We start from the raw sequence: 57,671 nt of genomic DNA, 5'->3' as shown, positions 1-57,671 counted from the left end.
TAAACAATGTGTAAAACTGCTTACTTGGCTGGGAGCATCAACAGTAATCAATTACACAGAATCTGAATTTGAAACTTACAAAGTTGAAGATATATTTTCTAAACATGGTGAAAAACCTACTTCAAAAGAAAACTTAAAAGATACTTTGTGTTTAGATTTTTTAAACTGTCATATCGGAGACGCTGATTTATTTTATGACGCATTTTCAAAAAAGCTTACTTGGTTAGACATTAAAAACAATTATGTTTCTACACAGTTTAATTTGAATCGCCGATTGAAGATCAAAATTAAAGCGCCGAACAAATTTCCATATGAGACAATTAAAGTGGATAAGCAAATCCCAAATGACGAAATTCATAACCACAAATTAAATAATGAAAATTCGAATTTCAATATTGAGTCTACTTGGAATGATAAAGAATTAAAGAAAAAAATAAATAAAATTTCAAACACATTCCATCCAGATAAGCATCCTGAATTACCAGTTAAAGAGAAAAACAATTTAGACGAAATGATGAAGGAGTTTAACAATCTATTTGATTTGCAAAGACAACGGATTAAAAGAAATAAATCCTAAACTGCCGGTAACAGCGGTTTGAAGCAATAGTTGGTTTGCTTCGTTACCCTGACGTTTTTTCTTCACGAAAAAATTCTATCTTTAACAGAAAATAATCAGTTCGCTGGCTTCACTACTGCGTCAAGCCGCGAAACGTTAGCGGTAATCGTGGCGCCGGTTCAAAATAACACTTCATCATGGACGAGAAAATAGGCAAAACCAAAATCCAACATTTTGTTCCCCAATTTTTCCAAAGATATTTTTCCTTTAACAACAATGGAAAAACCATTGGTATGTTCAACGTAAACAATAACGTTTTTATACCATCTGCTCCAATACGCACTCAACTTTGTGGTGATTATTTGTATGGAAAATCAGGAGATTTAGAAACTTGGCTATCAGAATTAGAAACTAAATCTGCTCCAATTTTTAGAGCCATGTGGGAAAATGAACAACTGCCAAAATACGAAAGTATAACTCAACTTGAAATGTTACATTTCTTAATTGTACTTGACTTGAGAAATCCAATCAGATTCAATTTACTACAAGACTTTGAAAAGTTAATCAAAAATACAAAATCAAGTATTACAGGAAATAATGTTCCTACTGATTTAGTGACTGTCTTTAAAGAACTTCAAAGTGAAAGAGGCAAAATTAAATCGCTAATAAGTGCTGTAGAAATTGTTCCAAATGTGATAGATTTAAAATACAAGTTATTAAAAAATGTAACTGAAAAGCCTTTTATCATTTCAGATAATCCACTTGCTATTTATAATCAGTTTTTAGAAAAAAGAAAATGGAATTTTGTTAGTCAACGTGGTTATGGTTCAATGGGCTTACAAATGTTTTTACCACTTAATGATAAATATATGTTATTAGTTTACGACGCGGATGTATACAAGGTTGGCAATAAAAAAGAAACTGTAGTTGAACTAAATCATCTTGAAAGCATTAATCAACTTAATATTTTACAATTCTTAAACTCAACAGATACAATTAATTTCAATCATCGTGCTTCAGAACATTATATAAAAACTTTATATGAAAAATCATTGCGATATAAAAAAGCAAATGAAGCATTTGTAAACATTCATAGAATTGATGACGGAAAAGGAGGTGTCAAACCTTTGGAAGAAGCAATAGAAGTTGGAGTTACCGATATGAAAATAAATTTAGTTGTTCAAAAAATTAACTTTTTATCCAAATCCGTTGGAATCAAATTAAATGATAGTTTTGCTCAACTTAGAAAAGGTGTTAAAATGAATGACATAAATGTTTACAAAAAAACGACAGCCGCTAACAGCGGTTTGGCAAACTAGCTGGTTTTTGTTCTTTCCGTTTCCGAAAAACTTCTATCTTTAACAGAAAATAATCGTCTCGCAAGCCGCTAATTAGCCAAGCCGCGGAACGTTATGTGATAGTTTTGGACCCCGAATTTTAAAAGTTATAATCTCTTTAAATAAACAATTATGGCTTGGAGAAAAGGTTATTATAAAAAAGATGGAACATATGTTCAAGGTCATCATACAACTCATCGTTCAAAAAAGTTTTCATCTAAAGGAAACGGTTGTCTAGTAGCATTATTAATACCAATACTATTTTTAGCAACTATATTTTTGCTAACAGATTGATTATGGGACTACGTTACTATAAAAGAGTTGGAGGCAATAAAGGCTTTGGACTAAATTTTAGTGGTACTAGTATATCAAGTAGCTACAGAACAAAATATGGATCAATCGGCTCAAAAGGATTTTCAATTAGAACGGGAATTCCCGGACTAACTTTCCGGAGTGGTTACGGTCGTGGAAAAAATAAAGGTGTAACCGCATTAATTATATTAACTGTAATTGCAACTGGTTTTGCATTATATTATTCAATTGTAATTCTTTATAACATAATATTATTCATGTCATGGAGTTCAACAAAAATTATAAACTTACTCAAAAGAAAATATCACGAACGAAAAGAAAGTAAACTTCTGAAAGTAAACAAGATATTGGAAATAGAAAAAAGCGAAGAAAACAGAAGAGATAACAACAGTTTTATGCAATAAATCCTATCTTGTTTTCTTCCGAGAAACTACTCAGTTGGGATTTTTGTTTACTTTTGCAAGTAATCATTAACGTCACGCAACTGTGTAAAGTCGCGAAACTTTAGCGGTAATAACTCAGTACTTCCTTATAAAATATGACCGAAAAAGTAATTACACGCTTTAAAGAACTTTTTGACCAAAGATGCAATCTTTATCCATTACTAAATTTTGGAGAAGACTCAGTTAGATATGATTTCTTTTCAGCACTCACAGAAATAATGAAATTTCAGCCTTGGCAAGTTCAGTTAGAATACGCAATGAATAAAGATGCTTATAATTTAAGAGGTAACTTAAAGAGCAAAAGAAAAGAAAAACCTATGTTGGATTTAATCGTCAACGAAAAAGGAATCAACTTTTGCATCGAATTTGCATTATTCAGACAAAACAGTAACGACGAAAGCGGAATAAATGTAACAGAGCGAACAATTAAAATGATTAACGATATGCTTAGGTTGGCTTTAGAAGCGCATTATTCAAATAGAGAAGCATATTTTATTTGTGTCGCTGACGACAAAATGCTTGGTCATCGCTTAAGATCAAAAGCTTTGGGACGGTTTCCTTCAAGCTACGAAATAGATAATTCGACTATTGAAGAAATTAGCAAATTGACATCTGGGGAACTTGATTCAAGGTTTACTTCGAAATTTCTAACACACAAATCGAAAATTAAATCTAAGCTAATCTTCAATGAAAAAGTTGTTGGCAAAAAGATAAAAATTGAAACTCGAATATTAATTTGGAAAGTAAAAATGAAATAATGACTACCACTAAAAGTTTTTTTGCTTAATAGCTGGTAACAGTACCGCCGGAAACTTGACGGTTTTCAAAAACCATTTCTCTACTTAATTCATTTTTCTTAAACAGTTGTAACTGTTGCAAAGTTGCAAAACGTTATATGGTATTTTAGTCTAATTTAAAAATTAAAATAATTACGGATTCCCGTAAAATTATCTGAATAGATTAAAATAAATTGCCATATCAATTATTATAAAACTAATAATTTGCATTATGGCACTCAAACCCGGACCAAAAAGAATAGCTACATCAACTGGCAAACCAGACAAACGTCAACGTGACAATAAAAATACTCCTGGTAACACCCCTTCTTTAAAACCATCAGTACCTAAGAAGAAATAATACTCCTAACTTGAACGATATCCACTCTGTACTTCCAAATAATTAACATTATTCACAGAGTTAAAGACATAAAATTATATCAAGTCCTGCTTCATATATCCTTAATCACTACAGAAGAATATATCAGAAATAAGATAACTAAACATAAAGAAAGTACATCAAAATCAACAGTCGAAAAAGTAAAAAAGCACGTAAATTAGAATGTATTTAAAACCTACCTACAAGTTTTAACATACCAAAGATTTTCCATAAACTTACAATGATTTAAATTAATATTTTTTATCGAATCTCAAAATATATAGATATGCCTAATGCTATTCTTGAACACGTCATTTTAAATGAAAATGCCTATTTCTACAAAAAAGAAACAAAAGGTAAATTTTTTTCACATTCACATATTCTAGAAATTTTTACAGAAGCCTCAAAAGAAAAGTTGGGTAAATATTTACTAAACGAACGTAAGATATCAAAAAAAGTTCATGGACAAGAATTACAATTTTCAATCTGTATATTTAAATTAGAATACTTACCAACATTTATAGACGAAGAAATTTCGCCAAGATGGCGTGAACAAAAGCTTGCTTATCTCTTAATCGTTGACTTTAAAGATTACGTTTTCATATCTCGTAAAAATATTTCAGGAGTTGACAAATTATTGTACGATGGACTACTTGTGATTGATTATTCTATATTGAATACAATATTTGTGAATGCTACAACTTCATTAGAAAAGTTTTCCCTTAATAATACAAGTATTGCTCAAGATTCTATTAGAGGTAAGACTGTTGAAGCTCTTGATTTGAAAAAATCTTTTTCCCCTTATGGAGCAGGAAGATATGTTTTAAGTTCTTTACGTGTAAATAATGATGATGAAAAAACATCGATAGCTTTTAATACATCACGTATAACAAAATTTGGAGAGAAAAAGTATTTGGATGATTTATTTGAATGGGCCTTAGAAGTAATAGAAAAAATTAGAACTCATATTCACGCGAATTCATTTTTGGATGTATTTGCAAAAGCTATAGATTATGAAGGGAACAAAGATGATTTAGTTCCTATATCAATTCTTTTTAATCTTAGAAAATTACACGAAGATTTAGAATCTGGAAAGGCTCAAATATGTGAGTATAGAATTGGTCCTCAAAAAAGAATTATTCCATGGAAAAACATTTTATCATCACTAAAAAATGTTTTAGATGCTGAAATTATATATGCCGGAACAACTCCAATATATTTTTTGAAAAATAAATTTGCAAATGATCTCAAGCTTAATTTAAATAAAAAATCAATAACTATCTATTCAGAAAAATTATCAAATTTGTTCATAGTATTTGATAGTGGAAAAGAAATTAATATTTTAAAATATTTCAACTATCATAATGATTTTATTATCAATTTTGAAGATTTAAGCCTTGTTTACACAAATAGAAAATTATTCCAAGACAATAAATTAATCAACTACATTGATAGTTTTATAGAAGCTTTTGAAGGTCAAACTAAAATGAATAGAGTTTCTAGTGAAAAAGGAAGCTTTACAAATGCTTCAGTAAATTTTTCTACAGACAGTATTTTCAATTTCATAGAAAGTGATATTATAAATACATCTGACTTCTCTTTTTTGGACGATTTAGGAAATGAGTGGGCAGACTATATCTCTTTAAAAGACAATACCTTAAATTTTATCCATGCGAAACATAGTGATAGTTTATTTTCAGCAAGTAGCTTTCACGATATTGTAGGCCAAGCTTTGAAAAATATTGCGAATATGACTCCATCTGATGAGCAATTAAATACTAAAGCAGTTCATTGGACCAAAAAATTCAAAATTAATAGTACTGATACACAAATAGAAAGATTGAGAAGGGGCAGCAATATTTCTGATGGAATTAAATCATATAAAAAGCTTCTTTTAAATCCCAATCTAAAAAGAGAAATTACTTTAGTGCTAAACTTCATTTCAAAAAGTGAATTACATGATCGCTTGAATAAATTAAAATCAAACACCATATTTACGGAGAAGAATCAAGTAATTCAGATACTTTGGTTATTATCGAGTTTAATTAACAGTTGCCAAGAAAATGGAATAGGAGTACATATAATTTGTAAACCCTAAATAAAAGCTAGCTGGTAAAAAAGATTTGAAGCAATAGTTGGATTATATGCCAAGTTTGTTTCTCCACGAAAAAGCTTAATTTTTAATAACCTCGAGATCAAAATTGAGTACAGATAAAATAATAAATACGCCGGCTTCGTCACAACAGCATAGCTACAGTGCGTTATCAATCTTTTTAAAGAATACAATATGAATAAAAAAGTTATCCTTGTTGGAAATGACATTAATAATGCAACGGAAAGTTACTCTTGGAATGATTTGATTAATGGTTTATTAGCATATGCCAAAATTGACAAAAAAATAAATCAAATAAATAAACCTTTTCCAATGCTGTACGAAGAAATTTATCTTAATTCTCGCAGAGCACACAATACTCCCGAAAGTAGATTAAAAAAATACATTGCTTCAAACACTCGTAAACTAAACCCAAATAAATTACATCAGCTAATTTTAGAATTAGGTATTGAAAATATTTTGACAACAAATTATGATTTATCTTTTGAGAAAACTGCAAATTTGGATCCAAAAAAATGTCAAAATAATGGTTTCATAAAAGAAAGCTCATATAACATGTTTAGATATCACAAAACTAAAAACCATAAAATTTGGCATATTCATGGAAGTCAAACTGTTCCTAATACAATCACATTAGGATATGAACATTATAGTGGATTTCTTCAACAAATGAGAAATTATGTTGCAAGTGGCACAAAAGGAATTTACAAAAAGAAAGACTTTCTTCCTATTGGTAAAAGAATAAAAAATGGCAATCTAAATTATGAAAGTTGGATTGATTTTTTCTTCACACATGACATATACATTTTTGGTTTAAATCTTGATTTTGTAGAAATGCATTTATGGTGGTTATTGACATATAGAGCCAGAGTCATTGCAGAAAATAGATTCCCAATCACGAATAGAATTATATACTTCTACCCAAAGAAATATGAAAAAGACTCCCAACATAAACTTGAAATGTTTAATGTTAATGGAGTTGAAACATATTCAGAAAAATTACAAGGCAAAAACAGAATGAGTTATTATGAACGAATAATAACAAGAATAAAAAATGGTATATAACAAGTGTTTTGTGCAATAACTTCTCATCTGTCCTCTCTAACGGAAAGGACTAGATTGGAATTTTTGTTTACATTTACAATTAATCATTAAACATCTAGCCTACTATGAACAAGCTAAGAAAAATACAACCAATAAACATATTCTAATACAAATCATAATGCATCCAAAAACAAAAGAAAAATTAAAAAGAGCAATAAAACTTTACACTGTTGAACCCGAACATGGCAAAGCATATGAAATTAAAATACAACTTCCCTATGGAGAGTATATAGAAATTGAACTCAATCAACCATTCCCAAAAAGAGTTATATATAAGAGTCTTGAGCACGGAGGATTTAATTACGACCCATCAAAAGATACACGAATAACACACAACTCGAGAAAACACACCATAAGAATTTTAAAAAACTCCATTGATTTTCGACACAATAACTTGGACACAATAAATAAGCTCATTTTATTGATTGAAGAAATGTCGGAATATATATAAAGATTCCGACTTTAAAACGATTTTGAGAAATGGCTCTGCTCCTATTTTATTCGCGGGAAATTAATAGACTTGTATTTTTGTTAACATTTAATCATTAAACGTCTCTCTACTGTTGAAAAGCCGTGGAACGTATTGCAAAAATTATTGAATCTTATGACAATAGACGAAAATTCATATTTAAGATTACCTCCAAAAAAGCTGAACGCAAAGCAAACATCAATATTCAATGCAATCACTTACAGTATTGATATTTGTGATTTGTCTTATAATCGTCTTTACTCTAAACTGTCTATTTTTGAAGACAAACTTCATTATGACAAAACTTTATATTCTGAAATTTTTTGTGATGCTTGGTCAATTATTAATAGTTCAACTATTTTTTTAAATTTAATTTCAAGACATTTTAACGAAGCTGATAATTCAACTTTAATTGAAATTAAGAAAGCAAAAAAAATACGAAATACAAATCAACATCTTGATGAAAGAGTAGAAGAAGTTTTTATGTTGAAAAATTTGCCAATTTATGGTTCATTATCTTGGAGACACAACCTACCAAACAGTAATTTATGCAATTTAAATATACTATCTGCAGGGTCTTTCACTCATCATGACGGTCTTAAAATATCGATATCTCCGGGCAAATCTTCTGGAAAAGAAATAGAAAACATTATGCTAAATTCAATTGAACGAAAAGGAAATAATTTTGATGTTTTATCTGTGTGCTTAGATAAATTAATTGAAGAGTTGAGGGAATTCATATTAAGGTTAGAATCAGTTTTTACAAAACAAATTGAAAGTAAAGAAGGTAAAAAAAATGTAGAAAGACATGGCACAAACATGATCTTTTCACTACAGGGAATATTAGTAAATGACCTTGAAACTTAGTCAAAGATAGTTTATTAATAATTGAGAGTTTTGTAGTAAGTTCAAGTTCTGATTTCACAATAATTTTTATCTTTAAAAGAAAATAAACGTTTCGAAACCAATGTTAAGTTGAGGAATGTTAGCAATTAATACATAGATAATTACAATAAATTATAATCAAAAATTAAAGATATAAGATGAAACATGATAGTGATTCTGATAATAGCTTCTACTATAATTATTAGTTTGCTGGTTCTTTACCGACAATCAGTAGAAAAGAAAAAATACCAAAACACTAAGTACCTATCGAACCTACAACAAATTTCCTTGTTTTTCGATACCATACAACGATTTGACGACTACATTACTTGGGTGCAACGTGACCAAATAAAAAATCAGTTTGCTGAAGTGGGAAAGTTTTTCAAAAACAAATCTGATTTTTACAGCAAAGAAGAAAAGGTACAGCAATTCAATGACATCTATCAGGACTTCAACAACTACATCTCAAACTACAACAAAAACTACGTGCAATCACAAAAGGAAAAACTAAACCTGTATTTTGACGACATTGAAGGCAAAAAATTAGATGACCAACAACGAACAGCACTCATAACAGACGAATATTCAAACCTCATTATTGCCGGTGCCGGCTCAGGAAAAACCCTGACAATACTGGGAAAAGTAAAATACCTCATAGAACAGAAAAAGGTAAACCCCGAAAACATTTTACTGTTGTCATTTACAAAAAAGACGGTCGATGAATTAAATGAACGGCTCAAGAACATTGGTCTTACCACACGAGCCACTACCTTCCATAAACTGGGATACGATACCATAAAGAAATACCAAGCAACACTTCCTGCCGTAACCAATGCCAATACTTTATCAAACGTAGTCAAAGAGTATTTGGAAAAAGAAATCTTTAATGATGCGGAAGCTTTGGAAGCTTACATCAAATACGTGGCCTGTTACATGAATATCCCCGGAGAGCCCGAGAGTTACGATTCGCTTGGAGAGAAATTAGACACTGAAAAAGGAATTGATTTTCAAACCTTAAAGTCCAAATGCGAATCGGAACCCTTAAACAAAGTGGCTGCGACATCGCTTGATACCATTCAAGGTGAAAAGGTAAAAAGTGTCGAAGAACTTACCATTGCCAACTTTTTATATCTAAACGGTATAGAATACGATTATGAAAAACCGTACCCTTATGGAGACGTCATGTATCGACCCGATTTTTATCTGAAAGAATACGATATCTATTTAGAGCATTTTGGTGTTGACGAAAATAACCATAACAAATTGCTAACACCATTAAATGAAGAAAAATATGTGGAAGAGATGGAGTTAAAAAGAGAAACCCATAAGATCTACAATACCAAACTTTTAGAAACTTATTCCTATTACAACCGCAACAATGGTTTGCTGGATAAACTGGAAGAAATGCTTAAAAACGAAAAGGTGGTTTTTAAGCCGAGAGAAGTAAAATCAATCTATGCTAAAGTTACCAGCAACGATAAAGAATTCGGAAAAGAAATAAGGAGTCTGGTGGAGACTTTCATCAACCTTAGCAAATCCAGACAATTAAATTACGATGAGATAACCCGGTTGTTTTTAGACAGTCATAAAACAAGAAATGATTTTATGTTCGAAAGACAAAAAATCTTCATGAAATTTGCGCTTCAAATCCTAAAAAAATACGACGATACACTCAAAGAATCCGGTGAGATTGATTTTAATGATATGATCAATCAGGCAACGGACCTCATAAAGGAAAAAAGGCCAACATACACCTATCAGCACATCATAATTGATGAATACCAGGACATATCCTATTCCCGTTTTAATTTAATCAAAGAAATTCGGGAATTATCTGGTGCTCGATTAATTTGCGTTGGTGACGATTGGCAATCCATTTATCGTTTTGCGGGGAGTGACATTTCATTGTTTAGCAATTTTGGCAACTATGTGGGTAAGCACGAGCAATTGTTTATTGAACAAACCTACCGCAATTCACAATCGCTTATTGACATAACTTCCAAGTACATCCAAAAGAACAAAAAACAAATCCAAAAAAATCCAAAATCTAAAAAAGAACCTTTGGAAAACCCAATCAGATTGGTTTATTATTCTCCCAATAATGCCGAAGAGGTCTTCATAAATGAAATTCAATCCCTGATAGACAAAAATGGCAACAAGCCTATTTTGGTTTTAGGACGTCATAGTTTTGACATCAATGAATTTATCAAGCTCAAGCCTAACAGTAAAATAAAATATTACGAACGCAGCGATAAGTTAGAAATACAGGGCTTTGAGGACATAGATATTAAATTCATAACAGTACACAAATCAAAAGGCTTAGAAGCTGACAATGTAATTATCTTAAACCTTAAAAATCACTTGCTGGGTTTTCCGAACAAAATGACTGACGATCCCATGTTATCATTATTACTCAGCGATGATGAAGAATTTCGTTTTGCGGAAGAACGAAGATTGTTTTATGTAGCACTAACAAGAACAAAAAACGAAGCGATATTACTAGTTCCGACTGACATTTCTTTGTTTGCTGAGGAATTAATAAAAGACAATGAGTATTTGTTCACAACAAACGATGAAAAACTGAGTAAAACGAATTGCCCCTATTGTCAAACAGGACATCTTGTAATCAGAGATAATCCGGTCAAAAGAAATCAGTTTTTGGGCTGTTCACATTATCCGAGTTGTAATCAGACTTTTAATAACATAGAAATTTTAGAGAATTCTGTCCTTTGTCCGGGCTGTAAAAGTGGTTTTATGACAAAAAGGACCGGGAAGTATAGCAGTTTTTTAGGTTGCACTAATTACCCTAAATGCACAAACACTATAAAATTGCAATGATAATTTACCAAATTCTAAAAGTAATATATAGCAAAACCAGCTTTTTGAAAAATATGGCAGGCTGGGCAAAAAACAATGAAGTATCTGATTACTTATAATTACTTATAAAAGATAGACCTTCCTCAAGTTTTATCCCTTTTACGGAAAACCGTATAAATTCGAAATTAAATGATTGTACATTTCCTAAATTAAAATTTAAAAAAGGAGAACAAGTATGAAAAAAATAATACTATTAATAATTTGTTTAATTGCGATAATAGGGTGTACTCCTGGCAAAAGTGAGTTATTTAAGGAAACGGATTCATTCGTAGAATCACTGCAAACTACTTATGACAGCTATGGACTTCTTGGTGGTTCAGAATTTGCCAAAACAACCACTGACAGCTTATATGCAATTACCCCTATAGGGAGATTAATTAATGTCAAGATCTTAAAGGTCGTTGGAAATGAGGAATATGAAGAACTAAGACAAGTTTTAGAGAACCATTATGATGGCGACACCAGGGTAAACAAGGTTTACATTTGTGAGGCCGGAACAATTATGATTGATTGATTGCAGAAATTAAACAATCTGAAAACAGCCGGTTTTTACTTTTTTAAAACAGCTGTTTTTTTAGATACTTACACTAGATTTTTATTAATTTAAGTTCAACTCCTTAGCAATAAGGATATAAATAATTCAAACACAAAATAAATATGAAAAACTTACCTCTGCTCCTTCTCGTACTAATTTCATTAATTTCATGTGGTGAAAACTCAAAAATTGGAAAATATACTAAAGAGCCATTGCCGGATGGATTTACATACAATATCATAAACGATGAGAGTAACGCTGATCTTGAAAAAAATCAGTTGGAAGTTGAAATAAACAAAAAACTGACAGAAGGACAAATCGCAACGCTGGCGGAGGAATTATACAACTCAAAAGACAAACAAAGAAGATTTTATATTAATTATAAACTTAAAGAATTAGAAAACAGTCCATTTGCATGGGCTACAAGCAATTTCGATCCTGAATTGGAAATAAACATTATAGGCTCTACTTCTCAAGAAGATTTAAACAAAGACAAACTCTCCGAAAAAATTGACGGAGATGGAATCGGGAGATGGAATGAAAATAAGTATACATTTTCAAATCTCATTATCTACAAAAAAGATAACAAAATAATCCTCAAAACAGTTTTTAAAAATGGTCAGACAAGTGAGGAAGAGCTAAAAGAAACTAAGACTGATAAAGGAACCAGATATGATTATAAAGAAGGTGGATACAATGGAGAATATTTTATTCTCAATAATAAGAACGAACTGGAACTATACAATAATGAAAATAAAAACTTCACGACTGCTTTGCCAAAATAAAAATGGAATAAATATTTCCATCTGTTATACTCAATTAATCACCAAACATATTGTTTTCTTAAATGACTATAATAAATTAATCCTCAAACCCACACAGAGTAAAACCTCTTTTCTTTGCTTTTTCAACAGTTAATTTGACAATCTCATGTTTACAGGCATTCAAACCACGACAGGTATCACTATAATGATATTTGGTAGCATATTTGCTGTCACAAATATAAACATCGTCAGCAACTGTTTTAAAGGAAGTAATGACAAAAAACAACAATAACACCAATACTTTTTTCATAATATATGTAGTTTATTAAGTTAAAGATACAATATTTAATCAACTTCTAAATCATAGCTGTTACCTTCTGCATCCGTTCCGGTTAAGATGCCTTTACCGGTCCACTCCACCTCTACATCAATCTCATCGCCCCCCATAGTGGTAATAGTTCCTGTTCCGGTCTTTCCATCCATGGTAACAGTACCATGCACCGAATCGCCATTGCTGTCTGTCCCACTGATATCATAAGTGTAGTGATAATCACCACTGGTACCGGTTCGGTATTCATATTGGTAACTGCTGTCTTGGTGAAAGGTTTGCTGCTCTTCTTCGCTCAAACTGTCAGGAACTGCAGTATCCCGCAATGATACTGGTGCAGCTGTTTCTGTCTTTCGGCAAGAAAGTAAAGATAGAAGTAACACCACTGGAACAGCGACTTTTAAACAACGGAGAGTGAGGTTTTTCATGAGAGTAGAAATTTTAATGTAATTGCAACTCGGCTGTAATAGGGATATGATCCGAAATAACCCGGGCACTTTTCAAGTCGCTGAAAAAAGTATAAAAAGGAAGTACCATACTCTTGACGATGGTGACTTTCATACGGTGATACCAAAGATTATCAAACTCAGAGGCCAAACATTGCTCCTGCTTACATTCTCTTTTTAAAGATGTTTTCTGCTTCTTAAATACCGATTGGTAACCCATATTGCGTAAAGGACCAAATACACTGTGGGATTGAGGGCAATTAAAATCACCCAAAAAAACCAAATTCAAATTAGGGTATTCCACAGGCAAATAACGGAAGTATTTAATCTCGGTCTCAGGCTGTTTGCTTTTGGTAATCGCATGAAAGTTTACCAAAGTGAGTTGCTTTCCTTCATAAACAAACGTAGCCAAATAAGGTTCCCTGTCAATTTCAGTACTGTATTTTTTTTCAAGCCACGCCTTCCCTACTTTAGTCACTCTGGCCGTTTGCCACAAATACGCATAACGTTCGCTTTTATTGGCACTGCCACTGGTAGGATCGCTGATGGTATAATCCCACTTAGCCCCTTTACGGTTTAATTCATCAGCCAATCGCGCCACGGCTTGGGCGCCTCCTCTGCCCGCTACCACCTCCTGCAATGCCACAATATCGTAGTCTTTAACAGTAGTAGCGATAAAAGCTATGGTAGCATCCGACTTTGACTTTCCGAAATTCTCCAGATTCCAGGAAAGGGTTTTGATTTGGGCGTTGAGGCTCAGGGAGAGTATACCAATTAATAATAACAGTTTTGTTTTCATATTATAGCCAAAATGTAGCATGGAATTTAACATTACCAAATTATACAAAATAAGATGGTGAAATAGGATAAAAATATAGTGATGAAAGCTACCCTGTCTAATCGTCGAGACATTTCTTTTCTCGATTTGGTATTCTTTTCAAAAATGTGTAACGACACTACGGATAAAATAGTAATTATTAGTATGTAAACAAAGGTGAGATTATGAATGTTATCTAAAAGTGTAATTTGATTTGTTGCCGGTACTTTACTTTCAATGATGTATTTATTACCTATAGCGGCGAATAAACCTCCCACACTCAATCCAAATCGAGGATCTGTATTGGTAGGCTTGATAAAAAAAACACAACAACTGATTATAAATGCTACCAATAATCCGGTAATAAGCTTAAAAAGGACTAGATAAGGATCTTTTCTGGCTAAATAGACCTCGAAATTAAAAGAAGGGTAACTACTTTTTGTTTTTAAATCTGGGTCACCAAAAGTAGTATTATAATGAGACTCATCAATGTAAAATTTTGATTGTATTACATTCCACTCATTAATATTGTCTTTAATGTCCTGATTCAATTTTGAATTCTTATAGTCACATTTGAATACGATTTTATCACTACTATATTCCCCCGATTCAATTGAAATTTTCAGCTTTTGTTTGTCAAACGGGAATGAAGTAACATCCCAGTTCTTTTGAAATTCAGCTATGTACTTTGCACCAAACCAATTTACTTTACCTCTGGAATTAGTACTGGCGGCTTCAATCTGAGGAGCAGATTTTGCATTAATAAACTCTATTTGATTTGGTAAACTGTCTAATTCTGCATTCTTATCATACTTCATCCATAACCAAAATTCGGTTTTATAGGAGTTATCAGTCAGATTAAAATCATATAAAGAATTTATATATGCCCCTATACTGATAGTGTCTTTTTGGGACCATGATTTATTCGGAATAAAAATCATAGTACAAAACAATAGCAAAATAATATTCTTTCTCATTAGTCAGGGATAAATGTGTTAATGATAAAATGGGGTGTCAACTGCAGGAGCAAACCATTTCAGAAAATGCTCAAAAATAGTAAGCAATGAAAATACCAAAAAAATGGTAGTTAACCCTTTGATTAAAAAATAGGATTTGTTATTTCTTTCAATTTCAATACTGTCAGTCCGATTTCCGAAGAGTAATTTCAGAACATTGTGAACGATGTAATAGGACAAAAAAGTAAACAGAAAGGAAAAACCGGTATAAATTACAATCCTTTGCATAACCTGCATAAAAGTATCATTTATAGTTTTTGAATAAATGATAATTTCAATGGTGTTTTCGGTTTGTTCCAACGCTGTTTTCAAAAACAAAAAGAATGAACCTAACAATGTAGAAACCCATATGGCATAAGACGAAATGATGGTACCATCTTTCTCAGTACTGATTTTAAACCTCTTGGTGATAAATTGTATAATCATTAGCATAAGGGCAACAGCTATGACCGCTACTAAACATGTAAAAAATAGACTCTGCTTGTTCATGTTATTTTGATTTTAAGGATATTCTCCAGTTATTTAAGTTCGATATTTCATTTGATATTCGGCCGGGCATGGCATTAGGGCTTGTAGTTTCCCAAAGAACATAACTTTGGCCATTGTAAATATAGGCAGTTCCTTCAATAGGAAGATTGATTCCTAAAAGAGAATGTCCGTAGAATTCACTGCTCATCAACGCCACATCATAATCATAGTGAGAAAATAGGGTATATAACAGCAAGGTTCTCGTGTCACAATCACCCTTTAAATTGGCTAAAAACTCAACCGGTGTATTAATACCAAAGCGTTCATAAGGGTCGCAATCTCCTTTACCTTGTAAAAGAAAGTTTCGGGTAAAACTGTCGTTGTATAAATTAGGATCGCAAGTTTCTTCTAATACAATGGCATAAGGGATATCCTGAACAAAGGATACTATCATTTTAGCAAATCTTATCCTGTCTAATTTATTTGTCTTATTGATACTGTCAAATAAAGTATAGACATGAGATAGCTCATTTTTGTCGTTCTCTTTTAAATTAAAAACAATTTCGTCATACGAGTTAATGTTGTTCTGTGTTAGCCCTAAACTGTTTTTAAAGGCATGTGCTCGGTCAACACTGCTTTGTTTTATCTTATAATAGCCCTCATATATCACGCCTTCATAATCCTGCCATTTTCTGTAATGCTTAATCCATCTGTCTGCAGTAGGATGGTTATCTGTATTGTTGACTGTTGGCTCAACGACAGGAGTGTTTTCTCTGGAATCCGTAACCACCGGAGCTGGATGGTAGACCCTTGAAGAGCTGCTACTACATGTTTTCACCAAAGCACCAAAAAAGGCAAGCAGTAAGAGTAGCCCCAATATCCTGAAAATCCATTTCAAGTAAGGTGATAAAAGCCCAATTAATAAAATAATAATATAGAAACCTAAAAAATAAGGCACTACAGGTAAAACGGCTATAAGAAATCCAACAAAAAGAACCAACCCGATAACAGTAATAATGTCACCAAAACAACCACTACCTCCGCCTCCTCTTCCGGGTGGAGTATCTATTATTGGGCCATTTTTAATCCATGGCCCCCAAACAGTATCGGGATGATGTTGACAAAAATACTCGTATCTGATGTAGCCCTTCTTTTTTTCAAACTCTCCGGTCTTGATACCATTAGACTCACATTTATGGGGTTCTGGTGGAGGCGGTGGAGGTTCAACAATTGGTCCGAGAATTTCCTCTTCCTCTTCCCTTTCATAATCAAAAACGTAACCGGTTAAAAAGGCGGTGAATGTTCCAAAAACATCATCTCCTTCAGTCTGATGATATTTTCGGTTAATTTCAAATTCAAAAAGTTGTGGTTCTAACACATTAATTCCGAATGTTTTATTATTGGCTGATATAATAACCGGCAACGTTTTAGGGAGTTTCTCCTTAGGGAATATAGTACCTTTTATTTTATTGCAATTCGTAATGTTTTTGAAATCTTGAGGGAAAATAAAAGGCCTGTTTTTACTGAAATCATCAATAGAGTTGCAACTGACTTCAGCTTCATAAATAGTAAAATCAAATAAATCGTATTTATCTGAATCATCAGGGATTTTATTCCCGGAATACTTTCCTTTGATGATTCCTTTCAGGTAAGTCTTTCTTGGAGTTAAAATTTCTTTAGTAACTCTGATATAGGACAAACCATCCTCTCCGGTAAAAGGTTCTTCTTTGATGATATTTGTTATTTTCTCTGTCATTTAGATTTCATCAGGAGATTCACCCTCATCTGTACGGTTATACACAAAATCAAGAAGTCCCACTTCTGTATTGGAAATACTAACTGTATGTACTCGTTTGGTGCGAAATGGCATATCAAGCCAATATTCATACTTTATAATTATTTCTTCTTTGTAATCTTCGAGTATTTGTCGGTGGTATTCTTGATATCGCTTAGGATTTATGGTTTGAAGCTTATCCAAAAGTGGTTGCAATCGCAGGAATGAATTTTGGTTATAGCGTTTAATATTGGCAGTTAATATTTTAGAAAATTGCTTTTTCGCTTTGGCATACTCCTCCAAAATGATTTTGTGCTCTATGAGCATTCGCTGGAAATAATAATCAGAGGTTCTGATTTCTTGAATAGTAGTGGCTTTAATCTTTTTTTCCAGCCATTTGAAATCTGTAGTGTTAATTAATTCAGATCGTAAGCGCTTAATTTCAATATCATAATCTTTTTCAGCAAAAAGTTTGGCTGACAAATCTCGAACCTTATACTTAAAAATAATGGGCAACAAAAAAACCAGGCAAACACCAAATGTTAAAAACCAGGAAACAGGATTTTCTGCTAACAATAATTGAATCGTCTTGACATAAAAGTTACTTCTGTTGAGTAAATCATTAAGTGCATTGTAGTTATTTATTTTTTCATTTACAAGGTACAATAACTTATTTTTAAACACATCTCCATCATTTTTCAATACTCCGACAAATGAGATGGAACTGAGTGATGTTGTAAAATTAATATCTGAGGTCAACACATTATTCAGTAAACCATCAAGTGATTGAATTAATTTTTCTCTCTGTTGATTTTGTCGTGCTGTGATGGAAGAACAGTGTTCTATTTTGTTCAGCTCATTTAATTTAATTTGAGCCTCTTTTGCAAATTGCTTATCATCATTAATTTTAGAATTAATAAGGGTCAAATGTCTTGATATTTGTATGTCATTTTGAGCACCGGAAAAATAGTTGAGCCTTTGATTAAAATCTTGCTGATTCAAAAGCTCCTCGTCAATGAGACTGGCATTATTAGCCATATAAAGCTTAACCCGTTCAGTAACTTTGTGCTTTTCAATACTGGTTGAAACGGATGATTTAAGCGCTAAAACGTTTAGGGGTTGAGCAATGATAATGGCCAACATCATCATAAATCCAATTCTTAAAAACATAGAGAGTGATAGGAATGTACTTTTGCTTTCAGTTTCCTCTATTTCGGTAGTAACTCCTCTTTTCTTTTTGGCCAACAGCGGGATAATAGCCGGTGAAATGGTATGCAACAGTAAAAGATAAATATTCACGACTATAGCTCCCCAAATAATTCCCAAGGGGAAACTAATCCAGGAGGCTCCGTTAAATAGTGAATCTACAAAACAATAAGCACTAAGAAAACAACCCACGAATATACACACCACAAAAAAACCAATCAACGCAAACCTGAGTTGCATGGAGTTGTTGCATCTTTTAAGAATGTAATTATCTTCCCCGGAACAGGTGAACAGAAAAAGCCGTATGTCACTAACTACTTTATTCATCTTGGTCGATAGATTTGATGTAACCACCTAAATCATCATCTATCTTTTTCATTTCCCTTTCCTTATACTTAGTCACAGCATATTTAGTTAGTTCTTTTTGAATATTAGTCACCATTCTTTTTTCAAAAATAATGCGCTCGGCTTCATGGTTTATAGTGAGGTGTCTTTCAATACCATCTTTATCTTTGTAATAATCATATTTGACTTCAATGCCATAATCTGCTTTCAATAACTCATCCCGGTTTTCAGCCAAATAATCATAAGTGGTTTTGGTAAGCATCAACTTGAAGAAAATTGGGGTCAACTCTATCGCCATAAAAAGTAATGTTATAAAAAGAGAAATCCAGAACCCGGAAACTTCATGGGCAATTTTTATTCGCTCAAGTAATCCATCTAGTCCGTTAGCAATTTTCTCATTATTTCCTCTTTCATTTTCTTTAGCTACCCTAAGCGCATCCTTTCTTTTATTCAATTCTATTAAATCTTTTCCATTTTGTCTGTCAAAATCTTCTAATTGCTTTTCCAAATTATCTAATTGTGATTTCAATGCCTTTGATAGTGGTCCATTACCAGCACCTATCCCATTAGCCTTTCCCATGAGGTTATCGGTATATGCCTGTTCTGCTACTTTAATTCGTTCTATTAATTTTGTTCTGTCATTGGCTATGGAACCAAATTCATTTTCTAATAATTTTTCACGATCAGAATATGTCTTATCAACTTTTGCTTGATATTGTGCTTGCTGTTCAAGTTGTTTTTCACGCAGTTTAATGTCAATTTCAGTTTTAAACATCCTAATCTCAACAGGTTTAGAAATGGTCATCGCAATGATAATGCCCATCAAAATACGTGGTAAAGCACTTTTTAACTCGCCAACTGTTATGGCTTCTGTTCCATCACCCTTCCCTGTACTGGTGACTATAAATCGATCAATATTATAAATCATTAATCCCCAAATTATTCCAAAAATTAATGCTAAAAACACGGTTGGATAATGTATCGGATTTTCTATAGCCGAACCATGTGGTTCAAAAATGGTATAAAATGCATAGCCTCCTGCGAGTCCTGCCATGGCACCGGTGGCAAATACAATACCACCAAGACACATATACTTAATTTGATCTGAATAGGTGGCTCGCTCTAATAAATAGCGATCACCACCGGCACATTTCCAGAGGAAACGCATTACACTTCCGGATTGAGGCAGTTTGTAGTATTCTCGTTCTTGGGACGGTGAATAGGATTCATTTTTCATATAAAATCGGTTGGGTTAAACGTTGGTCTATTTATTGTAAGGGTTTTGTGTTTTAGTCTGGGTTTTGGAGTTAAAACAATCGGTTTTTTAATAGTACAGTAAATTGCTATGGGCAATAGTTTTGGAATTTTTGTGTTCTGTAACTGTACTGTCAGATTGGAAAACTTGGTTTTAAAACTAGATGCTTCAAGGGTAAGTTGGGGTACAAATTTGAGGTGATAGGTTTTACTTTGAAAGAAACCGTAGACCTTCAAATCAAACTCCTGTTCAAAATTTTGGAGATCAAATATTTTGATTTGTTTTTCAAGCGTGAGGTGTTTGCCAAATCGATAACATATGGCATTTCTAAAACGATAATTGATTACAATATAACTTTTGTCAAAGAGGTGTTTTTTATCGTAGTTCAAATAAATAATCCGAACTCCTTTTCGCCATCGGAAAAGTATCCTGATAAATCTGATAATTACAATAAATACAAATTGCAATTTCTTAAGTAATGACCTTATAACTTCTGAAAACAAGTTTATTGTTTTTTAAATGAATAACTGAAGAATAGTATTGCTGCCACTATATCTATAGGCATCCATAGCGTTTTTTGGTAAAGGTAGATGGGGATGATGGGGTTAAAAAGTACAGCAGTAATGATAAAAAGGATAAGCCAAAGGGATATTCCTTTCTTAAATTCTCTTACTAGTATAAAAATAGCAGTAACCGTAACAGCTAACCGGAGGAAAGTGTAATACCCGATTGGTAAAGGTGCTAAAGCTAATAATAGAGCTATGCCAACTAATAAGACTATTCCTTTCATAAATAATAAACTAATTTCTAGTTAATTATAAAAATAAGAGTTTTATTTTAACAAATAAAAAAGCACACTTATTTTCTTTTCTTTTTTACCGATTTGGCTTTTGAAGTTTTTTTAGAAGGAGAACAAACGCCGCAAGTTCCTCCTTCCTTGGCACAATGTTTACAACCGCTGCAGTTTTTACAGGAAGCACAATATTCTGAACCGGTACAGCCACGAGAACAATTATTAGCGATGAGTTTTTTATCCTGTGCAGAGGATATTGTAACAAATAATAAAAAAATAAGTAACCCAAATGTTGATTTCATATTGCTATAATTTTAAAAGAGTATGAAGTGAAAAACCCAATGTGATGTAAAGGAGTACTAAAATAAGGCATCCTTTAGAATTGCTGCTTTTTCGATAACTCACACCCGGCAATCCGGTTTTTAAAGAAAAACCTTTAGCGCTAAAACTGCCTAACTTGGTACGAAAACTTGGGGAAACACCCGACTTACTGAGGTTTAATCCAATTCCCTTCCCCAGATTAATTCTTTTTTGAAAACGAAATCCCATATTTATAATTTATAAATCAAGTTTATAATTTTAGTCTGCAACTGGAATGCAGTGTTGAAAATTTAAATTGCTGCCTAAAATGTTTACAACCGGAACAGCTATATGGAAAACTATCCCGGAGTAAACACTACCACAATTATTAATTAATTCCTTTCCAAATTATTTCAAAACTTCTCGCCTCTCCTTCTAAGAGAGGTAAATAGGAAACATCTTTATTGGCATTTTCAAATAGCTTTCCAGTTTTAACATCAAGAATACCAAATACTACTTCTTCATCTACTTCACTCCTCAGTTCACTTTCCATCAATGAAAGTATTTGCATTACTTTATCTTTTGTTATTTTATCCGCAGACAAATAAAGCTTTATTACGACTGCCTTTGTACCAAAGCGCAATCCCAACTCTGGATTTATCTTAACATCCAAGTCCCCAATAAGCCAATGCTTTGAAGGTGGTTCAAACCAAATTATCTTTTTTCTACCAATAAATTTCTTGTAACCTTCAATAACAACTGGATAATTATTTCTTTTCTTAATATCAGTTAAGCGATCTAATAAATGTTCTAAGAATTTTACTTGATTTCCTTTTTGATGTAATTCAACTATCTCCTCACGAAGTAATTTGTAAAAATCTTTAGATGGATGATACATATCTCTACTTTTAAGTTGCTTTACTTTTGTCATTTTTGACCCACCAGACTTATTCACGAATCCGATAAAATCTGTGATTGATATTACTATTCCCTTTGTATTTTTTTTCATATCTCATTTAAATTTTAGTCAACTTCATAAAATTTAACCGTCTCTAACAACTCTGTTTCAAATCGATAAATATCATCAACCGTTTCAATAGCTTGGCGCTTTTCAGTTTTATTATCGTTAAATAAGCCCAGGTATTTTTTACCTCCATTAAAATGCAAGCGACATAATGGTTTGCGGTTATTATCATCCAACAGAATTCCAAAATAAGATTGGGTATCGCGATAAACAATACGGCTAACCTGTAGTTTGCGTCTTAGTATAGCTACTACCACACGATAACCTTCCATCTCTTCCTCTGTGGTAAGTACTTTTGTCCCTTCTTCTATTGGATCTATTTGGTCAGCTTGTTGCTTTTGAGTCTCTTTAGTCAGAGCTGATTTGAGTCGATCATTGATTTTTTCATTGATAAATTGGTTAAAACCCTTACTCACCAACTCTCTGAATTCTTCCATTACTTTTTCTGTCAATCGCCCGGCATATACCTTATTGGCAAAAAACTTGATGAATTCAACAGATGGAGTATCCAATTCATTTTCGATTTGCTTTCTAATCTCCTGAATATACTTGAGTGAACTGGCGTTAGTAACTATATTGTTCACGTCAAAGTTGGACTTGTGAAATTTGGCAATTTCATTTATGCTGTTATCTTTTAAATTAGTGATGTCAAATTCCAAAAAGGGCTTTTGATCCATTTTGTTTTTTTCATCCAAATCCGTAAAAAATTGGTAAACAATACCGTTGGTCAATAAGGCAAATCGGGTTTTTGAAACATGGAAATAACGAAACAACTGAGAGCCATGCACCGATAGATTCTCTTTCCAGTTTTTACATTCGATAATCAAGATAGGCTCCCCATTTTCAACTATAGCATAATCGACCTTCTCCCCTTTCTTCAACCCTAAATCGGCTGTATATTCCGGAACTACTTCGGTAGGATTGAATGTATCATAACCTAACAAATTAATAAAGGGAAGCACAAAGGCATGCTTAGTGGATTCTTCGGTTTCTATCTTATCTTTTAACTGATTAATCTTATCTGCCAGGGCTTTGAGTTGTAGTTGTAGTTCCATGATGTATTCGAGTTAGATTTTATCCAAACTTACTCTCAATCCAAACGCAATCCTTACGGAAAACCGTAAAGCACAAAAAAACCATCCCGTGGGATGGTTGGTATCAGGTCTTTAAAAAAGAAAGTTAATGGGTATACCCCGCTTCGCCGTTACGTTTCAGTTTAACTTTGTAATTATCACAACGATTACAGGTATGGTTAGACTGCCACGTCAAAGAAAGTTCGTGTACTCCTTGAGTATGCCCCATCTTCGAAGTATTTAAATCATAGGAATATCCAAAAGTAAACTCTCCTAACTTCATCGAAATAACCGGATTGACTGAAGTAATGAAATGACTGTTACCGCTTTTTCGCTCGGGATTTGTGGCAGCAATTACACCAAAAGAAAACATAGGCATTTCCATTACCCCTCCAATATCCAATCTGTTATATTGGGATTGGCGCATATAGTTAAACGTAAATAATACATCCGAATCATCCGGCAGAAAACTCAGAGGAGCACGATCCAAAGTCAAATAATAACCGCCGTGGATACTCAAAAACATATCCAAAGGGACATTTCCGGTTTCGGTGAAAGAGATGTCCGGACGATTAATGTGTTTTAAAGAGGCTCCAAACCAGGCATCTTCTTTATCAATAACTACACCTACAGAGAAATCCCAAAAATCAATTTTATCATTACTGTGCAACACACCGGGGTCAATACTTCCACCGCTGATAGACCCGTCATTGATGTTAATTTGATCTTCCAGGAGTAAATTCCCGAAATTAAAATTTTTTCGACCGTAACCGCCTTCCAATCCCAACCGCAACCGCCAATCATAATCGAGTTCAACACGGTAAGAAACGGCGCCGTTCAATTGAAAATAATTGTAATTCGTAAACTCTTCATGATGATTTAAAATCGTTCCGCCTACGGCCAATTGATCGGTCACCATATTATTGGCATAACCATAACGGGTATCCATACGACGGTTACCATCAGGCCATTGTCTGCGGTTTAATATTCCGGCATTCCAGGCGTTAGCAATACCGGTAAAAGCAGGATTAAGAGTTTCGGGAACCAACATGTATTGGGTAAAAACAGGATCTTGCGCCTTGGCTTCAACAAAAGCGATAAGGGTCAGTGTACACAAAAACACTCGTAATTTAGAATTCATAAGGTGTTTATTTGATTAATACGAATGTTTGATTGGAATTGACTATTTGACCATAGAAGGTTTCGGCACTCACCTTACTGTAATAGTTGCCGTTTTCAGCATCAAACCCTTTGATCTTTCCATTCCACCCTACCAAAACATCTCCCGTTTCCGAGTAGATTAAGGAACCCCAGGTATCATAAATATCCAGTTTAATATTCTTTAAGGCTTTGGTTACCGGACGGTAAGTATCATTTACAGTATCATTATTCGGCGTGAAAGCAGTAGGAACGACAAGCACATACCCTTTTTCTATGAGGAGGCTTATGGTTTGCACATAAACACAGCCAAAAGGATAAGTCACCGTTTGCGTTACAATGTAATCTTTAGGGATGAGATAAGTATGCACCGGATTCAATTCAGAAGAAAAAGTACCATCGCCAAAATCCCATATTACCGATTCATAATCACCGGTAACGGTACTTTGAAACTGAATAGGATCTCCTATCGCATAAATACCATAAGTGATGTAACCATAAGAAGTAGTGTCAAATGACGGATAACCAAGTACCGGTGTATCCACATTAACGGTGTAAGTAGCTGTACAAGCATTTGAATCCGTTACGGTCAGCAATACCGTCCCATTAGCATTGGTGTGCATAATCTCATGATTCGCCCCACTGACTACACCGCTTGACCACTGGAATTGGTAGGGCGGAATCCCTCCGGAAGCCTGGGCGACAAAATTTTGATTGACGGAATGTGCCGCGCAATCAAAATCAGTTTGGGTAGTCACAGCAATAGCAAGAGGATCCTGTCTGACAATGGTATACTGCGCAGTCGCAATACAGCTGTTGGCATCAGTAACAGTTACCGCATAAGTCCCCGAAGTCAAATCAGTTAAGTCCTCCGTTGCAGCCCCGTTGGACCAAACATAAGTATATGGCATTGTCCCGCCGGCCACAACCAAATCGATAGCGCCACTGCTGGCATCAGTACAGTCAAAAGCGTTAATCAGATTGGAAGACACCACCAAGGCTTGTGGCTCTACTATGGTAAAAGTCCTGATGATATAGCATGGTGTCCCATCGGATATGGTAGCTGTGTAGGTACCCGGTCCTAAATTATTTCGGATAAGTCCGGCCGTACTGCCATCACTCCAGGTTAAAGCCACAGGAGCTATTCCTCCGGTAAGATTCAAATTAATACTACCATTATGGGCGCCATGACAGGTAATCTGGGTTACGATAGGATTCACCATAAAAACAGGAGCTTCCGGGATAACGATAGTAGCAGTCTTAATACAACCTACATTATCCGTCACCGTAATCGTGTAGTTCCCTGCTGATAAGTTGTCCTGATACAATGCCGTGGACAGATTACTCCATTGATAGGTATAAGGGGCATTCCCACCAGATAAAGTAACGGTCATGGAGGCATTATTAGCTCCGTAACAGGTAATGGGTGTCGTAGTATAGGTAATGACAATATCCGTTGATTGCGTTATAGTTACAATTAGATTTTTAGCACATCCGTTAAAATCGGTAACTGTAAGGTCATAAGTTCCCGCAAATAAATTGTTTATGTTTTGTGTATTGGCAGTAAACCCATTAGGGCCAGACCATACATAACTGTAATCTGAAGTCGTCGGATTAGGCGTTCCACCTATTATACTTACGTTAATAGCACCGGTAGCAGCACCATAACAAAGTACATTGGTTTGTGACACCAAACTCACTACTAATAAAGGTGGCTCTGTGATGGTAAAAGTCGCGGTTTTGGGACCACAATTATTAACATCAGTAACCGTAACCACATAAGTGCCCGGACTGAGATTTGAAAGATCTTCGGTAACCGCAAAAGGAGCTGTGTTTTTGGTCCAATTGTAAGTATAGGCTCCTGTGCCACCTGTAACGGTAATATCGATACTTCCGTTGCTGGCACTGTAACAGGTAATATCATTCTCACTATTGGTGGTAATTACGATATCTGCTGGTTCCGTAATGGTATAGGAATTGGAAAAAGGACAACCTCCGGCATCCGTAATGGTTACGGTGTAAATACCGGGTGACACACCGGAAATAGAGGTGGCTGAGGAGGTATACCCATTAGGTCCTATCCAACTTAATTGATAAGGCGTACCTGAACTGAAAGGAATACCTCCTGTGATATTGGTAGTAATAGAAGCCGTATTCACTCCAAAACAACTATTATTGGTGACCACTACATTGGGGTTTATGGAAGGATTGACAGTAACGGTTACCGTGAAAGGACTACCCGCACAGCTTCCTGCTATCGGTGTGACAGTATAAGTAACTGTGGCAGGACTTGTAGTCAAATTAACCAAAGTCTGACTGATACTGCTTTGTGATGTAGTTTCCGAGGAAGCACCCGTAACAGCCCCTGAAGGGTTGATAACCGGAGTCGTCCAAGTATAAGTAGTACCAGTCGGGATGATATTACCTGATGCAGTAGTCGGTGTAATTGTAAAAGCATTACTACTGCAAATAATAGTAGTTTCAGGAGCAATCACAGGATATTGGTTAATTATTACCTCAGCAGCATTAGTGGTAATTAAAGAACAGGAACCTACAAGGGTTGGAAAAGTAACTTCACAATAATAGTAAGAGGTACCCGCAGAAGTCGCCGGCGGATTATAAGTAGCTCCTGTAGCTCCTGAAATAGGTGTACCGCCACTATTAGAGTTCGTTGTATTGGAATACCATTGATAATTGGGTATACCGGATCCATTAGCATAGGTCAATGATAATGTAGTGGGCGTTGCCCCAAGACAAATGGTACTGGAGGGAGGTTGATTTACAACAGCAGGAGCCAGATTTACAGTAACGGCCGCAACAGCACTGGTTGCATTACAACCTGTACCACCTGGCTGAGTAATCATACAATAATAATACAATGTCCCGGCTATTGAGGTGGGGGGTGTATAAGTGCTGTTTGTTTCACCTGTCAATAATGTTCCTGAAGTTGTTGAATTAACTGTAGAGCTATACCACTGATAGGAATAAATGGTACCTATCCCCCCTGATGCGGCCACCGATAATGGCATAGCAGGCGAATTTTGACAAACGGTTTGTATCGCTTGGGGTTGAACGATTATAGTGGGGTCAGCAACAACATTCACTTCTGCTGGTGAGCTAATAACACTTCCGCAACCACCACTGCTGAAACTAATAACAACATAATAATAGTAATTTCCGGAAGTCGTATAAGCAGGTGGTGTATAACTTGCTGAGTTAGTACCCACTGCAGTACCTCCGGTCGTGGTATTAGTGGTATTACTGTACCATTGATAGGAAGCTGTTCCAACACCACCAATATAACTTACGGTTAACGCTCCTATACTACCACCCACACAAACACTTTGAACAGGACTTGGTTGTTGGTCTATCACAGGAGCAGGATTAATAGTAATAGTTGCCGTATTGGACGTAATATTGGTGCAACCTCCGGACGAAAAAGTGATAACACAATAAAAACTTGTCGTAACAGTATTGGTAGGTGTATATGCAGCAGCGGTTGCTCCTACTATAATACCGTTATCATCATACCATTGGTAACTGGCCGTACCTGTTCCGTTACTGTAAGCGATTGTTAATGGAGATAATGCAGTACCTGCACATACAATAGCCGACTGAGGTTGAGTGGTAATTACAGGCGAAGGTACTACCACAACGGTAGCTACCGAACTGGTAACTGAACAGCCCAATCCTGTTTGTGAAACAACACAATAATAATAAAAGGTCCCAACTGTAGTTGCCGGAGGAGAATAGGTATCGGTAGTGGCTCCGGTAATCAAAATACCACCGCTATTGGATGGGGTACCATTAGAATACCATTGATAAGAAAAAGTTCCGATTCCTCCATTTGCTGTAACTACTAAAGGAGTTGTAGCAGAACTTTGACATTGGGTTTGTGTTGCCAAAGGTTGAGCCGTAATGATCGGGTCTGCTACTACAGTTATTTGAGCTACCTGACTGGTAATGTTCCCGCAACCACTACCGTTTAAGCTAATCACCACATAATAGTAATAACTACCTGGGGTGCTGAATACCGGCGGAGTGTAACTGGCAGAATTGGTTCCTACCACTGTACCACCGGTAGTGGTATTAGTGGTATTACTGTACCATTGATAACTTGGAGTTCCGGTACCTCCCGAAAATGCAACCGTCAAGGGAGTTGGAATCGCTGCTCCAACACACAAACTTTGGTTGGGTAACGGTTGTTGGGTAACTACCGCCCCGGCATCGACTGTTACTGTAGCAACATTTGTTGTAACGACTGCACAGCTGCCTGTCAAGGCAGGGAATGAAACAACACAGTAATAATAAACGGTCCCTACCATCGTCCCGGGAGGTGTGAAGGTTGGATTGGTTTCACCACTCAACAAGGTACCGCCTGTAGTGGCATTAGAAGTATTGCTGTACCATTGATAGGTCGGTGTTCCAACACCATTAGTATAGGTCAGCGATAATGTTGTAGGGATACCTCCTGAACAAACAGTACTCGATACTGGTTGATTTTGAATTGTTGGCGAGGCGTTGACAATAACTTGGGCAAAAGAACTGGTAACAGCGCAACCTAACCCGGTTTGACCAATGATACAAAAATAATATTTGGTCCCAACTGCTGTGGTAAGAGGTGTATATGTAGCATTAACAGCGCTGGGAATTAATGTGGCCCCACTGGTAGATGCTGAACTATTGGAATACCATTGATAACTAAAAGAACCTACTCCTCCTGAAGCAACAACAGTTAAAGCGGAGGCTGTAGCATTTTGACATAACGTTTGAGTGGCCAAAGGTTGTGTTGTTAGTATAGGATCTGCAACAACTACAATTTCTGCGGCCGAACTGGTAACTGAACCGCAACCATTACCACTCAAACTGATAACAACGTAATAATAGTAAGTCCCGGCTGTAGTAAAAGCAGCCGGTGTGTAAGTTGCCGCATTGGTTCCTACCATAGTGCCTCCGGTAGTAGCACTAGTCGTATTACTGTACCATTGATAAGTAGCTGTACCCACCCCACCAATATAAGCCACTGATAAAGCAGGAATACTACCTCCGACACAAATATTTTGGGTAGTTAAAGGTTGCGTGGTAATCGTAGGCAATGGATTCACAGTCACAGTAGCAACATTGGTTGTTAGATTGGAACACCCTCCCGATGACAAGGATAAAACACAATAATAGTAAAGGGTACCGGCTGTGGTTGCCGGTGGATTATAGGTAGCATTCGTGGCTCCCGGAATCAAAGTCCCCCCACTTGTACTGTTACTCGTGTTTGAATACCATTGGTAAGCCGGTACAACAGAAGAACTGTTAAGTGTTACCGTTAAAGGGGTCGGACTGCCTCCCAAACAAACAGAACTTGAAGCAGGTTGAGTGGTTATGGTAGGAGCCGGATTAACTGTGATTACATAATTCACAGGAGTTCCTGAACAAGTCCCTATAGTTGGTGTAATAACATAAGTAACAGTTCCGGGACTCGTATTGGTAGTTGTAATAGTCTGAACCGGTATCGTATTTGAGGTTCCTGATGAGGTATATCCACTAACACCGGCGGTAGCAGAAGCCGTCCAACTAAACGTTGTTCCTGTCGGATTGGCGGTTAAGTTCACCAAAGTAGTTGTTGAACCGGAGCAGATAGTTTGACCTAAGCTGGCATTAGTAATTACCGGGGCGGTGTTTACTGTAAAAGTTTGTGTAGCGGTATTGGAGGGACCACATTCATTCGTTACCACTAAAGATACCGTGTAAGGACCACCGGCAGGATAATTTATGATACCGGGGTTAGCGGCAGTGGAGCTTGAGGGCGTACCACCGGGAAAGCTCCAGGCATAAGTTAACGTTCCTCCGCTTGGAGCACAGTTAGTGACTGTAGCATTAGGTGTTATTGAAGCACTTCCACAGGTATTACTGATGGCCGCTAAACTCACTGTCGGAGGTTTTTTAACCGTGACGGTTTGAGTAGTATTAAAACTGCCACAGGAATTCGTTACCGTTAATTTGATGGTATAAGTCCCTGGCTCAGTAAAAGTATAAGAGGCATTGGCTGTAGTCTGATCAGGAATAGTCGGTGCAGTAGTTCCGCAATAAGCGGTTGCATAAGTAACGTGCCAAAGATATGTTGGTGGTGTACATGAATTAGTGATACTCGTATTATTAGTTGCGGTTACTGCAACTGGTGTGCAGCCAGTAATTGTATTTAAATTGAATTGCGGTGTTAATGGAGCTTCAACACAAATATTTTTAGTTTTCTGATCTACTCCACACCTATTACCAATTTTCATCGTAATCGAATAATTCCCTGGAGTCAAAAACGTCAGACAAATACTGCTTGTACCACCTGTCCATGAATTTGTATTGGATGATCCAAAGTCATTTCCCAAACTACCACTTGTAACATTAAAACCTGTATTTGGAACTATTGTCCATATTATTTTAGGAGCTGTACAGCCTGACGATGAAGCAGCATCTCCTCCTGTAGAGGTATTTGTCAAACATATTTGGCTATTAGTACATTTCGTAATTTGAGGGAGATTGAAATCCGCAACAGGAGGAGTTGATATTCTTATTGGAACAACTGTAGCAGATGATTGGTCACACGGATTTAAAGCAATAATACTTGCATAGAAAGAATTCTGATATGTTGAACCAACAGTACTTGTCACATTACAACTGCTAATTAAAAAATTATGAGTAATACTTGAAGGCGGTGGATGATTATAAATTGTTGGTGGGGAACCATCATTGAAAGTGACAGTATATGTTGTTCCTGGTGGATTATTTTCTGTCCCTGTAATTGGAAATGTCAATGCAGATGTAATACATACATCTGTATTTCCTGGATTACCAAGTCCAACTGCAGGATTATTGCCTACAAATACTTTATACGTTTTAGAAACATTACAACCATTTTGTGCTGTTATTGTATAAACCATTGTCCATAATCCCACAGCATAACTGTGGGTGACAGTATTCCAACTTGTGGCAGTAAAATTTGGTGAACCATCTCCCCAACTAATAGAGTAGTTAGTATTTGTAATTAAAGTCGTTGATGCATTGAAAAAATCAATATCAGTTGTTTGATTGCTGCATATTTTAAAGACAGGAAAACCATTAAAACTATCAGCCGTTGCACTAGAATTTAAATTTGCATTAGCCTGAAAATTTACAGTTATAATTGCACTCCCCGAAACACTAATTGGTGTAGGTGGTGGTGAAGAATCAGTAACACTAACCAAAGTATAAGTAAATGTTCCTGCCATTCCTGTAGGAGCAGACAATGTTACAGTGCTGTTAGTGCCGGTAGTTGAAATAGTTTGATTTCCCGGAGTACCTGTAACGGTATAAGTAAAAGTGTAAGGAGCAACTCCCCCACTACCCGTAAAAGTAATCAACGGACTTGCCGAGTTTTGACACACAGTGGTAGTTCCTGTTATAGTTGCAGTAGCTGCTACCGCCTTTTTTTCACTCGCATATCCAAAATGCAACCCTAGTAGCAATAAAAAGACAATATAAATCTGTTTCATAAGGTATTTTTATGATTATCATATTCTTAAATTATAAGCTTTGGGGAGCAATGTAAAGTTGATAAGCTGGTTTTAACCTAACTTATCACACAAAAGTAAGTAATTAATTTATTTTAATTACTACCCCCGGAAATTCAATTCGCATTCCCGCTCATAGCAATAGTTTTTGTTTAGTGAATCGTAGACAATGGGGGCATTCAATTCAGTTTTCATAAAAGTAATATAGTTGTACACGGTACGAACAGAAAGTCCCAACCTATCAGCCAACGCCTCCGAATTACCGGCACGCTTGGCTAACAAAAGTTCGTGTATTTTTATGATTACTCTTATGTCCAAAACAGTACAATTTTAACCCATAGGTCTGCAACCAAAATGCAGTACTACCATTTTATAAACTTAGGAGTAAATAAGAATTGTTTAATACGGAAAACCGTAAAGAGTATAATAATAAAACGCTGGGTTACGCTATACCAAGATCTTTGGCAATGGCAATGAGATGCACCGTATTACTGGCTTTAAAATAATCTTTAAGCTTGCTGATTCGCTTTTCAATAGAACTTTTACTGGAGGGCGTAATACCCAGTTCTTTAAACTTCAATTCCATTTCATCTTGTGATACACCCATGGCCAATTGTTTGATAAGCTGCACATCAAAATCATCAATCTCACGGCTTATAGTATCTTTAAAGATGTATTGTAAATTAGGTGAAATGTATGTACCGGTTGTCGTACCAATACAATCTATTGCTTTTTTCAGTTGTTCAATACTGTTACGCCCTTTGTGTACAAAGGCATTAATTTGCAGATTTTCAAACAATGATTTAATTCTGAAAGTCTTGTCTTCGACAGAGTAGACGATTATTTTTAATTCAGGTTGTATTTTTCTGATGGCTGCGATAGCTTCTTCTCCTGTTCTCAAGAGTACATCTCGATGATCAGCCTCAAAAGACAGATCACATACAAACAAATCATAAGGCATACCATCCAATATCGCTTTTTTTACTTTAAGTAATGCATCGTCACAATATTTAACATGTTCAATATGAACGATTCCCAATTGCTTTAGTGTTTGTACAACAGCAATATTTATACTATCGATATCTTCAGCAATTAATATTTTATTGTATTTGCTCATTAGTACGGAATTGTAATAGTTACACGAAACCCCTTGGTTGATTCTGATTCAAAAATAACAGTTCCTCTAATAGTATGAATACGGTTTTCCACATTTTGCAATCCTTTTTTAGAGACTGCCTGCCACTTGATGCCTTGACCATTATCAGAATAACGCACTTCAACTTTTCTGCCCTTAGGCGTAAAGCTGATTATTACTAAAGAACACTGACTGTGTTTTTTCATATTCACCATTAGTTCCTGTAGTACCCTGTACAATGCAATTTTTGACTCTTTTTTAAGTTTATTCCAATCAATCGCTTGACTGTTATTTATTATGACACTCACTTTATCACTGTTAAAACTATTGAGTAAATCAAGTAATGATTTGTGAAAAGCCATATCAGTAGATATTTCACTGTTCTGTTGTGAAATATTTCGGGTTCTGGTATAAATATTATCCAAATTATCAAGTAAAATTTCTCTTTTCTCCGGGTGCTGTAAATCTTGAGTCTCAACATAACTCATGGTCTGAAAAATATCATTAGCCAATTCATCATGAATCTTTTTGGCAATACGTGTTTCGGTATCATAAACTAATCGTTTAAGCTTCCGTCTGTTTTGAAACCGGAGGTAAACAAAAATCAGAATAGTACCCAAAACAGAGATAATTCCAATTGTTATTGTTAGTCTCTTAATCTTTTCTTTAGCTTCAATAGCTTTTTTTGAATCGTATTTAACCTTAGCAAATGCGTTTCTGGCATTTTGCTTCTTTTTGATGATTTCATCATTTAGAGTAAAATAGAGATTATAGTATTTTTTTAACTGCACCCCATCAGAATTCTTTATTAGAAGATCCAACGCTTCTAATTTATCCTCCGGATTATTAACCCTTGTTGCTGCATTTAATGCTTTTTTAGCAAATTCTAATGATAGTTTGGGATTACTTGCTCGAAAAAAGGTTGAAAAATGTATAAAAGAAGGTATACTTTCAAAATCATTCTTAAGACTATCCCGAATATGAAGTGATTGTGAAAGATAAATATACGCCTCAGGTTTATTCAGATTGAAATATGCAAATCCCAAATTATCTGAAACTTTAGCATAATTTACTGCATTTTGTCGCAAAACGGTATTGGAAAGCAAAGGTTCTAACTCTTCTGCTGCTTTTTTATAATCTTTTTTTTCAAGATAAACCACTGCAATATTGTTTTTAATAATAAGTTTATCCGTTTCAGTATTGGCACTCTGAAAAGCCTTTTGATAATACCAAAGCGCATTATTAAAATCTTCTTTCTCCTGAAAATTAATTCCTAAACAATTATAAATATAGACCTTATATACGGAATCTTTACATGCTTCAAAGTAATTAAACGCTTCCGTAGCAGTTGCTTCACTTTCTAAATAATCACCATTAATTCGGTAAATCTCTGCCAATTTACCTAGGGTATATATATGTTTTTCAGGTTGATCATTACAGATAAATGCTTTTGAATCAGTATAGTATTTAAATGCTTGTTCATATTGCTGCTTTTCAAAACAAATTTCAGCTAAATCAACAACTGAATCATAAGCTCTTTTTTTGATATCTTGGTCCTTGATAATTTTATCACAAGATCCCAAACAAAAACAAAACAGCAGTAGAAAAATAAAAATCGGGAAATGTACTTTTTTTCGTAACATTCCCCGAAATTATAGAATTTAATTAAACAGAAAAATTATTTTCATTTAATTAAGGTCTGGGTGGGTTCGTTGGACCGGTTTGTCCACCCGTTTCATTATCAGCATGCACATTTTGAGATGGGGCAGCCGCATCAGCAACAGAATCGGTTGTACAAGAAGTCATCATCACAGATGACAGGATAAAAAACGAAAATATAATAACTTTTTTCATGGTATTGTTTGTTAAAAATTTGACATAGTTGTGGCTATTCGGGACTTTCCCGAAGCCATGACAAGAGCATTTTGCTGTCATCAGTTTTGAGTACTCGAAATATTTTTGGGAAGTGAAGCGGGCAGATACAGAACCGTTTTGGTATACTTCCCGAATACGTATTCAGTTCTGTAGAGCCACACTTTTTTAGAAGTAGTTTTGTACATTTGTCCTAATCGCGAATCAGGGCAAGAACTAATTCTGAGACAAAGGAATGCTGGTTTTGTCTAGGTTTGAACAAGGAATTCCGGTATTTCCGATGTTTCCCGATTATTCCCGAAAAATCCTGACCACCCATGAAACAAAATGACTTAGAAGCCTATAAAAAGGCCATTAAACAACAGTATCAAAAAGAAAAAGAAGGAATCTATTCGGGATTTTTATTGCAGCCAAGCAGAGCTAATTTGAGAAGACTTTGTGTAGAGCGATTGAAAAACAATCAGCATCAGGATGACCTGACAACCTTTAAGGTATTTTTTGGATTTGAATTTGGAGAGGGAATCATGAATAAACTCCAGGCAGAAACAGACCGGTTTCGTGCAATTGAAAACTTTATAAAAGGAAAAACGGATACCAATGATTTAGAAAGCATCAATCTATTGGCCATTTTAGTAGATTACACACCAAGACCGTTCCTGAAATTTGCGAAACAGGGAAACCGTGAGGAAAAGGAATCAGAAGTAATAGTGAAGAGACAGGAAGAAATTACACAGGTTGAAAAACCATTAGCTGTAATAGATCGAAAGAAGAAATCAAAAAAAAATATTTTTTACGCATTCATAGCAGCTATAGGATTATTCACAATGGCTTATACTACAAAAGACATTGTCTTTCCAAAAAAAGAATGCATGCAATGGCAAGAAGACCATTATGAAATCATGACATGTGATAGTCAAATTAACAGTCGCTTTTCAGAAAGTTCCATTATTCCCATCGATGAATCTATAATGGAATTAAAAAAAATAAAAGTCTCTGATACAACTACTTTTTTTGAAGGTGGTAAAGCGAAAATTTGGTATTGTAAAGTGGATGGAGTTCCTGAATATTTTGATGGCCCGGGATTTCACCCGATAACCGGTAAAGCGCTTAGACCAATCACAAACTACATGATAAACAAATATGTAAAAAAATAAATATTAGGTACTGTATAAGTTACAGATACCCAAACCCATTGTTATGCGCAATCGTAACTAGCGGCTGTATCTCTTCCTTAAACCTACCATAATCAAATTGGTCTACACTATTCAGTTCCGGGAACAAAGTCAAATATTCTTCCAGTAGCTTATTCCTGGAGTTATAATGGTGTACAATCTCAAATGCCTGTTTTTGCAACCTATAAAATCCGTCAAAATGGGCATCCATGCTCGGCAGCTTATCACTCTTGGTCGAGTTAAAACCTTTATCAATCGGCACAAGGTTCCAAATCAAATCATGCGATACAAAAGCATGAGGCACAAAATGGTCTAAGGCATAGCGATCAATCGTCAAAGGGGTATTGGTAAAAATACAATCCACACTACCCAATTCTTTAAAGAATATATCCCAATAGTTTTTGCGCTGGTTGGTAAGCGAACCCCTGAAAGGCGGTCGGATGAGCTTATTGGCTATATCCGGTACATTCGGGTTGCGCACCTGCAAAAATAGGGTCAGGTTCCAATAAATAAAGTCTTTCAGCACCTTGGCATTAGCTTGTAAATAGGTAACCCATTTGGGGTTAATTATGATATGGTCATCATACAAAGCATACAAACAATCATTTTCAAACGTTTGGGAAGAAGCATAAATCCGCTTGCGGTAAGCCGCATCATTTTCGCTGACAGTCTTACCAAACCAGGGTGACAAAAACCAATGCGGTACATTTTTATTAAAATGCTGTAAAGTTTGCTGCGTACTTTTCAAAGAAGAGTTTTCCAATACCGCCAGCAAGTTGCTTTTTTTAAGGTCAATCGTCAATCCCTCCTGCTCCAACACAGTTTGTACAGCCTGTTGTATCAAATCCTGTTTCCCAAACGAAACATGAAAATAGTTCACGGTATACCAAGGATTCGCTATCATCCGGGCAAACAACTTCCGCTTCGGTATAGTAGTCTCCCCCTCTTCCACCAACTCAACAATACCCAACAACCAATAAAACTTATACGTCGCCGAAGTATTGCCAAAGGATGCCGCTAATTTTGATACAGGAAGTTGTTCAGAATTAGGTAAATTCATAAAATAAGATTAGACAACCAAATATAAAGATTATCATGCGAAACAATTCTCTAAATATTTTAAAAATGCTATTTTAATAAGCTAAAATACCGAAAATCATTTCGTAAATTTATACTGTTCATCTAAAAATATAACATCATGAAAATCAAAGATCCGGAGCTTGATAAACTTGAAAGAGAAGCAAGGGCTATAACAAGATATTTAGATTCATCAAATTGTTTAGCATGTAGCGAAAATGAAGCAACCTATTTGATGAGTGGCCATGCAACAGAGTTGATAGATAAAGTAGTAATTCATGCAACTTTCCCAGAAAATAAGTGTGTGAAAATTTACGGAGTCGTTGCAAAAGAAAGAGTAAATGGTAGATACTGTTGGGTATACGCACATTATGATTATCGCCTTTGGAAATGTCATAGCATACCCTATGCATATGAAATAGCACAAAAGGTACGCGAACGTGTAAAAATTGAACAAAAAATACACAGACTTAACAGACGATTAGCATCTAACCATAAATTACCCGCAATAAGCAATAACTAGTAAAAGAAAATTATGGATACAGAAAGTGTCCTATCAATTAAAAAAATAAAACTCCCCTAATGCAGGGGAGTTTTATTTTTAAAAACAAGAAGTAATTTTCGCTGATACTTCCAAAAATCGTATTTAAGTATTCTCAACAATCCCGGTAACCAAAGCCCGCATAATCGCTTCTTCACTGCTAACTCCGGCTCCGTCTATAGCGGCTGTGATATTACCCACAAGCAGTGTCCAGTCCGGGTCAGTGTTTTTCTTGGGCTTCTTCTTTTTGGCATAAACAGTATGCCGCGCTATCGAGGCAGTCGTCAGGATAATCTTTTTATCCCGTTCAGTAAAAGTAGCACTGCGCAAAACGCTGTCTTCATAAGCCACGATATAAGTATAAATAGGATCATAAGTATCCTCCTTGGCAGTCAGTGACAGTAGCGAACCGACAAAATCAGTCAGACTGCTCTTAGCGGCTGTAGTGTTCAGGGTCGCATCGATGGTAGTGGCCAAACAGGCCTCCGGCTGCGATACTATGGAAGCAACACGGTCCGATGCGGTAAACACATAAGGCACTCCCTTGGTCAGAGCCAAAAAGGACGGAGTGGCATTGGCAATTTCGGTACTCTGCGTAATGATACCGGTCAGAGTAAAAGGGCGCAGTTCCCCCTGGTAATAAGCCGTCAGCAGTTCATAATAAACCTGCCCCGTAGCATCATACGGATTGGTTGGGGAAATGGGGATGGTATCCAAAGTCGTACCTGCCAGACGTTGCGTACTGCCGGTGAATCCCTCCTCAGAGGAAGTGTTACACGAAATAAAAAAGGAGCATAAAATAAAACAGAATGAGAATTGTTTCATGAATAAGGATTGTTAAAAAAATGAATACTGATTGTGGGTACATCAGTTCATTTCACCCGGGCTAATCTGAACAGTTTTTGGGAATCGCTTCCCGTTGAATTCAGGGCAAAACTAAGAGCCACAGCCAGGCCTCGCAAACCCTCCGCCTTCCCATTCCCGAATAGGAAGTAACAAATTCCCGAATTAACCACCACCCTGAGGAACTAAAACCCAAGCCCTCAAATCATTGCAGATAGTGATTCTTTTTTCGCACTGAATATCCGATTTGAACATCACAGAGAGGATATTTTTTAATATTTTAGCTACAAGAATCAATCATCAATCACTGACGCTAAAATGCATCCGAATCAATACATCAGAAACTGTAAAATCATACTAATCGTTTGGAGTAGTTTCACGCACCTGAATACAGTAGCACAAACCCCTCCGCCGGCGGAAACACTAATACAGGAAGCCAAAGCAGCTAAAGACTACCGAAAAATGGCAAATACCTACAAGGCATTGCTGTACAGGGCAGACAAAAGCAAGTGCTTCCGCTATGCCGACAGCATGCTTACCTGTGCCGAAAAAACAAAAGACCCTGCCACAATCGGAGCGGCCTATCTTACCAAAGGAACGCTCTACTATAACCGGAAAGACAATAAAAAAGCCTTGGATAATTTTATCCTCGCCGACCGCTACATTGCTGCCACCGGGGACACCTATTTAAAGTACAAAACAAAATATACAATCGCCCAAATTAAAAACTACCTCGGGTTCTATGACGAAGCCATCGCACTGTTCAGGGAATGCGCCGGGTATTTTGAGGAAGAAAATGATCTCGCCTACCTCACTGCCTTACATTCGTTGGGACTGTGCTACAACAAAATCGGGCAATACGACAAATGTTCGTACTACAACGCATTGGGGATTCAGAAAGGAATGGAATTTAAAAACCGGGAAATGGAGCCCTATTTCAGGCACTCGGAAGGAATAAACCGCTTTTTCAGAAAGAAATACGCTTTGGCTATCCGCGAACTATCAGCCGTACTCCCGCTCATCAGACAGAAAAAGGATTTTGCCAATGAAACCGTGGCCCTGTTCTATCTCGGAAAAAGCCACGCGGCACTGGGTCAGAAACCCGAAGCGGTTGCATACTTCATAAAGGTAGACAAAGCCTTTACAACTCATCAGTACATCAGACCCGACGTAAGGGAGAATTACGAACTCTTAATCAACTACTACAAAAAGCAAAACAACCCGCAACAGCAGTTGTACTACATCAACCGGTTACTCAAAGTAGACAGCCTCCTCAACCAAAATTACAGGTACTTATCCCAAAGAATGTATAAGGAATACGATACCAAAAAATTGATTGCGGCAAAAAACGATATTGAACAGGCCATGACGGCAGGGAACAGGCTCCATTACACCATCATCCTGTCTCTTTTAGGAGCAGTAACAACATTAGGATTTCGTCACGTCAGAAATAAAAAACGCTACAAACAAAAATTTGATTCCCTGATGGAGCGTTCACAAAATAGCACAAAAGTGGAGCCTGCCAACCATAAGGTAACCCACATAGAAATCAATCCCAACCTCGAAGCGGCCATATTGCAAAACCTCATCAAATTTGAGAAAAACAAAAAGTACCTCGAAAAAGACATGACACTTTCCAGGCTGGCAGCACACCTGAAAACCAATTCCAAATACGCCTCCAAAATCGTTCTCAAGCACCGGGGCAAAAAATCAATCGAATACATCAGCGACCTGAAAATAGCACACATAGTGGAATTACTCAAAACGGAAAACAAATACCGCAACTACACTTACAAAGCCCTCGCCGAGGAAGTAGGCTTCGGCTCTACGCAAAATTTCACAAGGGTCTTCAAAGCACAAACCGGCATCTCCCCCTCCTATTTCATCCAGCAGATAAACAAAACAATAACTACCGGGAAATAAAAAAGGGCTGCTCACACAACCCTTTAATTTATTCTTTCACAAACTGCTTACTGACTATTATTTTACCGTTGTTTTGCAAAGACACGATATAACTACCCGCCGACAACAGGCTAATGGGTAAACTGCTGCTGAATGCCGCATTACCCAACGCCGGCAGGGTGTATACTGCTTTTCCGTTTAAATCGTAAACTACTATAGTGGTAATGCTTTCATAGCCTTTATAAGTTACTTGTAGTTGGTCGTGTGCCGGTATTGGGGTTATTACAAATGTGGTACTTAACTCAAACTGTGGCGCAGCCAAGCTGCATCCGGTTACCGAAATAGCTGTTGGTGCAGCTTGGGTAGTACTGTCAGTACCATTGCCCAACTCTCCGTAATAATTACTCCCCCAACTCCATAAAGAGCCGTCAGCACGCAAAGCGATAGTAAACTGATACCCGCAGGAAACACTAACCCAATTGGTAGCCGTACTGATTTGATAGGGAATATAACGATTGGTGGTAGTGCCGTCGCCCAACTGCCCTACATTATTCTTTCCCCATGCCCATAAAGTACCATCGGTTTTGATACCCATGGAAAAACTTAATCCTGCCGATACTTTACTCCATTCACCCGGTATTTGAAGAGGAACATCCGGAAACAATACATTGTTTGGGTCTTGTCCTGTTTGTCCGTAAGTCCATCCTCCAAACCCCCATAGCGTTCCATTGGTTTTTATAGCTAAAGCATGGTCAGTACCAAGTGTTATGCTATCCCAATCGGTGGCAGTATCTTTTTGGGTGGGAACACTCCAAACCGAAACACTGCTGTCTCCCAATAAAGCTGCAATATTACTCCCCCATCCCCATAAGGTACCGTTGGTTTTTATGGCAAAGGCAGAGCGAGACCCGCTGGCATCCACCTGTTTCCAATCGGTATCAGTACCTATTTGTACCGGTGTCGTCTGGTCACTACAGCAGGTATTGTTCCCCATTTGTCCGCCATCGTTTTGTCCCCATCCCCATAGCGTCCCATTAGTCTTGATGCCGTAAGAATTATAAGTTGAAGCGGCTATTTTGGCCCAATTGTTGGCACTACCTTGTTGTGATAAAGTAGCAATATAACTGCCTGATGTACCTAAGCCGAGTTGGCCAGTGTTATCATTTCCCGTAACCCAAAGTGTGCCATTGTCTTTGATAGCAAGCGTGGTTGCTCCGCTACAGGAAATAGACTGCCAATTGGCTGAAGTACCAATTTGTGTGGGTATCCAATGGTCAGTTCCTGTTCCGTCTCCCAACTGTCCTATATTACTTCCCCATCCCCAAAGTGTACCATCGCTTTTTATCCCCATACTGAACACATCTCCCGTAGCGATTTCATTCAAACATTGACCATTAAGACAATTAATCCCAAAAATGGTGGTTAAAACGAAAATCCTTACCGAACCCCTCTCCAAAAGAGAGGGTGTTGGTAAAGAAGCTAAACTAAATCTTCTTATTCTTTTCATAAGCATTATTTGGTATCTATGATTAATTTTTGTTTCCATTGGCTTCCGTTTGCATCCGTGACCATGACAATGTACACTCCTTTTGGATAACCTTGGGTATTGATTACCATACTGCCGGTAATACCAGTTATACTATAGGTTCCCATCGTTCTGCCCAATAAATCATATACCGTCACACTACTGTCGCTTGCAATATCGCTGTAGGTCATCGTTACACTATCACGTGCAGGGTTAGGAGCTAAAACAAAGATAGGATTTTTTCCTTCAATATTTGCTTTATTAGGTTTCGGTCCACACTCCGGTAAATGCAGTTCTAATTGTCGTTTACAAATTTTACCCGCAAAAACACCACTCAATTCAACGGTATAAGTCCCACCAGCAAAACTGGAAAGAGGAACCATTGTAATCGGAATAGAATAGCCAACAGTGCCCTCCATATAAAGGGCATTAGGTGACACTATCATAGAGTTACCTAACACTGTGATGGTCAAATCCCCTGCATTAGGCGATTGGATATTTAATATAACCGTATAAGTGCAAAATGGTTCGCTCGTCACTTCTTTTAATTCAAGATTCAACTGTGTAAATTGACATTCGTCACAACCATGGGTCGTAAAAGATAACGGACCGCTTGTAAGTTCACAATTACCCGAAGTAATGCTTAGGTTATAGGTGCCGTTACTCTCAGGTACATTAGTGATTGTATAGGGTAGTGTTAACCCGTCGTCACTTGACACGGTTTCGCCATTTTCCATCCATGCCCATCCCTCAAGGGTTTGCAACGGGCCTAATAATGTACCATTTTGGTCTATACGGCAAAAATCAACACAACCGGTTGGGAATACCCATATATAATCTTCCGGACTTTTAGGCACTTCTATTTGGGCAGTGCTACTGCAGCCTCCGTTAAGTGCGGTCACTCTGATAGGTCCTCCCTGAAGTACCGTAATTTCAGAACCGGTCCCACCGTTACTCCAATTAAAAAAAGCAGCATTGTTTGATGTTGCAGTGAGTACTGCATGGTAATAAGGCTGGTCAGGAGTAGCATTGGCACAATGAACTTCATAACTAATAATTGGTACATCCGGTGCCGGATTGGTGGTAAAAGTAAAATCCTCTTCTTTAAAGCAACCTTCTGTATTGGTAACTTTTACATGGGCTGTATAGGTCCCTTGCATATAAGCACTAAAACTAAGCGTGGTAGCATTACTTGTTGAGATATAAACTGGTCCGTTGGGTCCCAATAAGCTCCACTGTATGGTACTGGCATTAGTTTGGGCGGTTAGGGTAACAACATCGTTCAAACATACTGATGCGGGTCCGTAGATTTTAAGTGAAGGCACCGGCATAAAAGTAGGCGTAATGCGGTTAGGAGTATCGTAAACGCAATTCAAATTACTACGTACTTTTACCCAATAAAACCCGTTACTGCCTACTTGTATATTGGCGGCATTATTGGTGTTAGGAATTGGATCTTGTCCTTTCATCCAGATGTAGTTTTGTACATCACAGGCATCATTTTGTGGTAAATAGGACAAGGTAACCATTTGGCCTTTACAAACTGGAGTCTCGGGTACGGCTTTAATAGTACCGTTAAAACATTTTAACGGGATTACTGTGGTGCTGTCGGCCAAGGTCAAAGTACAACCTGAACTGTTAGTTACAGTCACTTTTACCGTTTTTGGACCTGAAGTTGGATAAGTTCTTTTTGGATTTGGTAGCGTATTTGTTGTTTCATTTGCAGTTTCCGGTTCAAATGTCCATAGATAACTATTAGCTCCTGTTAAAGCCGGTGTCAAAATGTAATTTACGGCACTATCATAACAACTGGCATTACTTGGTAGAGATATACTGGTAAATGGCGGTATGGTGCTAAGTTGTTGCGTCGTGAGAGTGGCTTCGCAAGCGCCAAAGGTAATACTGCCCATGCTGCCGCTAACAGTTATTTTGATATCATACGTACCTGAACCGACATTAGGGATAGTATTGCCTGTAACGGTCGTCCAGTTATTAGTTCCGTGTGGCGCATATTGGTATTGAATACTGCTACTGGTCAACCCTGCAAAATATTGTGTTGTATCCGTGAGATATAGGGTAAATCTATTATTGCCATCACAAATCGGGAGATAAGAAAAACTCGGTAGGTAAGGAACCGTTATTATTCTAACATTCGAAGTGAATTGGCAAACTTGATTATGTACATTTGTAAATCCTGCTTGATAATATGTTGAGTATTGCCCCGGTGCGGTAGGTACAAAGGTCGTAATACTGGAGTTTGCAAGTGATACATTAGGTCCAAAAATAAACCAAGTCCCACCGGTAAAATCTGGATTCGGTGAAGGTGTAATATTCTTTACTAAATGGATAAGATTCCCGGATCCACTACCACTTTCATCACAGGTTTGATAGGATTCGTTATCAATAGTAGGAGTCGGAGTATAATCACAAGCTACTGATCCCGTGCAATGTTGAAAAATAGTGATTCCGTTAGAGCTTTTGCTGCACCCCGAAGCATCAGTTGCAACAAAATAGTAATAGCCGAAACCTCCTACAGATGAATTTACCGTTAAGGTTGTTCCCGTACCTGCCGATCCTGTAATGGTCATATCTTGTCCAAAAGCAACATAGTGCCATTGAATTGTAGCACCTTGACTTGTAGTGGCGGTAAGCATAGCGTTAATCTCAGAAATTGTACAGAAAGACATAGTTGAAGAACTCAAACTGGCAATGGCAACAACTCCGGGTGCTATGGCAACATTGGTAGAAGCAGTACTTATAGAGGAGCAGCCATTGGGGTTAGTTACTGTTACGGTTACATGTGTGATTTGATTGACACCGGAAAGACCATAAGTATGTTGTTCGCCAGTAAGACTCCCGGGAACTGATAAACCATTTCCAAAATCCCAGGTAACTGTACCTGAAGTTATTGGCACGGTGGGTTCAGCAGTAAAAGTAACCGTTTGGTCAGTACAACTAATAGCCGATGTTGACGTTAAATTGAGAGTCGGTTCGGGATTAATTTTAATAGGAAGCTGGATAACATTAGGCGCCGAAGGCAAAGGTGTCGTTAAAGTACACTTTTTAATAACCACATATAAAGTGGCATCCGTTTGATCGAGAACATTATTCCAAAGTACTTTAATTTTATTTGTCCCCTGACCTTCTGTAATACTACCCAAAGTTGGGTCTGACAAACTCCAATTATAGCTTTCTCCCTCTGTATATAAAGTTAAAGGTCCCGAAATCAATTGATTTACTTGGTAGTCACCATAGGAGTTGGCACAAATTTGTTCCTCTGTAGCATTGTTAATTTTCGCTTTAATCTCTTGGCCAACGATGTTGTAAACCACAGGACCACTGGAACAGCCATTTAAGGTTGCCGTAACACTCAGCTGCGGATTAGTCGTTCCTGTAAATGAAACATTAACAGAAGGACCTGTACTGGGACCCAAAAAAACTCCATTCGTTATGGTCCAAGTATATACAATGTTAGAATCAGGTTGCACAATTGAATAGGTATAAGGTGCATTAGGACAAACCGGCACGTCAGTCGGAATACTGAAGGAAGTTGTTCCCGCGGCATTAACTGTTTCTACTACTGCAACAGGAGGTTGCGGCACAGGGTTTATTTTAATAATACGTTGAAATGCCGGACAAGAAGTTTTACTACCCGCTGTCAAGACATAAGTCCCCGGTTGGTTGAAGGTGTATGAAAAAGTAGTGCTCGACGATTTTTGTTTTACAATGGTTCCGCTGCTGTCAGTAAGTACCCAAGGTGTTGATATACCGGTTGCCGTGGTATAGTTTCCACTTGAACCCTGGCAAAGTTCAGTCGGACCGCTAATCTCTATAGGTGGACTTACAGTAAATTTGATTTCAGCAGCTCCACCGCAATGCAATAAAGTATTAACATATGTCGCACGCAAAGTAAATGTACCGTATTGGTGCGGATTAATAACTACTTCATTGCGTTGGTCAGTCGGAAATACATCAACCAAAATATTTCCGGTGGTATTTTCCACTACTTCCCAACGAAAATCCGTTGCAGGCCATTGAGGCAACTTATAAATAGCTTGCTGATCAATACACAAAGTCTTGTCGCCGACTATAGTGCCATGTGCCTGTATAACAGGTATCTTAATTGTAGTAGGCTGTAAACATTTTATAGTGCATTCTTCATTAGGATAAAAAGTGAGATATCCAAAACCCGAAGAATCAACCGTTGCCCAGGTTACAGTAGCTGCCCCTGTTGCCTGATTTATCGTTATTGGATTCGGAGAGACAGGAGTAACCATTTGGCCTGTTAGCAGGTCTAAATGGGGTTGTCCCCCATATACGAGCCATTCAAATTTATCACATACCTTTGATTCCTCAAATGGAAGTGAATAAGTAGCTGTCTGTCCTTCGCAAACCACTGTAGGGCAAGTGATATTAATAGCATCCGCCTCTATAACATGAACGGTTCGTACAAATTTACTTGTACAACCGCAGCCATTTGTAACTTGTAAAATAACATCATAATCACGCACTTCATTAAAGGAATGACTCGGACTAATGGCTGATGAATAACTCCCATCGCTAAAATCCCAATAAAATGAATCTTGCCCAGACGCATTTACAGGACTGGATGTATTTGTAAAATTAATAATCTGGTTGCGGCATACAGTATATGTCTTATTTTTAGGTTCAAATGGATAGACAATAAAACTGGCTTCCGGAACTTCCATTTTTTCAAAGCAAATAGATTTGGTTATGAGTTGACCGGTGTAGGTGGTTAATGTGAAAGTAATACTTGCGGCATTACCCGCAGCACCCCATTGTATGGTACAACTATCCCCCGAATAAACAATAATAGCTCCCCCTACAGCGGACCAAGTGGCATTAATCGGGACATTATTATTCCCTGTTAGGGTATAGGTTACGGTGCTGTTAGCACAGACTCTAACACATCTGCTATCACTTATTTCTGCTGCAAAAAGGTCCTTTGGGTCTCTGGTATCCTCAAAAAACTGACACCCGACTTCCCTGTCCCAATTTATAAATACCCCCGAGGCCTGACCGTGAGTACTGATAGAACCTAAAAGAAATACCCCGTACACTGCTGCAAAAAGTATTTTTTGAATTAATTTTTGTTTCATTTAGATTTTTGGTTTTAATAATTTGTTGTTTTTAAATGTTTCTTGTTTGTTGTAATTAGTAAAATAGTACTACAGCATAGCCACCTCCTTTCCGTTTAAAACGGTGTGTGACTTTCCCTTACCGTCAGCCTTGATGCGATTCGAAAACAATACTGGTAAAGAGAAAATAAAAGCCATACAAAATCAGTTTATTACGTTAATAATTCAAATAAATAGATAACAGTAGCAACGGCACAGGGAGTGCAGTGCGTTACTTTTAATGGCGTATAATAAAATCTCCTGTTGGCGGTTGCAGTACGGTATGAAACTCATCCAATCGGGAATCCCCAATCAAAATCAAGTAAGACAGTACATCCCTTTCAATGCGGTCCCTCCTTTCATCCAAAGGGATAAAGTCGAAGCTTTTGCAACTAGGGCAAAAACAAGGGCTGCAAATGGTTATATTTTGCCAAAAGCAAAAGCAAACCAACAGAATTCGGTAAAAAAACAAACTGATAAATTTTCGTGACCTCCGGCATAAGCGCACTCTCATTATAATCCACGCTGCATTACCTTGGGTTCAGGAAATGCCGATGATTATTGCACGAAAAAAATAAAACTACTTTGTGGTATTTTTAGTCTTATTTGCAACGAATATAATCAATATTCTGTAAGAAAAAATTTTTGAAACGATATTTAACATTTAAACAATGTAATCCGTATCGCATACAATAATTAAAAAAGTAATAGTTAACGTTAATTTTACATAGTACAACCTAAGAACCTGCCAAAATAGTTGCAGGCGTTACTATACATTGCCTCTTTCCCATTTCAACAACAACTAATCCCGTTTTGCATACTCAAAAGCAAAACAAAGAAATAACTATGCAAAAATTCAAAATTCACAACTCAATATTCAAAATTCATAACTCAAAGTTCATTTGTCTCCTCTCTCCCACTTCTACGCCAAAGCCTCAAACGATGACCTCAATCCAAGCCACATGAGCTTGTACCTCGCCTTGTTCCAAACTTGGAGCCTCAACCACTACCTGAATCCTGTTAGCATCAACCGCGAGGAAATCATGCGGCTAAGTAAAATCGCCTCTCCGGCTACCTACCACAAATGCATAAAGGAACTGCACAACAAAGGATACATAAAATACCTGCCTTCTTTCAATCCCCTCAAAGGCAGCCAGGTCCAACTGCTGGCAATCAAATCCTGAGGGACACTACCTTTCTTCTGTTTCCGACCTGATTCTACAGGGAAAACAAAATAAAAAAAACCCAAACCTTTCGGTTTGGGTTAAAAACAGTCACAACTATTTTTTGTGCTTCTTAAGGAACCATTTGAGTACAGTCGAAATGGTAAAACTAACTACGGCGCCAATTGCAGCCATAAGAGCGGTTTTGGCCAAATCTGCCGAAGAGATATTCGACAGCACACTCAAAAATGTTCCTCCAACAGTGCCATAGACGATAGAATGATTATTTCCCATTCTTCTTTGCAGTGGTTTTCGTCCCTGACTCTGTCGTCAGTTGGCTGACCGCCGTTACCACACCACCGGCCACAGCAACATAACCGCCTAGGGTCGTAACCAGTACAGGTAAGGCCACCGGAGCCGTTACTATGGCACCGCCTACGGCCACCAAAGCCAACCCTATGGTTCGAAGCACCCTGAAAAACCGAGGCGTTGGAGCTTTCGCTCTGTTTACTAAATTCATAATTAAAAGATTTAATGAATGGTTAATGTGACACTCTCGCCACGTTCAATCGCTGGGTAAGTCAACTGCTTAAGCTGTTGAAATGCCTTTACGGACTGTTGCCCACAACCGGGCCCCGAAAGTGTCGTTACAGGAGCGATACAACCTTGCAATTCACGTAAGGCACAATTAGCAGGATGAAACAGTATGTACCTTCTGTTCGGTACACCTACTACCTCTAAGTGCCATCGATACTTAGCGCTGTATCGCTTTACAATAAAATAGTTCCCCTCCGGTATACAGGAAACCCGCTGCTGGTTTTCCTGCCATGGCAGTTCAATGGTATAGCAAACTAACGTACCATCACATACAAGTATTCCGTTGGTACCATCGGGGAAATAAGTTCTGGTTAAAAATAAAACCATGTAGTAAATAAACTGATGTTACTCAGGTCGTGTTATACACCACTGTCAACAATAACAACTGACAACGGATTATAAGCTCCATTCTTCAAAGGATACATGCTTCCGTTGACCTCCTGATAGAACTCCACACCAACAACCATTAGAATTGGTTTAGTGCTGTTCGGAGTAACCACATTGGTATGCGTAACCAACACGGTCGGAGTAGCATCCCATGGAAGCACTACAGTTTCTGAGGTGCTGACCACAAAGGTTCCCGCCTCAAAATCCAACTCAGCGCCACCCGAAACAATTTTAAAATGAGTCGTACCGGAAGGCGCCGCAACCATCTCAATCGGAACGAATGGAGGAATCTCAAGTATGACATCCCCGGAAACACGATCAATGTTGCTGGTAAAAGGGGCATACAGACTGTTGCTCAGCTTACCGTTGCTGTTGAATTCAAATCCAACCAACAATTCGGTCTCGCCGTCAATTACATTGCGCTGTCCCCGATCACTGACCAAATCCGCTTTGATGACTTTCATCATCATCTGGGTCAAACGACCTACCATTCGGCTGTCGGAAGTATTCAGCAATAACGGGCGCAAAGCGGTACGAAGTACTTTTCCAGCCTTACCGGCCCTGCCAAATTCATAATTGTTTTCTCGGGTGCGCTGAAAAGCGGGGTCTGTGGCAATTCGGTTGCCTTCAATAGCGCTCTTCTCTTTTACAAGGTATCCATCCTTGGTTTTATAAAAAGTAATATCTCCGATAGTACCTTTAATTTTCAATATGCCTTTCTGTCTGGCCATGATTTCTAAAATTTAAATGTGAAATAATCGAAATGTTATGAGGTACATTTCATCAAACCTTGGAATCCGTTTTTTGATGCATCTGTAATCCGAATTACACTGCAAAGCTTGCAAACAACTCATATTCGGCAAAATAGCACGGACCAATAAGGACCAATAAGGCCTATCAGGTTTCATCTAATCCCATCTGAAATTTTAAAATGTAATATTTTATTTATATTTTTGAAATACCCAAAATAAGGGTGCAGGAGTAAACAAAGAAATTCGATGGCCAAACCTGAACCTAAAAGAATTTGCATTTACCCGAAAGACGTTCAAAAGATTACCGGAAGAGGATATCGATATTCTCGCTTATTGTTGGTAAAAGTCCGTCAGCATTATGAAAAACAGCCACACCACTTGGTAGCTGTGGAAGAATTTTGCCAATACACCGGACTGCAGCTGGAGCAGGTAATGCCTTTAATCGTCGGGTAAGGATAAACTCAACCTACGAGTCACCCATACACATGACCAGGGCAAACCTGTTCAAAAATTAAACAGCCAAAACACCAAACGATTCCTGTCTTTACAAAAGTTTCGCTATACACTAAGCCTACTCTCCTCCATAGGAAAGCCCTACTTAGTATATGAGTAGTATATCAAAACATGCATTATGTAAAATAGAAAAACAACTTTGAAACACAGTGCTGTTCCATCAGTTATGGTTTAAAAAATCAAAAGACATGGTGCAGCTTTGCCCTTCGACAGGCTCAGGGTGACAGTCGTGTTTTGAATTGTATTTGTGCTAAAAGCAACACAGTAGTATTTAAACCATTCACAATGAAACCTCCCCTTGTCAGTCTGAGCCTGTCGAAGACCTGCTTAGTACTGATGGTTATAAAAAAGCCCTTAGACAAGCTCAGGGTGATCCTGGAGTTTTGGATTGGGTTTTGTGTTTTAAAATAACACCTCCTAATGTAAATCACTTACAATTTAATCTGCACCTGTCAGTCTGAGTTGAGTTTATCCTGAGCCAAAGACCCTTTACTATTTCCCTACTCTGCAAAGTTTCCTGACTTCGTGTGATCCGTTCCGATACGTACCACTAAAGTTGCCTTAAACGTCATTTTGACTACAACCAAACTCATTTTGGCAACAAGTATCACCGTTACTATGTTGACCTTTGCCTAGTAAAAATGAAATCGTTATTCCAAAATTGAAATCCAACTTATAAAAAATAATACTATGATCGTAATTACCGGAGCCACCGGAAAAATAGGCTCCAGAATAGCAGCGCATTTGTTAGCGCAGGGAAAAAAAGTAAGAGCGGTAGGCCGAAGTGCAACCGCTTTAGAAAAACTACAGGCGCTGGGTGCCGAGACAGCCGTTGGCGAAATGCTCGATATTGACTTCCTGACCCAAACCCTCACCGGTGCGGATGGCGTGTTTTTAATGCTGCCTCCCGATAAAGATACGCTCGACTTTGGTGGGTTGCAGGATGAAATTGGAAAAGCCCAATGGGAAGCGGTAAAAAATTCAGGGATTAAAAACATCGTCTTCCTCTCCTCACAGGGAGCTCACGATGTAGCACATACCGGAACCGTCAAAGGTTTGGGAAGACAAGAGTTGCGCCTAAACCAACTGCCCGCAGAAGTTAAGGTACTGAGTCTACGTCCCGAAGCCTTTATGGAAAATCATATCGATTCCTTAAAGTTATTCAACACCATAGCCTCCCCCTTACGTCCCGAAGTAAGCACCGGTCTGATTGCTTCGGCGGATATCGCTGATTTTGCAGCGGAACGATTAAGTCAACTTGATTTTACCGGTAAAACCCATCAGGATTTGTTGGGCGACCGCGAGTATACCCAAACGGAAGCCACACAAATCATTGGTGAAGCAATAGGGAAACCCGAGCTGGCCTATGTACAACTTTCTTATGCCGACTATAAAAACAAATTGCTGAGCGTGGGCATGTCCGAAAGCAGGGCCGCCATGATTACCGAGCGCTACCAAGCCATCAATGACGGGTATTTTAACAACGGTGTGCGTACGGCAACCGCTACTACCCCCACTTCGTTGGCCACTTTTGCAAAAACCGTCTTAAAACCTATGTTCAGTTAAACACAACACTACTGTAAACCATTTTATATGAAAACAATGACATCCCAAATGAGTCCCGAACGTGCTGTGCAACAAGTATTGGCTCACTATGTCAGAGCGGCAGACCAATTGGACGGTAAGGCTATGAGCCAACTCTTTACGGCAGACGGCAAAGTAGAAATTTATGATTTCAATGCCGGTGGTACCCCTTAATTGCTGTTTGTTTTGGAGGGGACAAAGGAAATCGCCGATGCCATTTCCAATTTGATGAAACCCCACCCGACAAAAGGCTGGAGCCATCACGCCACCTTTGACCCCATTATCACGGTAAAAGACAAAGAAGCCGAAATAGAAGCCCAGTTTATCCGGTTTGATTCTGTGGGCGCAACCCGACCCGAAACAGGCTGGCCGGCAGGGACTGTTGGTTTGATGGGGAGCGTCACCCCTACCGAATCGGGCTACTATCAACCATCGCTGAAAAAGATAAACGGCGAGTGGAAAATCACCACCCACCGCATTTACCACGATCTGACGTTTGCCTTCCCCGAATAAGCCGTAACTGTTTACTATTTAATACCTTTGTAGTATGAGCAAAGACCAATACATCCCCTTGAAACTGAATTCGATATCCGACATGCACAAGGTGTTGGGGTTTCCTAAGCCGATGCATCCGCTGATAAGCCTGGTCAACTATGCCGATATCAAAACACCCTTTGAGGAATGGCCCAAAGCTATTTTACCCAATTTCTATAAAATATCGTTCAAGCAAAATTTGTCGGGCAAAATAAAATACGGGCAAGGCTATTATGATTTTGATGAAGGAGGGTTATCCTTTATCATGCCCAATCAGGTGATTGCCTGTGTAGAGGACGAACAGGATATGTCGGGCTATACCTTGCTCATCCACCCCGACTTCATTCGCGGGTATCCGCTTGACCATAAAATTAAAACCTACGGGTTTTTCAGTTATGGTGCCAATGAGGCACTGCACTTGTCCGACAAGGAAAAAAAGACCATCTTCTCGGTGTTTGATAACATCCGGGAGGAATTAAACGGTACGATAGACGATTTCAGTCAGGATGTGGTCATTTCCTATATCGAAGTATTGTTGAATTACAGCAACCGCTTTTACAAAAGGCAATTCCTAACCCGAAAACACATCAGCAACGACTTACTGACTAAAATGGAAGAACTGTTGAACACCTATTTTGAACAGGAAACAACACTAAATCTGGGGGTACCGACAGTCGACTATTTGGCCGGACAACTGCATGTATCTCCCCGTTACCTGAGTGATATGCTACGCTCCGTAACCGGACAGAATGCCCAGCAACACATTCACGCCACGTTAATTGAAAAAGCCAAAGAATACCTCACGGCTACCTCGTTGTCAGTTGCAGAAATTGCTTATAAACTGGGGTTTGAACAACCCCAATCCTTCAACAAATTGTTCAAAAACAAAACCAAACAAACGCCGGTGCAATTCAAGCACGAGTTTCACAACAACTAAACATTCCCATGAACATCAAAAAATTAGTAACAGACTGGCTTGACGTCAGCAACAGTTACGATACCCAAAAATACCTGGAAAAATACGCAGCAGATGCGGTGCTAAACGACCCTTCGGTAGGACGAAAATTCGTCGGTCACGAGGGTATACGAGAATACTACACCACCTACTTTATCGGCTACAAAACCCAAACAAGACTGGTAAAAGTAACCCTCGAAGGTCATACGGCTCATTTAGAAGTTGACTTTACCGGGGAGTTTCCCGGTGGGCAAATTGGCGGGCTGTTTGAACTGACCTTCAAAGAGGGTAAAATTGTAAACGCCCAAGCTGATTTGATGTAAAGTGAATTAAAACAAATCCGTTAACGCCAGTACCTATCGGCTCGGCATTTTCTGAGTGATTTTTTAATATAAAAAAAGGAAGTTCTTTAACCCTTCCCTTCGACAAGCTCAGGGTGACAGTCGTGTTTTGGATTGTATTTATTTTTATAAAAACACCCAACAAGTACCCATCAAGTACCCATCAAGTACCGACCAAGTACCGAGCCACTTGCGGGATAGTACCTTCGCAACTGACAGCCAGCAAGGCTGACGTAAGCGGTTGCGGCTTATCGTTTATAAGCGCGTGTACCAAATAGGGGAAGTAATGATTCTTTTCCCATCGGCTTCCGTGATGTCGATATAATAATAACGGGTACTGCCGGCCGTTAAAGTACTGTCGGTATAATTGAAGGTACCCGAGGTACTGCTGGCCAGTACGGTAGCATTACTGCCACTACCCGGAACACCGGCATAAATTTTTAATGAGGTCACCGCACTCGACGTCGTGGTGGTAACACTAAGGACAGGCGCTCCCGAAGACGAGATGATACTTCCCATAGGATTAGTGCCTATGGTATAGGCTACTTGAGCCGAACAGTCTTCGCTGGCGTAAAAACGCATGTGACGCATGGCATCCAAAATACTGTTTTCGGTGAGGCTGTAAGCCAAAACTACCGTTCGTCCCAAAGTAGTATGCCCGTGGGTAACATTGTGGTTGTCATGGTCTATGGTAGGACCTAAATGATAGCCCCGAGCCAACATATTGCGGTAATAACTCAGGTACGCCATTGAGGAGGGTGGATCACTATAAGTGGTATTGGTTGATGTTGAGGGGCCGTTCTCTACTGCCGTACCCACAATAGCATTGTCTGCCTGGGCGTTATAGGTACTCATGATGCCTTGATAATCGGTGTTATTGGGGTGTGCCAAAGTAGCAAAGGCATTATTGCCGTAACTGTTAATCGTAGGGAATAAACCTGAGGTACCGGTGTAATCATTCTTCGCAACATACACCTCGTATTGTCCGGGATCCCACCCTAATAAATCGGGTACCCCATATACTACTACGTGTCCGCCTCCCGAGATAACACCCCACTCCATGCCATAAAGCGCTAAAAAGGTAGGCGTAGTAGCCGCAGCAGCCTGAGCGCGACCGGCACTCCAATTGGCCAATGCCATCCCTGCCGCTACGTGGTTGTGCTCGCTGATACCCAGGAAATCCATACAGTTGGCAGCATCACCATAGGCAAAATCGCCCGAAGGCAATCCGGTACCATCGCTGTACTCACTGTGGGAATGGAAATTACCAAAATAGTAATGCAAAACAGAAGACGTAATGGTTACGCTTCCTTTCAAAGGGCTAACCGTATTATAGGCAGGGCCGCCAACACATAAAGCATTATTTAGGGCAAAAATGGTAAAATAGTAGGTAGTCCCTCCGGTTAAACCCGTGGCATTAAACAAATTGCTGCTGCCTACCGACAAAACGGTTGCATTACCTAAAGTAGCTCCTGCGGTATAGGTGGTTCCGTTATTGGGTTGCGCACTCAGGGAAGCCGAAGTACTGTAAACAATCAAATAGTTATCGGCCGTGGTCGTGGTAAACGAGCCCGACAAACTGTCGGCAGTTGGCGTATTAAATACCAATGCCGTTGGCTGGAAAGTCGGCGCATTACAAGGCGGATAGTCAGTTGTTGCCGAAAGGGTCAGCGGTGCCTGGGTGAGGTAATTGGTTCCGCAAAAACAACTGCTGCCATCAGCATAAGCGTATACAAAAACAGTATAGGCGGTATTGGGCTGCAAGCCTGTGGCGGTAAATGACGTGGCATTGCCCACACTGACTACTTTTCCCCTACCCAGAGTGTTGCCAACCGTATACACACCACGCTCTACAGGAGCGGCATTAAGGCTGGAAAAGGGACTAACCACAACCAAATACGAATATCCTCCCGAGCCAGTAAACGACCCGGCTAAGGTGGTACTGGTTGTGGAACTGATGGTCAAATTAGTGGGCTGGGCACTCGGCTTAACTGATGGTGCCTGCGGCGTGGTAAAGCTATTGGTTAAAGGAGTAACCGTATTGTATTTGATACTGACACTACAGTTTACGTTGGCGTTATAGGCGTAAACAACAACGTAATAAGTGGTAGTAGCCGTTAAGGCATAGGCTTCAAAACCTATGGCAGAGGAAGCACTCAACACTGTAGCGTTGCCCAGTGTATCGCCCACGGTATAAGTCACACCGTCAACCGGTGCGGCAGACAATGCCGATGATTTACTGATGAGTACCAAATATCCATTGGCTGTGGTGCCGGTAAACGACCCAAAGGTATAATCACTGAATGTATTGACAAAGGTAAGTCCACTGGGTTGTGTGGTGGGAGCTGCACAGTCTATGGCAACTGTTTGAAGCGTATGGGCATGTAACGGAGTCACGCTGAAGCACAACAGTACCAGCAGCCCCAGGGCGTAAAAATAATTCTTCATTAATTTGTAAATCTTAATCAACTGACAGCTGTAAGCGAAACTTAAAAACGGAACAGCCGACAAATGTAATTAATAAGGTTAATTACAAAGCATTAGCATGCAAAATAGTGCAAACTAACGACTTGATATAAGATTAGATTTACAGTTGTTGGTATTCATGGGAATAATAAGTCCTTTCTCTTTTGTAATTAGCATCACCCGACCAGGCTCCGCTGATACTCTGGTACCACCCCACCTCTGCAAAGCTGAGGCACTCCTCCTAAAATGAGATTAAATACTGCTCTGCGAAATCTACCGACTTGGTGTAAGTCCATCCGATACGTAGAAACGATTGGAAGTTTTGTAAAACAGCCTCTATTGTTGCAAAACAATCCCCACCTCACTTACTTTTAGAGTAGCCAGCTTGCTTTTATGGAATCTTTTTTTTAATCTTTGTAGTGATGAAAAATGCGATTGTCTTATTTTTTACGGTCACTTATTTGTTCACTACCGCCCAGTTGAGTGAGTTGCTCAAACTGCCGCTGATGGCAGAGCATTATACGGAGCACAAAAAAGAAAAACCCAAAATGACGCTTTGGGACTTTATGTGCATCCATTATGCTCATGGCGATGTGAATGACGATGATTTCGATAAAGACATGCGATTGCCCTTCAAGTCTCACAATTATTGCAGCTGTACCAGCATTACCTTTTGCCAACCGGTGGTAAACTACGATTTCACCCGCAAACCCCTCTTCAAAGCCGGCAGCAAAAAGACCGACTTTGGGTATCATTTTTCTTTTTCACCTGGTTACTTTTCCTCTATTTGGCAACCACCCAAGATGTGTTAGTTTTTTATTCTGAATCTACCGCAAACATCTGAGATGTGTGTGTGGTGACGTGTATTGAATTCAAAACGAAATACCATTTACTTTCATGTTAAATAAAATTATCGAGTTTTCCGTAAGGAACAAACTCCTCGTTGGGCTTATGGTAATTGGCCTTGTGGTGTATGGTGCGTACCAAACCACTAAATTACCCATTGATGCGGTGCCGGATATTACCAACAATCAGGTACAGGTCATCACCATTGCGCCTTCATTTGGCGCTACCGATATTGAACGC

General features: G+C 37.8%; 49 protein-coding genes and 1 pseudogene (2 of these 50 cut by a window edge). 22 read left to right on the top strand and 28 right to left on the bottom strand.

What is annotated here, in order from left to right; genetic code table 11:
- From ACSVH6_RS04745 to ACSVH6_RS04695, 11 genes are all read left to right on the top strand, one after another.
- Positions 1 to 577, top strand: partial view of a hypothetical protein gene (locus ACSVH6_RS04745; protein ID WP_438076087.1) — the 3' portion only. Its footprint begins 371 nt before the window's first position; the window shows 577 of its 948 coding nt (coding positions 372-948); its start codon lies beyond the left edge, outside the window; it ends in the stop codon at positions 575 to 577.
- A 176-nt stretch (positions 578 to 753) separates the two neighbouring features.
- Positions 754 to 1,875 (top strand): DUF4238 domain-containing protein, encoded by a 1,122-nt coding sequence (locus ACSVH6_RS04740; protein WP_438076086.1) that lies wholly within the window; start codon positions 754 to 756, stop codon positions 1,873 to 1,875.
- A 314-nt stretch (positions 1,876 to 2,189) separates the two neighbouring features.
- Complete coding sequence (locus ACSVH6_RS04735) at positions 2,190 to 2,609, top strand: hypothetical protein (protein WP_438076084.1); 420 nt, start codon at positions 2,190 to 2,192, stop codon at positions 2,607 to 2,609.
- A gap of 134 nt (positions 2,610 to 2,743) precedes the next feature.
- Positions 2,744 to 3,406 carry a hypothetical protein gene (locus ACSVH6_RS04730; protein ID WP_438076082.1) on the top strand — a complete coding sequence of 221 codons (663 nt, stop codon included), beginning with the start codon at positions 2,744 to 2,746 and terminating at the stop codon, positions 3,404 to 3,406.
- Positions 3,407 to 4,089: 683 nt separating this feature from the next.
- On the top strand, positions 4,090 to 5,901 hold the full coding sequence (locus ACSVH6_RS04725; RefSeq protein WP_438076080.1) for a hypothetical protein: 1,812 nt from the start codon (positions 4,090 to 4,092) through the stop codon (positions 5,899 to 5,901).
- A 189-nt stretch (positions 5,902 to 6,090) separates the two neighbouring features.
- Complete coding sequence (locus tag ACSVH6_RS04720) at positions 6,091 to 6,981, top strand: SIR2 family protein (protein WP_438076078.1); 891 nt, start codon at positions 6,091 to 6,093, stop codon at positions 6,979 to 6,981.
- A 157-nt stretch (positions 6,982 to 7,138) separates the two neighbouring features.
- Positions 7,139 to 7,471: a hypothetical protein gene (locus ACSVH6_RS04715; protein WP_438076076.1), complete on the top strand. Its 333-nt coding sequence runs from the start codon at positions 7,139 to 7,141 to the stop codon at positions 7,469 to 7,471.
- A gap of 153 nt (positions 7,472 to 7,624) precedes the next feature.
- A complete protein-coding gene (locus ACSVH6_RS04710) occupies positions 7,625 to 8,356 on the top strand; it encodes a hypothetical protein (protein ID WP_438076074.1) in 732 nt (243 codons plus the stop codon).
- Between the two features lie 183 nt (positions 8,357 to 8,539).
- A complete protein-coding gene (locus tag ACSVH6_RS04705; protein ID WP_438076073.1) occupies positions 8,540 to 11,212 on the top strand; it encodes a UvrD-helicase domain-containing protein in 2,673 nt (890 codons plus the stop codon).
- A gap of 214 nt (positions 11,213 to 11,426) precedes the next feature.
- Positions 11,427 to 11,765, top strand: a complete 339-nt coding sequence (locus ACSVH6_RS04700) for a hypothetical protein (RefSeq protein WP_438076071.1) — start codon at positions 11,427 to 11,429, stop codon at positions 11,763 to 11,765.
- 143 nt (positions 11,766 to 11,908) lie between these two features.
- A complete protein-coding gene (locus tag ACSVH6_RS04695) occupies positions 11,909 to 12,571 on the top strand; it encodes a hypothetical protein (RefSeq protein ID WP_438076069.1) in 663 nt (220 codons plus the stop codon).
- Between the two features lie 76 nt (positions 12,572 to 12,647).
- Here ACSVH6_RS04695 and ACSVH6_RS04690 read toward each other — a convergent pair whose 3' ends face one another.
- The 19 genes from ACSVH6_RS04690 to ACSVH6_RS04600 form a co-directional block, all read right to left on the bottom strand.
- Positions 12,648 to 12,860 (bottom strand): hypothetical protein, encoded by a 213-nt coding sequence (locus tag ACSVH6_RS04690; RefSeq protein WP_438076067.1) that lies wholly within the window; start codon positions 12,858 to 12,860, stop codon positions 12,648 to 12,650.
- A gap of 35 nt (positions 12,861 to 12,895) precedes the next feature.
- A complete protein-coding gene (locus tag ACSVH6_RS04685; RefSeq protein WP_438076066.1) occupies positions 12,896 to 13,306 on the bottom strand; it encodes a hypothetical protein in 411 nt (136 codons plus the stop codon).
- Positions 13,307 to 13,319: 13 nt separating this feature from the next.
- Positions 13,320 to 14,123, bottom strand: coding sequence for an endonuclease/exonuclease/phosphatase family protein (locus ACSVH6_RS04680; RefSeq protein WP_438076064.1), 804 nt, complete (start codon positions 14,121 to 14,123; stop codon positions 13,320 to 13,322).
- 32 nt (positions 14,124 to 14,155) lie between these two features.
- A complete protein-coding gene (locus tag ACSVH6_RS04675) occupies positions 14,156 to 15,118 on the bottom strand; it encodes a hypothetical protein (protein WP_438076063.1) in 963 nt (320 codons plus the stop codon).
- Positions 15,119 to 15,136: 18 nt separating this feature from the next.
- Positions 15,137 to 15,583 carry a hypothetical protein gene (locus ACSVH6_RS04670; protein WP_438076061.1) on the bottom strand — a complete coding sequence of 149 codons (447 nt, stop codon included), beginning with the start codon at positions 15,581 to 15,583 and terminating at the stop codon, positions 15,137 to 15,139.
- A gap of 64 nt (positions 15,584 to 15,647) precedes the next feature.
- Entirely contained in the window at positions 15,648 to 17,381 is a 1,734-nt protein-coding gene (locus ACSVH6_RS04665) for a hypothetical protein (RefSeq protein ID WP_438076060.1), read from the bottom strand.
- Complete coding sequence (locus ACSVH6_RS04660) at positions 17,382 to 18,932, bottom strand: DUF4407 domain-containing protein (RefSeq protein ID WP_438076058.1); 1,551 nt, start codon at positions 18,930 to 18,932, stop codon at positions 17,382 to 17,384. It abuts the gene before it with no gap.
- Positions 18,925 to 20,187, bottom strand: coding sequence for a DUF4407 domain-containing protein (locus tag ACSVH6_RS04655; protein ID WP_438076056.1), 1,263 nt, complete (start codon positions 20,185 to 20,187; stop codon positions 18,925 to 18,927). The genes ACSVH6_RS04660 and ACSVH6_RS04655 overlap by 8 nt, the downstream gene beginning before the upstream one ends.
- Positions 20,188 to 20,710: 523 nt before the next feature.
- Entirely contained in the window at positions 20,711 to 20,995 is a 285-nt protein-coding gene (locus ACSVH6_RS04650; protein ID WP_438076054.1) for a DUF6804 family protein, read from the bottom strand.
- Between the two features lie 68 nt (positions 20,996 to 21,063).
- Positions 21,064 to 21,300, bottom strand: coding sequence for a hypothetical protein (locus tag ACSVH6_RS04645; protein WP_438076052.1), 237 nt, complete (start codon positions 21,298 to 21,300; stop codon positions 21,064 to 21,066).
- A 4-nt stretch (positions 21,301 to 21,304) separates the two neighbouring features.
- Positions 21,305 to 21,547 (bottom strand): DUF4236 domain-containing protein, encoded by a 243-nt coding sequence (locus ACSVH6_RS04640; protein WP_438076050.1) that lies wholly within the window; start codon positions 21,545 to 21,547, stop codon positions 21,305 to 21,307.
- A 139-nt stretch (positions 21,548 to 21,686) separates the two neighbouring features.
- Positions 21,687 to 22,307 carry a hypothetical protein gene (locus ACSVH6_RS04635; protein WP_438076048.1) on the bottom strand — a complete coding sequence of 207 codons (621 nt, stop codon included), beginning with the start codon at positions 22,305 to 22,307 and terminating at the stop codon, positions 21,687 to 21,689.
- Between the two features lie 14 nt (positions 22,308 to 22,321).
- Positions 22,322 to 23,377 carry a type I restriction endonuclease gene (locus ACSVH6_RS04630; protein WP_438076047.1) on the bottom strand — a complete coding sequence of 352 codons (1,056 nt, stop codon included), beginning with the start codon at positions 23,375 to 23,377 and terminating at the stop codon, positions 22,322 to 22,324.
- 124 nt (positions 23,378 to 23,501) lie between these two features.
- Positions 23,502 to 24,536, bottom strand: a complete 1,035-nt coding sequence (locus tag ACSVH6_RS04625; RefSeq protein WP_438076045.1) for a PorP/SprF family type IX secretion system membrane protein — start codon at positions 24,534 to 24,536, stop codon at positions 23,502 to 23,504.
- A 7-nt stretch (positions 24,537 to 24,543) separates the two neighbouring features.
- The gene (locus ACSVH6_RS04620; protein ID WP_438076043.1) at positions 24,544 to 32,070 is read right to left on the bottom strand and encodes a PKD-like domain-containing protein; all 7,527 of its coding nucleotides are present in this window, start codon (positions 32,068 to 32,070) and stop codon (positions 24,544 to 24,546) included.
- A gap of 120 nt (positions 32,071 to 32,190) precedes the next feature.
- Positions 32,191 to 32,406, bottom strand: a complete 216-nt coding sequence (locus tag ACSVH6_RS04615) for an HTH domain-containing protein (protein WP_438076041.1) — start codon at positions 32,404 to 32,406, stop codon at positions 32,191 to 32,193.
- 124 nt (positions 32,407 to 32,530) lie between these two features.
- Positions 32,531 to 33,205 carry a response regulator gene (locus tag ACSVH6_RS04610; RefSeq protein WP_438076040.1) on the bottom strand — a complete coding sequence of 225 codons (675 nt, stop codon included), beginning with the start codon at positions 33,203 to 33,205 and terminating at the stop codon, positions 32,531 to 32,533.
- On the bottom strand, positions 33,205 to 34,866 hold the full coding sequence (locus ACSVH6_RS04605; protein WP_438076038.1) for a tetratricopeptide repeat-containing sensor histidine kinase: 1,662 nt from the start codon (positions 34,864 to 34,866) through the stop codon (positions 33,205 to 33,207). The genes ACSVH6_RS04610 and ACSVH6_RS04605 overlap by 1 nt, the downstream gene beginning before the upstream one ends.
- A 49-nt stretch (positions 34,867 to 34,915) precedes the next feature.
- Positions 34,916 to 35,077, bottom strand: a complete 162-nt coding sequence (locus ACSVH6_RS04600; RefSeq protein ID WP_438076036.1) for a hypothetical protein — start codon at positions 35,075 to 35,077, stop codon at positions 34,916 to 34,918.
- A 335-nt stretch (positions 35,078 to 35,412) separates the two neighbouring features.
- On the opposite strand from ACSVH6_RS04600, the gene ACSVH6_RS04595 reads away from it, so the two are divergent.
- Entirely contained in the window at positions 35,413 to 36,249 is an 837-nt protein-coding gene (locus tag ACSVH6_RS04595; RefSeq protein WP_438076034.1) for a hypothetical protein, read from the top strand.
- A 19-nt stretch (positions 36,250 to 36,268) separates the two neighbouring features.
- Here the strand turns inward: ACSVH6_RS04595 and ACSVH6_RS04590 are convergent, their stop codons facing one another.
- Positions 36,269 to 37,327: an HNH endonuclease domain-containing protein gene (locus ACSVH6_RS04590; RefSeq protein WP_438076033.1), complete on the bottom strand. Its 1,059-nt coding sequence runs from the start codon at positions 37,325 to 37,327 to the stop codon at positions 36,269 to 36,271.
- 138 nt (positions 37,328 to 37,465) lie between these two features.
- On the opposite strand from ACSVH6_RS04590, the gene ACSVH6_RS04585 reads away from it, so the two are divergent.
- Complete coding sequence (locus tag ACSVH6_RS04585) at positions 37,466 to 37,867, top strand: hypothetical protein (RefSeq protein ID WP_438076031.1); 402 nt, start codon at positions 37,466 to 37,468, stop codon at positions 37,865 to 37,867.
- 123 nt (positions 37,868 to 37,990) lie between these two features.
- Here ACSVH6_RS04585 and ACSVH6_RS04580 read toward each other — a convergent pair whose 3' ends face one another.
- Entirely contained in the window at positions 37,991 to 38,710 is a 720-nt protein-coding gene (locus tag ACSVH6_RS04580; protein ID WP_438076029.1) for a hypothetical protein, read from the bottom strand.
- A 336-nt stretch (positions 38,711 to 39,046) separates the two neighbouring features.
- Here ACSVH6_RS04580 and ACSVH6_RS04575 point away from each other — a divergent pair, with 336 nt between their 5' ends.
- Complete coding sequence (locus tag ACSVH6_RS04575; RefSeq protein ID WP_438076028.1) at positions 39,047 to 40,651, top strand: helix-turn-helix domain-containing protein; 1,605 nt, start codon at positions 39,047 to 39,049, stop codon at positions 40,649 to 40,651.
- 28 nt (positions 40,652 to 40,679) lie between these two features.
- Here the strand turns inward: ACSVH6_RS04575 and ACSVH6_RS04570 are convergent, their stop codons facing one another.
- Positions 40,680 to 42,137 (bottom strand): T9SS type A sorting domain-containing protein, encoded by a 1,458-nt coding sequence (locus tag ACSVH6_RS04570; RefSeq protein ID WP_438076026.1) that lies wholly within the window; start codon positions 42,135 to 42,137, stop codon positions 40,680 to 40,682.
- 5 nt (positions 42,138 to 42,142) lie between these two features.
- Positions 42,143 to 47,275, bottom strand: coding sequence for a PKD domain-containing protein (locus tag ACSVH6_RS04565; protein ID WP_438076024.1), 5,133 nt, complete (start codon positions 47,273 to 47,275; stop codon positions 42,143 to 42,145).
- Positions 47,276 to 48,195: 920 nt separating this feature from the next.
- On the opposite strand from ACSVH6_RS04565, the gene ACSVH6_RS04560 reads away from it, so the two are divergent.
- Entirely contained in the window at positions 48,196 to 48,477 is a 282-nt protein-coding gene (locus tag ACSVH6_RS04560; RefSeq protein ID WP_438076023.1) for a hypothetical protein, read from the top strand.
- A 96-nt stretch (positions 48,478 to 48,573) separates the two neighbouring features.
- Here the strand turns inward: ACSVH6_RS04560 and ACSVH6_RS04555 are convergent, their stop codons facing one another.
- The 4 genes from ACSVH6_RS04555 to ACSVH6_RS04540 are packed head-to-tail and all read right to left on the bottom strand — an operon-like array spanning position 48,574 to position 50,171.
- The gene (locus ACSVH6_RS04555) at positions 48,574 to 48,750 is read right to left on the bottom strand and encodes a hypothetical protein (RefSeq protein WP_438076021.1); all 177 of its coding nucleotides are present in this window, start codon (positions 48,748 to 48,750) and stop codon (positions 48,574 to 48,576) included.
- On the bottom strand, positions 48,740 to 48,976 hold the full coding sequence (locus tag ACSVH6_RS04550) for a hypothetical protein (RefSeq protein WP_438076020.1): 237 nt from the start codon (positions 48,974 to 48,976) through the stop codon (positions 48,740 to 48,742). The genes ACSVH6_RS04555 and ACSVH6_RS04550 overlap by 11 nt, the downstream gene beginning before the upstream one ends.
- A gap of 11 nt (positions 48,977 to 48,987) precedes the next feature.
- Positions 48,988 to 49,380 carry a DUF5675 family protein gene (locus ACSVH6_RS04545; RefSeq protein WP_438076018.1) on the bottom strand — a complete coding sequence of 131 codons (393 nt, stop codon included), beginning with the start codon at positions 49,378 to 49,380 and terminating at the stop codon, positions 48,988 to 48,990.
- Positions 49,381 to 49,412: 32 nt separating this feature from the next.
- Positions 49,413 to 50,171 (bottom strand): hypothetical protein, encoded by a 759-nt coding sequence (locus ACSVH6_RS04540; RefSeq protein ID WP_438076016.1) that lies wholly within the window; start codon positions 50,169 to 50,171, stop codon positions 49,413 to 49,415.
- 267 nt (positions 50,172 to 50,438) lie between these two features.
- On the opposite strand from ACSVH6_RS04540, the gene ACSVH6_RS04535 reads away from it, so the two are divergent.
- The 5 genes and pseudogenes from ACSVH6_RS04535 to ACSVH6_RS04515 all read left to right on the top strand — a co-directional run bounded on the left by ACSVH6_RS04535 (position 50,439) and on the right by ACSVH6_RS04515 (position 54,101).
- Positions 50,439 to 50,645 carry a hypothetical protein gene (locus ACSVH6_RS04535; protein WP_438076015.1) on the top strand — a complete coding sequence of 69 codons (207 nt, stop codon included), beginning with the start codon at positions 50,439 to 50,441 and terminating at the stop codon, positions 50,643 to 50,645.
- 750 nt (positions 50,646 to 51,395) lie between these two features.
- The gene (locus ACSVH6_RS04530; protein WP_438076013.1) at positions 51,396 to 52,271 is read left to right on the top strand and encodes an NmrA family NAD(P)-binding protein; all 876 of its coding nucleotides are present in this window, start codon (positions 51,396 to 51,398) and stop codon (positions 52,269 to 52,271) included.
- 27 nt (positions 52,272 to 52,298) lie between these two features.
- A pseudogene (locus ACSVH6_RS04525) lies at positions 52,299 to 52,802 on the top strand (nuclear transport factor 2 family protein).
- A 34-nt stretch (positions 52,803 to 52,836) separates the two neighbouring features.
- The gene (locus ACSVH6_RS04520) at positions 52,837 to 53,760 is read left to right on the top strand and encodes a helix-turn-helix domain-containing protein (protein WP_438076011.1); all 924 of its coding nucleotides are present in this window, start codon (positions 52,837 to 52,839) and stop codon (positions 53,758 to 53,760) included.
- Positions 53,761 to 53,768: 8 nt separating this feature from the next.
- Entirely contained in the window at positions 53,769 to 54,101 is a 333-nt protein-coding gene (locus ACSVH6_RS04515; RefSeq protein ID WP_438076009.1) for a nuclear transport factor 2 family protein, read from the top strand.
- Between the two features lie 273 nt (positions 54,102 to 54,374).
- On the opposite strand, the gene ACSVH6_RS04510 is transcribed toward ACSVH6_RS04515, so the two are convergent.
- Positions 54,375 to 56,567: a CehA/McbA family metallohydrolase gene (locus ACSVH6_RS04510; RefSeq protein WP_438076007.1), complete on the bottom strand. Its 2,193-nt coding sequence runs from the start codon at positions 56,565 to 56,567 to the stop codon at positions 54,375 to 54,377.
- Positions 56,568 to 57,007: 440 nt separating this feature from the next.
- Here ACSVH6_RS04510 and ACSVH6_RS04505 point away from each other — a divergent pair, with 440 nt between their 5' ends.
- The gene (locus ACSVH6_RS04505) at positions 57,008 to 57,397 is read left to right on the top strand and encodes a hypothetical protein (RefSeq protein ID WP_438076005.1); all 390 of its coding nucleotides are present in this window, start codon (positions 57,008 to 57,010) and stop codon (positions 57,395 to 57,397) included.
- Between the two features lie 85 nt (positions 57,398 to 57,482).
- Positions 57,483 to 57,671, top strand: the 5' end (the start) of a protein-coding gene (locus tag ACSVH6_RS04500) for a CusA/CzcA family heavy metal efflux RND transporter (RefSeq protein WP_438076003.1). It continues 4,164 nt past the right edge of the window; only the first 189 of its 4,353 coding nucleotides appear in the window; it begins with the start codon at positions 57,483 to 57,485; its stop codon lies beyond the right edge, outside the window.

This window comes from Flavobacterium sp. XGLA_31 (assembly GCF_051547105.1).
Lineage (GTDB): Bacteria > Bacteroidota > Bacteroidia > Flavobacteriales > Flavobacteriaceae > Flavobacterium.
The sequence above is the reverse complement of the archived record's forward strand: the minus strand, read 5'-3'. Positions and strand labels throughout refer to the sequence as shown.

Coding starts and splice junctions, on each gene's coding strand:
- ACSVH6_RS04565 (WP_438076024.1), bottom strand. CDS start 47,275: ATGAAACAAAAATTAATTCAAAAAATACTTTTTGCAGCAGTGTACGGG.
- ACSVH6_RS04505 (WP_438076005.1), top strand. CDS start 57,008: ATGAAAAATGCGATTGTCTTATTTTTTACGGTCACTTATTTGTTCACT.
- ACSVH6_RS04590 (WP_438076033.1), bottom strand. CDS start 37,327: ATGAATTTACCTAATTCTGAACAACTTCCTGTATCAAAATTAGCGGCA.
- ACSVH6_RS04635 (WP_438076048.1), bottom strand. CDS start 22,307: ATGAAAAAAAATACAAAGGGAATAGTAATATCAATCACAGATTTTATC.
- ACSVH6_RS04730 (WP_438076082.1), top strand. CDS start 2,744: ATGACCGAAAAAGTAATTACACGCTTTAAAGAACTTTTTGACCAAAGA.
- ACSVH6_RS04690 (WP_438076067.1), bottom strand. CDS start 12,860: ATGAAAAAAGTATTGGTGTTATTGTTGTTTTTTGTCATTACTTCCTTT.
- ACSVH6_RS04550 (WP_438076020.1), bottom strand. CDS start 48,976: ATGAATTTAGTAAACAGAGCGAAAGCTCCAACGCCTCGGTTTTTCAGG.
- ACSVH6_RS04700 (WP_438076071.1), top strand. CDS start 11,427: ATGAAAAAAATAATACTATTAATAATTTGTTTAATTGCGATAATAGGG.
- ACSVH6_RS04540 (WP_438076016.1), bottom strand. CDS start 50,171: ATGGCCAGACAGAAAGGCATATTGAAAATTAAAGGTACTATCGGAGAT.
- ACSVH6_RS04705 (WP_438076073.1), top strand. CDS start 8,540: ATGATAGTGATTCTGATAATAGCTTCTACTATAATTATTAGTTTGCTG.
- ACSVH6_RS04555 (WP_438076021.1), bottom strand. CDS start 48,750: ATGGGAAATAATCATTCTATCGTCTATGGCACTGTTGGAGGAACATTT.
- ACSVH6_RS04535 (WP_438076015.1), top strand. CDS start 50,439: ATGGCCAAACCTGAACCTAAAAGAATTTGCATTTACCCGAAAGACGTT.
- ACSVH6_RS04575 (WP_438076028.1), top strand. CDS start 39,047: ATGCATCCGAATCAATACATCAGAAACTGTAAAATCATACTAATCGTT.
- ACSVH6_RS04530 (WP_438076013.1), top strand. CDS start 51,396: ATGATCGTAATTACCGGAGCCACCGGAAAAATAGGCTCCAGAATAGCA.
- ACSVH6_RS04625 (WP_438076045.1), bottom strand. CDS start 24,536: ATGAATTCTAAATTACGAGTGTTTTTGTGTACACTGACCCTTATCGCT.
- ACSVH6_RS04640 (WP_438076050.1), bottom strand. CDS start 21,547: ATGGGATTTCGTTTTCAAAAAAGAATTAATCTGGGGAAGGGAATTGGA.
- ACSVH6_RS04675 (WP_438076063.1), bottom strand. CDS start 15,118: ATGAGAAAGAATATTATTTTGCTATTGTTTTGTACTATGATTTTTATT.
- ACSVH6_RS04670 (WP_438076061.1), bottom strand. CDS start 15,583: ATGATTATACAATTTATCACCAAGAGGTTTAAAATCAGTACTGAGAAA.
- ACSVH6_RS04605 (WP_438076038.1), bottom strand. CDS start 34,866: ATGTTACGAAAAAAAGTACATTTCCCGATTTTTATTTTTCTACTGCTG.
- ACSVH6_RS04620 (WP_438076043.1), bottom strand. CDS start 32,070: ATGAAACAGATTTATATTGTCTTTTTATTGCTACTAGGGTTGCATTTT.
- ACSVH6_RS04655 (WP_438076056.1), bottom strand. CDS start 20,187: ATGAAAAATGAATCCTATTCACCGTCCCAAGAACGAGAATACTACAAA.
- ACSVH6_RS04720 (WP_438076078.1), top strand. CDS start 6,091: ATGAATAAAAAAGTTATCCTTGTTGGAAATGACATTAATAATGCAACG.
- ACSVH6_RS04715 (WP_438076076.1), top strand. CDS start 7,139: ATGCATCCAAAAACAAAAGAAAAATTAAAAAGAGCAATAAAACTTTAC.
- ACSVH6_RS04610 (WP_438076040.1), bottom strand. CDS start 33,205: ATGAGCAAATACAATAAAATATTAATTGCTGAAGATATCGATAGTATA.
- ACSVH6_RS04595 (WP_438076034.1), top strand. CDS start 35,413: ATGAAACAAAATGACTTAGAAGCCTATAAAAAGGCCATTAAACAACAG.
- ACSVH6_RS04710 (WP_438076074.1), top strand. CDS start 7,625: ATGACAATAGACGAAAATTCATATTTAAGATTACCTCCAAAAAAGCTG.
- ACSVH6_RS04680 (WP_438076064.1), bottom strand. CDS start 14,123: ATGAAAACAAAACTGTTATTATTAATTGGTATACTCTCCCTGAGCCTC.
- ACSVH6_RS04725 (WP_438076080.1), top strand. CDS start 4,090: ATGCCTAATGCTATTCTTGAACACGTCATTTTAAATGAAAATGCCTAT.
- ACSVH6_RS04520 (WP_438076011.1), top strand. CDS start 52,837: ATGAGCAAAGACCAATACATCCCCTTGAAACTGAATTCGATATCCGAC.
- ACSVH6_RS04515 (WP_438076009.1), top strand. CDS start 53,769: ATGAACATCAAAAAATTAGTAACAGACTGGCTTGACGTCAGCAACAGT.
- ACSVH6_RS04660 (WP_438076058.1), bottom strand. CDS start 18,932: ATGAATAAAGTAGTTAGTGACATACGGCTTTTTCTGTTCACCTGTTCC.
- ACSVH6_RS04510 (WP_438076007.1), bottom strand. CDS start 56,567: ATGAAGAATTATTTTTACGCCCTGGGGCTGCTGGTACTGTTGTGCTTC.
- ACSVH6_RS04600 (WP_438076036.1), bottom strand. CDS start 35,077: ATGAAAAAAGTTATTATATTTTCGTTTTTTATCCTGTCATCTGTGATG.
- ACSVH6_RS04585 (WP_438076031.1), top strand. CDS start 37,466: ATGAAAATCAAAGATCCGGAGCTTGATAAACTTGAAAGAGAAGCAAGG.
- ACSVH6_RS04740 (WP_438076086.1), top strand. CDS start 754: ATGGACGAGAAAATAGGCAAAACCAAAATCCAACATTTTGTTCCCCAA.
- ACSVH6_RS04545 (WP_438076018.1), bottom strand. CDS start 49,380: ATGGTTTTATTTTTAACCAGAACTTATTTCCCCGATGGTACCAACGGA.
- ACSVH6_RS04650 (WP_438076054.1), bottom strand. CDS start 20,995: ATGAAAGGAATAGTCTTATTAGTTGGCATAGCTCTATTATTAGCTTTA.
- ACSVH6_RS04695 (WP_438076069.1), top strand. CDS start 11,909: ATGAAAAACTTACCTCTGCTCCTTCTCGTACTAATTTCATTAATTTCA.
- ACSVH6_RS04735 (WP_438076084.1), top strand. CDS start 2,190: ATGGGACTACGTTACTATAAAAGAGTTGGAGGCAATAAAGGCTTTGGA.
- ACSVH6_RS04685 (WP_438076066.1), bottom strand. CDS start 13,306: ATGAAAAACCTCACTCTCCGTTGTTTAAAAGTCGCTGTTCCAGTGGTG.
- ACSVH6_RS04570 (WP_438076026.1), bottom strand. CDS start 42,137: ATGAAAAGAATAAGAAGATTTAGTTTAGCTTCTTTACCAACACCCTCT.
- ACSVH6_RS04665 (WP_438076060.1), bottom strand. CDS start 17,381: ATGACAGAGAAAATAACAAATATCATCAAAGAAGAACCTTTTACCGGA.
- ACSVH6_RS04580 (WP_438076029.1), bottom strand. CDS start 38,710: ATGAAACAATTCTCATTCTGTTTTATTTTATGCTCCTTTTTTATTTCG.
- ACSVH6_RS04645 (WP_438076052.1), bottom strand. CDS start 21,300: ATGAAATCAACATTTGGGTTACTTATTTTTTTATTATTTGTTACAATA.
- ACSVH6_RS04630 (WP_438076047.1), bottom strand. CDS start 23,377: ATGGAACTACAACTACAACTCAAAGCCCTGGCAGATAAGATTAATCAG.